This is a genomic window from Mycolicibacterium chitae, from assembly GCF_900637205.1.
GTDB lineage: Bacteria > Actinomycetota > Actinomycetes > Mycobacteriales > Mycobacteriaceae > Mycobacterium > Mycobacterium chitae.
The window spans coordinates 3,979,764-4,036,639 of record NZ_LR134355.1 but is presented as its reverse complement, the minus strand read 5'-3'; the positions used below and the strand labels follow the sequence as shown (position 1 = coordinate 4,036,639).

General features: G+C 68.4%; 57 protein-coding genes (2 of these 57 cut by a window edge). 43 read left to right on the top strand and 14 right to left on the bottom strand.

Going from position 1 to position 56,876, the window contains the following annotated elements; all coding sequences use genetic code 11:
• Positions 1-186: the 5' portion of a DinB family protein gene (locus EL338_RS19315; protein WP_126335223.1), read on the bottom strand. It extends 345 nt beyond the left edge of the window; 186 of the gene's 531 nt are visible here — the first part of the coding sequence; the start codon lies at positions 184-186; the stop codon falls past the left edge of the window.
• 61 nt (positions 187-247) lie between these two features.
• On the opposite strand from EL338_RS19315, the gene EL338_RS19310 reads away from it, so the two are divergent.
• Positions 248-1,207 (top strand): helix-turn-helix transcriptional regulator, encoded by a 960-nt coding sequence (locus EL338_RS19310; protein WP_126335222.1) that lies wholly within the window; start codon positions 248-250, stop codon positions 1,205-1,207.
• Here EL338_RS19310 and EL338_RS19305 read toward each other — a convergent pair.
• A complete protein-coding gene (locus EL338_RS19305; RefSeq protein ID WP_126335221.1) occupies positions 1,188-1,379 on the bottom strand; it encodes a hypothetical protein in 192 nt (63 codons plus the stop codon). The genes EL338_RS19310 and EL338_RS19305 overlap by 20 nt on opposite strands.
• A 244-nt stretch (positions 1,380-1,623) precedes the next feature.
• Between EL338_RS19305 and EL338_RS19300 the strand changes: the two genes are divergently transcribed.
• The 3 genes from EL338_RS19300 (at position 1,624) to rplL (ending at position 3,855) form a co-directional block, all read left to right on the top strand.
• Complete coding sequence (locus EL338_RS19300; RefSeq protein WP_126335220.1) at positions 1,624-2,532, top strand: ROK family protein; 909 nt, start codon at positions 1,624-1,626, stop codon at positions 2,530-2,532.
• A gap of 278 nt (positions 2,533-2,810) precedes the next feature.
• On the top strand, positions 2,811-3,413 hold the full coding sequence (gene rplJ / locus EL338_RS19295; protein WP_126335219.1) for a 50S ribosomal protein L10: 603 nt from the start codon (positions 2,811-2,813) through the stop codon (positions 3,411-3,413).
• Positions 3,414-3,462: 49 nt separating this feature from the next.
• On the top strand, positions 3,463-3,855 hold the full coding sequence (rplL, locus tag EL338_RS19290; protein ID WP_126335218.1) for a 50S ribosomal protein L7/L12: 393 nt from the start codon (positions 3,463-3,465) through the stop codon (positions 3,853-3,855).
• Between the two features lie 75 nt (positions 3,856-3,930).
• On the opposite strand, the gene EL338_RS19285 is transcribed toward rplL, so the two are convergent.
• Complete coding sequence (locus EL338_RS19285) at positions 3,931-4,632, bottom strand: TetR/AcrR family transcriptional regulator (RefSeq protein WP_126335217.1); 702 nt, start codon at positions 4,630-4,632, stop codon at positions 3,931-3,933.
• A gap of 83 nt (positions 4,633-4,715) precedes the next feature.
• On the opposite strand from EL338_RS19285, the gene EL338_RS19280 reads away from it, so the two are divergent.
• From EL338_RS19280 to EL338_RS19245, 8 genes are all read left to right on the top strand, one after another.
• Positions 4,716-6,212 carry a carotenoid oxygenase family protein gene (locus tag EL338_RS19280; RefSeq protein WP_126335216.1) on the top strand — a complete coding sequence of 499 codons (1,497 nt, stop codon included), beginning with the start codon at positions 4,716-4,718 and terminating at the stop codon, positions 6,210-6,212.
• A 106-nt stretch (positions 6,213-6,318) separates the two neighbouring features.
• The gene (locus EL338_RS19275; protein WP_126335215.1) at positions 6,319-7,368 is read left to right on the top strand and encodes an ABC transporter ATP-binding protein; all 1,050 of its coding nucleotides are present in this window, start codon (positions 6,319-6,321) and stop codon (positions 7,366-7,368) included.
• 440 nt (positions 7,369-7,808) lie between these two features.
• A complete protein-coding gene (gene rpoB / locus EL338_RS19270) occupies positions 7,809-11,318 on the top strand; it encodes a DNA-directed RNA polymerase subunit beta (RefSeq protein WP_126335214.1) in 3,510 nt (1,169 codons plus the stop codon).
• Between the two features lie 65 nt (positions 11,319-11,383).
• Positions 11,384-15,343, top strand: coding sequence for a DNA-directed RNA polymerase subunit beta' (locus EL338_RS19265; RefSeq protein ID WP_126335213.1), 3,960 nt, complete (start codon positions 11,384-11,386; stop codon positions 15,341-15,343).
• A gap of 130 nt (positions 15,344-15,473) precedes the next feature.
• The gene (locus EL338_RS19260) at positions 15,474-16,544 is read left to right on the top strand and encodes a phosphatase PAP2 family protein (protein WP_126335212.1); all 1,071 of its coding nucleotides are present in this window, start codon (positions 15,474-15,476) and stop codon (positions 16,542-16,544) included.
• A gap of 49 nt (positions 16,545-16,593) precedes the next feature.
• Positions 16,594-18,222, top strand: a complete 1,629-nt coding sequence (locus EL338_RS19255; protein ID WP_126335211.1) for an acyl-CoA dehydrogenase family protein — start codon at positions 16,594-16,596, stop codon at positions 18,220-18,222.
• A gap of 25 nt (positions 18,223-18,247) precedes the next feature.
• The gene (locus EL338_RS19250; protein ID WP_126336970.1) at positions 18,248-18,967 is read left to right on the top strand and encodes a PaaX family transcriptional regulator C-terminal domain-containing protein; all 720 of its coding nucleotides are present in this window, start codon (positions 18,248-18,250) and stop codon (positions 18,965-18,967) included.
• Positions 18,964-19,728, top strand: a complete 765-nt coding sequence (locus tag EL338_RS19245) for a crotonase/enoyl-CoA hydratase family protein (RefSeq protein WP_126335210.1) — start codon at positions 18,964-18,966, stop codon at positions 19,726-19,728. Before EL338_RS19250 ends, EL338_RS19245 begins: the two co-directional genes overlap by 4 nt.
• Positions 19,729-19,740: 12 nt before the next feature.
• Here the strand turns inward: EL338_RS19245 and EL338_RS19240 are convergent, their stop codons facing one another.
• On the bottom strand, positions 19,741-20,142 hold the full coding sequence (locus EL338_RS19240) for a DUF3060 domain-containing protein (RefSeq protein ID WP_126335209.1): 402 nt from the start codon (positions 20,140-20,142) through the stop codon (positions 19,741-19,743).
• A 4-nt stretch (positions 20,143-20,146) separates the two neighbouring features.
• On the bottom strand, positions 20,147-20,524 hold the full coding sequence (locus EL338_RS19235) for a DUF3060 domain-containing protein (RefSeq protein ID WP_435404876.1): 378 nt from the start codon (positions 20,522-20,524) through the stop codon (positions 20,147-20,149).
• A gap of 192 nt (positions 20,525-20,716) precedes the next feature.
• Here EL338_RS19235 and EL338_RS19230 point away from each other — a divergent pair, with 192 nt between their 5' ends.
• The 9 genes from EL338_RS19230 to EL338_RS19190 all read left to right on the top strand — a co-directional run bounded on the left by EL338_RS19230 (position 20,717) and on the right by EL338_RS19190 (position 30,402).
• Positions 20,717-21,343: a TetR/AcrR family transcriptional regulator gene (locus EL338_RS19230; RefSeq protein ID WP_126335208.1), complete on the top strand. Its 627-nt coding sequence runs from the start codon at positions 20,717-20,719 to the stop codon at positions 21,341-21,343.
• Between the two features lie 279 nt (positions 21,344-21,622).
• Complete coding sequence (gene rpsL / locus EL338_RS19225; RefSeq protein ID WP_126335207.1) at positions 21,623-21,997, top strand: 30S ribosomal protein S12; 375 nt, start codon at positions 21,623-21,625, stop codon at positions 21,995-21,997.
• On the top strand, positions 21,997-22,467 hold the full coding sequence (gene rpsG, locus EL338_RS19220) for a 30S ribosomal protein S7 (protein ID WP_126335206.1): 471 nt from the start codon (positions 21,997-21,999) through the stop codon (positions 22,465-22,467). The genes rpsL and rpsG overlap by 1 nt, the downstream gene beginning before the upstream one ends.
• Positions 22,468-22,597: 130 nt before the next feature.
• Positions 22,598-24,649 carry an elongation factor G gene (gene fusA / locus EL338_RS19215; protein WP_235666552.1) on the top strand — a complete coding sequence of 684 codons (2,052 nt, stop codon included), beginning with the start codon at positions 22,598-22,600 and terminating at the stop codon, positions 24,647-24,649.
• Positions 24,650-24,735: 86 nt separating this feature from the next.
• Entirely contained in the window at positions 24,736-25,926 is a 1,191-nt protein-coding gene (gene tuf / locus EL338_RS19210; RefSeq protein ID WP_126335204.1) for an elongation factor Tu, read from the top strand.
• Between the two features lie 158 nt (positions 25,927-26,084).
• Positions 26,085-26,492, top strand: coding sequence for a type II toxin-antitoxin system VapC family toxin (locus EL338_RS19205; RefSeq protein ID WP_126335203.1), 408 nt, complete (start codon positions 26,085-26,087; stop codon positions 26,490-26,492).
• 197 nt (positions 26,493-26,689) lie between these two features.
• Positions 26,690-28,138: a basic amino acid/polyamine antiporter gene (locus EL338_RS19200; RefSeq protein WP_126335202.1), complete on the top strand. Its 1,449-nt coding sequence runs from the start codon at positions 26,690-26,692 to the stop codon at positions 28,136-28,138.
• A gap of 20 nt (positions 28,139-28,158) precedes the next feature.
• Positions 28,159-29,406 carry an arginine deiminase gene (arcA, locus tag EL338_RS19195; RefSeq protein ID WP_126335201.1) on the top strand — a complete coding sequence of 416 codons (1,248 nt, stop codon included), beginning with the start codon at positions 28,159-28,161 and terminating at the stop codon, positions 29,404-29,406.
• A gap of 144 nt (positions 29,407-29,550) precedes the next feature.
• Positions 29,551-30,402, top strand: coding sequence for a mycofactocin-coupled SDR family oxidoreductase (locus tag EL338_RS19190; RefSeq protein WP_126335200.1), 852 nt, complete (start codon positions 29,551-29,553; stop codon positions 30,400-30,402).
• Position 30,403: 1 nt separating this feature from the next.
• On the opposite strand, the gene ddaH is transcribed toward EL338_RS19190, so the two are convergent.
• Positions 30,404-31,261 carry a dimethylargininase gene (ddaH, locus tag EL338_RS19185; RefSeq protein WP_179967108.1) on the bottom strand — a complete coding sequence of 286 codons (858 nt, stop codon included), beginning with the start codon at positions 31,259-31,261 and terminating at the stop codon, positions 30,404-30,406.
• A gap of 110 nt (positions 31,262-31,371) precedes the next feature.
• Here ddaH and EL338_RS19180 point away from each other — a divergent pair, with 110 nt between their 5' ends.
• Positions 31,372-32,598 (top strand): NAD(P)/FAD-dependent oxidoreductase, encoded by a 1,227-nt coding sequence (locus EL338_RS19180; RefSeq protein WP_126335199.1) that lies wholly within the window; start codon positions 31,372-31,374, stop codon positions 32,596-32,598.
• 94 nt (positions 32,599-32,692) lie between these two features.
• Here the strand turns inward: EL338_RS19180 and EL338_RS19175 are convergent, their stop codons facing one another.
• The 4 genes from EL338_RS19175 to mftR all read right to left on the bottom strand — a co-directional run bounded on the left by EL338_RS19175 (position 32,693) and on the right by mftR (position 36,242).
• Entirely contained in the window at positions 32,693-33,835 is a 1,143-nt protein-coding gene (locus EL338_RS19175; protein WP_235666217.1) for a VOC family protein, read from the bottom strand.
• Positions 33,836-33,975: 140 nt separating this feature from the next.
• Positions 33,976-34,494, bottom strand: a complete 519-nt coding sequence (locus tag EL338_RS19170; protein WP_235666216.1) for an RNA polymerase sigma factor — start codon at positions 34,492-34,494, stop codon at positions 33,976-33,978.
• Positions 34,495-34,619: 125 nt separating this feature from the next.
• On the bottom strand, positions 34,620-35,504 hold the full coding sequence (locus EL338_RS19165; protein WP_126335196.1) for a type IV toxin-antitoxin system AbiEi family antitoxin: 885 nt from the start codon (positions 35,502-35,504) through the stop codon (positions 34,620-34,622).
• Positions 35,505-35,645: 141 nt separating this feature from the next.
• Positions 35,646-36,242, bottom strand: coding sequence for a mycofactocin system transcriptional regulator MftR (gene mftR / locus EL338_RS19160; RefSeq protein ID WP_235666215.1), 597 nt, complete (start codon positions 36,240-36,242; stop codon positions 35,646-35,648).
• Between the two features lie 109 nt (positions 36,243-36,351).
• Here mftR and mftA point away from each other — a divergent pair, with 109 nt between their 5' ends.
• The 7 genes from mftA (at position 36,352) to mftG (ending at position 42,885) form a co-directional block, all read left to right on the top strand.
• Complete coding sequence (gene mftA, locus EL338_RS19155; RefSeq protein WP_126335194.1) at positions 36,352-36,447, top strand: mycofactocin precursor MftA; 96 nt, start codon at positions 36,352-36,354, stop codon at positions 36,445-36,447.
• Positions 36,448-36,449: 2 nt separating this feature from the next.
• On the top strand, positions 36,450-36,782 hold the full coding sequence (mftB, locus tag EL338_RS19150) for a mycofactocin biosynthesis chaperone MftB (RefSeq protein ID WP_197721901.1): 333 nt from the start codon (positions 36,450-36,452) through the stop codon (positions 36,780-36,782).
• Complete coding sequence (mftC, locus tag EL338_RS19145) at positions 36,779-37,978, top strand: mycofactocin radical SAM maturase (protein ID WP_126335193.1); 1,200 nt, start codon at positions 36,779-36,781, stop codon at positions 37,976-37,978. Before mftB ends, mftC begins: the two co-directional genes overlap by 4 nt.
• A gap of 4 nt (positions 37,979-37,982) precedes the next feature.
• A complete protein-coding gene (gene mftD / locus EL338_RS19140) occupies positions 37,983-39,170 on the top strand; it encodes a pre-mycofactocin synthase MftD (RefSeq protein WP_126335192.1) in 1,188 nt (395 codons plus the stop codon).
• 111 nt (positions 39,171-39,281) lie between these two features.
• Entirely contained in the window at positions 39,282-40,031 is a 750-nt protein-coding gene (gene mftE / locus EL338_RS19135; RefSeq protein WP_126335191.1) for a mycofactocin biosynthesis peptidyl-dipeptidase MftE, read from the top strand.
• A complete protein-coding gene (gene mftF / locus EL338_RS19130; protein ID WP_126335190.1) occupies positions 40,028-41,443 on the top strand; it encodes a mycofactocin biosynthesis glycosyltransferase MftF in 1,416 nt (471 codons plus the stop codon). Before mftE ends, mftF begins: the two co-directional genes overlap by 4 nt.
• Positions 41,440-42,885: a mycofactocin dehydrogenase MftG gene (gene mftG, locus EL338_RS19125; protein ID WP_126335189.1), complete on the top strand. Its 1,446-nt coding sequence runs from the start codon at positions 41,440-41,442 to the stop codon at positions 42,883-42,885. The genes mftF and mftG overlap by 4 nt, the downstream gene beginning before the upstream one ends.
• Here the strand turns inward: mftG and EL338_RS19120 are convergent.
• Positions 42,803-44,446, bottom strand: coding sequence for an MFS transporter (locus EL338_RS19120; protein ID WP_163791850.1), 1,644 nt, complete (start codon positions 44,444-44,446; stop codon positions 42,803-42,805). The two genes, mftG and EL338_RS19120, sit on opposite strands and share 83 nt — an antisense overlap.
• A gap of 55 nt (positions 44,447-44,501) precedes the next feature.
• Between EL338_RS19120 and EL338_RS19115 the strand changes: the two genes are divergently transcribed.
• The gene (locus EL338_RS19115; RefSeq protein WP_235666214.1) at positions 44,502-45,197 is read left to right on the top strand and encodes a TetR/AcrR family transcriptional regulator; all 696 of its coding nucleotides are present in this window, start codon (positions 44,502-44,504) and stop codon (positions 45,195-45,197) included.
• Here the strand turns inward: EL338_RS19115 and EL338_RS19110 are convergent.
• Positions 45,175-46,410: a cytochrome P450 gene (locus EL338_RS19110; protein ID WP_276006010.1), complete on the bottom strand. Its 1,236-nt coding sequence runs from the start codon at positions 46,408-46,410 to the stop codon at positions 45,175-45,177. The genes EL338_RS19115 and EL338_RS19110 overlap by 23 nt on opposite strands.
• 97 nt (positions 46,411-46,507) lie before the next feature.
• Positions 46,508-47,773, bottom strand: coding sequence for a cytochrome P450 (locus EL338_RS19105; protein ID WP_126335187.1), 1,266 nt, complete (start codon positions 47,771-47,773; stop codon positions 46,508-46,510).
• Between the two features lie 226 nt (positions 47,774-47,999).
• Here EL338_RS19105 and tnpA point away from each other — a divergent pair, with 226 nt between their 5' ends.
• From tnpA to EL338_RS19090, 4 genes are all read left to right on the top strand, one after another.
• Positions 48,000-48,398: an IS200/IS605 family transposase gene (gene tnpA / locus EL338_RS19100; RefSeq protein WP_126336964.1), complete on the top strand. Its 399-nt coding sequence runs from the start codon at positions 48,000-48,002 to the stop codon at positions 48,396-48,398.
• 3 nt (positions 48,399-48,401) lie between these two features.
• A complete protein-coding gene (locus EL338_RS26625; RefSeq protein ID WP_235666213.1) occupies positions 48,402-48,800 on the top strand; it encodes a helix-turn-helix domain-containing protein in 399 nt (132 codons plus the stop codon).
• Positions 48,701-49,651 carry an RNA-guided endonuclease InsQ/TnpB family protein gene (locus tag EL338_RS19095; protein WP_235666212.1) on the top strand — a complete coding sequence of 317 codons (951 nt, stop codon included), beginning with the start codon at positions 48,701-48,703 and terminating at the stop codon, positions 49,649-49,651. The genes EL338_RS26625 and EL338_RS19095 overlap by 100 nt, the downstream gene beginning before the upstream one ends.
• 170 nt (positions 49,652-49,821) lie before the next feature.
• The gene (locus EL338_RS19090; RefSeq protein WP_235666211.1) at positions 49,822-51,417 is read left to right on the top strand and encodes a carboxylesterase/lipase family protein; all 1,596 of its coding nucleotides are present in this window, start codon (positions 49,822-49,824) and stop codon (positions 51,415-51,417) included.
• A gap of 12 nt (positions 51,418-51,429) precedes the next feature.
• On the opposite strand, the gene EL338_RS19085 is transcribed toward EL338_RS19090, so the two are convergent.
• The gene (locus EL338_RS19085; RefSeq protein ID WP_126335185.1) at positions 51,430-51,915 is read right to left on the bottom strand and encodes a hotdog fold domain-containing protein; all 486 of its coding nucleotides are present in this window, start codon (positions 51,913-51,915) and stop codon (positions 51,430-51,432) included.
• Between the two features lie 389 nt (positions 51,916-52,304).
• Here EL338_RS19085 and rpsJ point away from each other — a divergent pair, with 389 nt between their 5' ends.
• The 9 genes in view from rpsJ to rplP are tightly spaced (at most 41 nt apart) and all read left to right on the top strand, a layout consistent with a single transcriptional unit that may run on beyond the window.
• The gene (rpsJ, locus tag EL338_RS19075) at positions 52,305-52,610 is read left to right on the top strand and encodes a 30S ribosomal protein S10 (RefSeq protein ID WP_003883485.1); all 306 of its coding nucleotides are present in this window, start codon (positions 52,305-52,307) and stop codon (positions 52,608-52,610) included.
• A gap of 14 nt (positions 52,611-52,624) precedes the next feature.
• Positions 52,625-53,278 carry a 50S ribosomal protein L3 gene (gene rplC / locus EL338_RS19070; protein WP_126335184.1) on the top strand — a complete coding sequence of 218 codons (654 nt, stop codon included), beginning with the start codon at positions 52,625-52,627 and terminating at the stop codon, positions 53,276-53,278.
• 2 nt (positions 53,279-53,280) lie between these two features.
• The gene (rplD, locus tag EL338_RS19065; protein ID WP_126335183.1) at positions 53,281-53,940 is read left to right on the top strand and encodes a 50S ribosomal protein L4; all 660 of its coding nucleotides are present in this window, start codon (positions 53,281-53,283) and stop codon (positions 53,938-53,940) included.
• Complete coding sequence (gene rplW, locus EL338_RS19060; RefSeq protein ID WP_126335182.1) at positions 53,940-54,242, top strand: 50S ribosomal protein L23; 303 nt, start codon at positions 53,940-53,942, stop codon at positions 54,240-54,242. The genes rplD and rplW overlap by 1 nt, the downstream gene beginning before the upstream one ends.
• A gap of 41 nt (positions 54,243-54,283) precedes the next feature.
• A complete protein-coding gene (gene rplB / locus EL338_RS19055) occupies positions 54,284-55,120 on the top strand; it encodes a 50S ribosomal protein L2 (protein ID WP_126335181.1) in 837 nt (278 codons plus the stop codon).
• 12 nt (positions 55,121-55,132) lie between these two features.
• The gene (gene rpsS, locus EL338_RS19050; RefSeq protein WP_011739061.1) at positions 55,133-55,414 is read left to right on the top strand and encodes a 30S ribosomal protein S19; all 282 of its coding nucleotides are present in this window, start codon (positions 55,133-55,135) and stop codon (positions 55,412-55,414) included.
• The gene (rplV, locus tag EL338_RS19045; protein ID WP_126335180.1) at positions 55,411-55,926 is read left to right on the top strand and encodes a 50S ribosomal protein L22; all 516 of its coding nucleotides are present in this window, start codon (positions 55,411-55,413) and stop codon (positions 55,924-55,926) included. Before rpsS ends, rplV begins: the two co-directional genes overlap by 4 nt.
• The gene (gene rpsC / locus EL338_RS19040; RefSeq protein ID WP_126335179.1) at positions 55,926-56,759 is read left to right on the top strand and encodes a 30S ribosomal protein S3; all 834 of its coding nucleotides are present in this window, start codon (positions 55,926-55,928) and stop codon (positions 56,757-56,759) included. The genes rplV and rpsC overlap by 1 nt, the downstream gene beginning before the upstream one ends.
• Positions 56,760-56,762: 3 nt before the next feature.
• Positions 56,763-56,876 carry the 5' portion of a 50S ribosomal protein L16 gene (gene rplP, locus EL338_RS19035; RefSeq protein ID WP_126335178.1) on the top strand. The gene runs 303 nt beyond the window's last position, so 114 of the gene's 417 nt are visible here — the first part of the coding sequence; its start codon is at positions 56,763-56,765; the stop codon falls past the right edge of the window.

The following is a 56,876-nucleotide window of genomic DNA, read 5'->3' as shown; positions in this document are numbered from 1 at the left end:
CGGCGTGGGTTCGGGTGGGGGATAGGTGAAGTCGATGGAGCCGTCGGGGTGGACGGTCCAGCAGTCCGGGACCGGGGCCCAGAAGTACTCGTCGTCGCTCAGGCCGGCCAGGCGGGGGCGGAGTTGGTGGGTCCAGTGCCACTCGAGCTGGTCTATCAGCGAGTTCACCAGGGCGGGCGTTGTCATGGACACACCTTCTCAGCAATTGAGGACTGTTCTTGTCCTAAAAGTGCGCGAGACTGTTCTGGTGTCCGAAACGACGAGCCGCGTACTGCAACTGCTCGGGCTGCTGCAGTCCCGCCGGGTGTGGACCGGCCGCGAACTGGCCGAGCGGTTGGGCGTGACCGGGCGCAGCGTGCGCCGGGACATCGAACGCCTGCGTGAACTGGGATATCCGGTGCACGCGAGCCCCGGTCTGGGCGGTGGTTATCAGTTGGGCGCCGGGGCCGCGCTGCCGCCGCTGCTGCTCGACGGGGACGAGGCCGTGGCCGTGGCGGTGTGCCTGGGGTTGGCCGCCGGCGGAAGCGTGGCCGGGATCGGTGACTCCGCGCTGCGGGCGCTGTCCAAACTCGATCAGGTGATGCCGTCGCGGCTGCGCTCGCAGGTGTCGGCCGTGCATGAGGCCACCGTGACGCTGCACGCCCAGGCGGAGTCGACGGTGGACCCCGACGCGTTGATGACGCTGGCCCGGGCCTGCCGCGACCGCGAGCACATCGGGCTGCGGTACACGGCGTTGAACGGCGCGGTGACTCGACGTCGTCTGGAGCCGTATCAGCTGGTGACCACGGGCCGGCGCTGGTATCTGCTGGCCTATGACCGGGACCGCGCCGATTGGCGCAGTCTGCGGCTGGATCGGATGGCCGACATCGGCGCGCAGGGCACCACCTTCGTGGCCCGCGAGACACCGGATGCCGCCACGTACGTCAGCCGGGCGATCAGCAGTTCGCCGTATCGGTATGTCGCCCGGGTCCGCTATCGGTGCCCGCAAGACGTTGTCGCAGCGCACTTCTCGCCGAGCGCGGCGACCGTCGAAGCCGACGGGCCCGAGTCCTGCCTGGTCTCCACTGGCGGCGATGACCCGGACCGGATGGTGCTCTGGCTGGCGTCGGTGGGCTGCGAGTTCGAGGTCCTCGAGCCCCCGGAGGTGGCGGCGGCCGCCACGCGGATGGCGCGGCTGCTGTCCGCGGCTACTGCTGGTGGCCGTTGATCCGGCGGCGCAGTTTCGTGGTCCGTGCAGTGTTGCGCCGGCGGGTCGTGGAGTCGTGCCAGTGCAGGCGCAGCAGCAGTAGGCGGCGGTGGGCTTGCCAGCCGATCGACAGCGGGTCGCGCCAGGGCGTCCGTCGGTCGGCCTCGGTGGGGAGATGAAGGTGCTCGCTCACAATGATTTCCACTGTGGCACGACCTGGTTCCGGCGGCACCCCGGGCAGGTCAGCGGGTGTGTGAACGGTTGCCGAACAGTGCCCGAACCGTTGCGGGCGGGGTCGCCCGGGTGGGCGCGAGCGTGCGCAGAATACGGAAATTTCGCGGCGTGTCGGCCGGGGACGCGCACTGTCGCGCAAGATTGGGCTGTCGCGCAAGATTGGGCTGGGGCGCAAGATTGGGCTGGGGGAGGATGGGGCACTGATGAGCGAGCTCACCCTGGCCCTCGACATCGGCGGCACCAAGATCGCCGCGGGTCTGGTCGACCCCGACGGCACCCTGGTGCGCGCCCAGCAGTTGCCCACGCCGCGCGGCGCCGGGCCCGAGGCCGTCTGGCGCGTGGTCGAGCAACTGATCGTGGGGATGACCGCCGAGACGCCGGTGCGGGGCGCCGGCATCGCCTCGGCCGGGCCGATCGACCTCCCCGCGGGCACCGTCAGCCCCATCAATGTGCCCGCCTGGCAAGGCTTTCCGATCCGCGAGCGGGTGGCCGGGGCCCTCGGCGGCCTGCCGGTGCGGCTCGCCGGTGACGGGCTGTGCATGGCGCTCGGGGAACACTGGCGCGGGGCGGGCCGGGACGCGCGGTTCCTGCTGGGCCTGGTGGTCTCCACCGGCGTGGGCGGCGGCCTGGTCCTCGACGGCGCGCCGTACGCCGGGCGCACCGGCAACGCCGGGCACGTCGGCCACGTGGTGGTGGACCCGGCCGGGGTGCGGTGCACCTGCGGCGGTCACGGCTGCGTCGAGACCGTCGCGGGCGGCCCGAAGATGGTGGCCTGGGCGCGCGAAAACGGTTGGACCGCAGCGCCGGACGCCGACGCTGCGGAGCTTTCCGCGGCCGCCGTGGCGGGCGACGCCATCGCGGTGCGGGCCTTCGAGCGCGGGGCCACGGCCGTGGCGGCGACGATCGCCTCGGTGGCGGCGGTGTGCGATCTGGACCGGGTGGTCGTCGGCGGCGGGGTGGCCCGCGCCGGGGCCGTATTGTTCGACCCACTGCGCGCCGCGCTGCGGCGGTTCGCCGGGCTGAGCTTCCTGGCCGACCTGACGGTGCGGCCGGCCCGCCTGGGTTCCGAGGCCGGTCTGGTGGGCGCGGCGGCGCTGCTGCGCGACACCTGAAACCGGGCCGGTCGAGCCTCGTTTTGGCTGATCGGCACCGCAGGCGCTATTCTGGTCGACGATCCACCGAAGACCGTCGGTCACCGAGCAATCGGTTGAAGGTCCGGGAACATCCCGGCGGCCCACGCAGGAGGACGAGGTAGCTGGCAAGTTTTGCCACATCGACGCCCCGGCCGCATCCTGCGCTGGGGCGTCCGTCGTTTCCGGGTCTGCTCGCCCCGGCGCCCTGCGGTGGCGCACGCAAAGCACGCTGGACAACACATCATCAGGAGGCATGCATGGCCAAGGCTGAAAAGGCTACCGCCGTTGCAGAGATCACCGAGCAGTTCAAAGCCTCGACTGCCACCGTCATCACCGAGTTCCGCGGTCTGACCGTGGCCAACCTGGTGGAGCTGCGCCGGTCGCTCGGCGACTCGGCCACCTACTCGGTGGCCAAGAACACGCTGGTCAAGCGTGCGGCCTCGGAGGCAGGAGTCGAGGGGCTCGACGAGCTGTTCGTCGGCCCGACGGCGATCGCGTTCATCAACGGTGAGCCGGTCGACGCGGCCAAGGCGCTGAAGAAGTTCGCCAAGGACCACAAGTCCCTGGTCATCAAGGGCGGCTACATGGACGGCAAGGCGCTGTCCGTCGCCGAGGTCGAGCAGATCGCCGATCTCGAGTCGCGCGAGGTGCTGCTGGCCAAGCTGGCCGGCGCCATGAAGGCCAACCTCACCAAGGCCGCCGGGCTGTTCAACGCGCCGGCCTCGCAGGTTGCCCGCCTGGCCGCCGCCCTGCAGGACAAGCGCGCTGCCGAGGCTCCGGCCGAGGCCGCTGCGGAGGCTCCGGCCGAGCCGGCTGCGGAGGAACCCGCAGCCGAGGCCGCCGCCGAGACAACCGAATAAACCTGACCAACCACATCCGTAGGTAACAAATCCAGGAAGGACTGCCACCATGGCAAAGCTCAGCACCGACGAACTGCTCGATGCGTTCAAGGAACTGACCCTGCTCGAGCTCTCCGAGTTCGTGAAGAAGTTCGAGGAGACCTTTGAGGTCACCGCGGCCGCTCCGGTCGCCGTCGCCGCGGCCCCGGCCGCCGGTGGTGGCGCTGCCGCCGAGGCCGCCGAGGAGCAGTCGGAGTTCGACGTGATCCTCGAGGGTGCCGGCGACAAGAAGATCGGCGTCATCAAGGTCGTCCGCGAGATCGTTTCGGGCCTGGGCCTGAAGGAGGCCAAGGATCTGGTCGACAGCGCGCCCAAGCCGCTGCTCGAGAAGGTCGCCAAGGAGGCCGCCGAGGAAGCCAAGACCAAGCTCGAGGCTGCCGGCGCGACGGTCACCGTCAAGTAGTAGCTACGCAACAGAAATCCCCCGGAGATCGCCCGCGATCTCCGGGGGATTTCTCGTTGGATCGAAGGCGCCGGGTCAAAGATCCTGCGTCGCAGCGGTTTGCGAGGCCGCCAGCGCCTCGGCGGTATCGCCGAGGGAGAGCAGGGTGTTGCCGGCCAGCGCGCCCAGCACGGGCCCGAAGGCCACCTCGCCGTAGTAGCCCGCCAGTTCCAGCATCACGAAGCCGTGCATCATCGTCCAGAACTGCGCGGCGATGGTCAGCACGCTCGCGTCGTCGTCGGGGGAGCCCGCGCTGATCCGTCCGGCGACCATGGCCCGGTGCACGTGGCGCACCACGTGGGCCAAGCTCGGATGGTGCGCGGTGATCTCGGCGACCCGCAGCGTCAGCACGTTGTGCGCGGGCGCGTGGATGCCGTGCGCGCTGGTGCTGCCGAACATCAGCCGGTACAGGTGCGGCCGGCCGATGGCGAACCGGCGGTAGGCCGCCCCGCAGCGCAACAGGTCGGCCACCGGGTCCTCGGTCAGCGGCACCGTCAACGCCGCGTCGAATTGCCGCAGGCCCTCGTCGGCGACCGCCGCGATCAGTGCCCGCATCCCGCCGAAGTGCGTGTAGACCGCCATCGTGGAGGTGCCCGCGGCGCCGGCGACCTTGCGGGTCTGCAGGGCGTCGGGGCCGTGGTCGTCGAGTAGTCCGACCGCCGCGTGCAGCAGTTCCGCGCGCACGTCGCGCTGCGCCGAGGGGTCCGTCGAGGGGCGAAGCGAAGTCATCCTTGCCATCGTCTCACGGGCCGCGTACGGTCTGCATAACACCGTCATAACAACGTTATGCGAGGATATCGGACCGATCGGGAGGGATCGAGATGACCGCCGTGCAACCCCAGCAAGACACCAACCCGTACCTGGAGGGCTTCCTGGCGCCGGTCGCCGAGGAGGTGACCGCCTTCGATCTGAAGGTGACCGGCCGCATCCCCGAGCACCTCAACGGGCGCTATCTGCGCAACGGGCCCAACCCCGCCGCCGAGGTCGACCCCGCGACCTATCACTGGTTTGCCGGCGACGCGATGGTGCACGGTCTGGCCCTGCGCGACGGCGCCGCCCGCTGGTACCGCAACCGATGGGTCCGCACGCCGGCGGTGTCGCGCACGCTGGGCGAAGCGCGCGTGGCCGATCTGGACCCGCGCACCGGCATGCTGGCGGTCGGGCCCAACACCAACGTGCTGACCCACGCGGGGCAGACGCTGGCGTTGGTCGAGGGCGGCGGCGCCAACTATCGCCTGACCGACGAACTCGACACCGTGGGTACCTGCGACTTCGACGGCACGCTGTACGGCGGCTACACCGCCCATCCCCATCGGGATCCGAAAACCGGTGAGCTGCATGCGGTTTCGTATTCGTTCGCGCGGGGGCGCAACGTGCAGTACTCGGTGATCGACGTCCACGGGCGCGCGCGTCGCACCGTCGACATCCCGGTTACCGGTTCGCCGATGATGCACGACTTCTCGCTCACCGAGAAGTACGTCGTCATCTACGACCTGCCGGTCACGTTCGACCCGACCGAGATCATCCCGGTCACCGTGCCGCGCTGGCTGCGCGCCCCGGCGCGTCTGGTTCTCCAGTCCCTGGCCGGCCGGGTCCGGGTGCCCGGTCCGATCGCCGCGCGGATCAACAGCGACCCGCGGCCCATCTCGTCGCTCCCGTTCGCCTGGAACGAGGACTACCCGGCGCGCATCGGCGTGCTGCCGCGCGAGGCCGACGCCGAGGCCATCCGGTGGTTCGACATCGACCCGTGCTACGTGTTCCACCCGCTCAACGCCTACAGCGAGGACCGCGCCGGCCACGAGGTGCTGGTGCTCGACGTCGTGCGCCACGGCCGGATGTTCGACCGCGACCGGCGCGGCCCGGGGGAGGGGCATCCCACCCTGGACCGCTGGGAGATCGACCTGAGCACCGGCGCGGTCCGCACCGAACGCCGCGACGACCGCCAGCAGGAGTTCCCGCGGATCAACGAGACGCTCACCGGCGCCAAGCACCGCTACGGCTACACCGTCGGCCTCGAGAACGCGTTCGACGGCGCCGAGACCGACCGCTCGGCGGTCTACAAGCAGGACTTCTCCACCGGCGGTAGCCAGCAGGCCGCCCTCGACCCGGAACTGCTGGTCGGGGAGATGTCGTTCGTGCCGAATCCGGGCGCGACGGCCGAGGACGACGGTGTGCTGATGGGCTACGGACACCACCTCGGACGCGACGAAGGCCAGCTACTTATGCTCGACGCGGCCACCCTCGAGACCGTCGCCACCGTGCATCTACCGCAACGCGTGCCGATGGGGTTCCATGGCAACTGGTGCGCCGATGAATAACAAAGGCTGACACAAGCGGAGTGTCGATCTTTCGCGTGCGCTACAGTGACTCAAGCCACAGGCGGGCCGCTGGTGGCATCGTCGAGAATTTGCGGAAGGATTTCGCGTGGGCATTGGCATCCAGGTCGAAGGACTGACTAAGTCCTTCGGGTCCCAGCGAATTTGGGAAGACGTCACGATGGACATCCCCGCCGGGGAGGTCAGCGTGCTGCTGGGCCCGTCGGGTACCGGTAAGTCGGTGTTCTTGAAGTCCCTGATCGGGTTGCTGCGGCCCGAGCGGGGCAAGATCATCGTCGACGGCACGAACATCATCGAGTGCTCCGCCAAGGAGCTCTACGAGATCCGCACCCTGTTCGGGGTGATGTTCCAGGACGGCGCGCTGTTCGGGTCGATGAACCTGTACGACAACACCGCCTTCCCGCTGCGCGAGCACACCAAAAAGAAGGAGAGCGAGATCCGTGACATCGTCATGGAGAAGCTCGACCTGGTGGGTCTGGCCGGCGACGAGAACAAGTTCCCCGGTGAGATCTCCGGTGGTATGCGCAAGCGTGCCGGTCTGGCCCGCTCGCTGGTGCTCGACCCGCAGATCATCCTCTGTGACGAGCCGGACTCCGGTCTGGACCCAGTGCGTACGGCGTACCTGTCGCAGCTGCTGATCGACATCAACGCGCAGATCGACTGCACCATCCTGATCGTGACGCACAACATCAACATCGCGCGCACGGTGCCGGACAACATGGGCATGCTGTTCCGCAAGCACCTGGTCATGTTCGGCCCCCGCGAGGTGCTGCTGACCAGTGACGAGCCGGTGGTCAAGCAGTTCCTCAACGGCCGCCGGATCGGCCCCATCGGCATGTCCGAGGAGAAGGACGAGTCGCAGATGGCCGAGGAGCAGGCCATGTTCGACGCCGGCCACCACGACGGTGGCGTCGAGGAGATCGAGGGCGTGCCGCCGCAGATCCAGGCCACCCCCGGTATGCCGGAGCGCAAGGCCGTCGCCCGCCGTCAGGCCCGGGTGCGCGAGATCCTGCACACCCTGCCGCCGGCCGCCCAGGAGGCCATCCGCGACGAGCTCGACGGCACCCACAAGTACAAGGTGCACGAGTTCGCCGACGAGACCCCGACCGCGTCGATCCCGGTACAGAACGAAAGCTGATCAGCTCGACACCGTGACCGCCCGGCAGTGCCGGGCGGTCACTTTTATGCCCAGCCGAGCGGCCGCAGCAAAATGTTTTCCGCCGATCCACAGCTTCGGCGCGTTAACTCTTGACGGACGGGCCCGTACAAGCCAGTCTGTTGGGCAGCATGTTCGAAACAGGTAGTCAGGTCGCCAGCCAGCGCTCTACCTCCTCGGGATTCCGGGGCGGATATGTCGTTACCGACCGGTAGTTGAGGAATGCGCCGTCCTGCGCTATTGTTGGACGTTGCGCTGGCTGCCTCCTGCCCATCATCAGCACTCGACACCGTAGGTCCTGCTGAGCATTGCTCGGTGATCTTCGTTGCATGCCGTGGTTCAGGCCGAGAGTCATCCAGCCGAACCGACGCAGATAGCGCGGCAACGAGGATCGGTCGTCGACCGCCTTCCGAGCCGCTTAGGTGCTGGAAGGATGCATCTTGGCAGTCTCTAGCCAGAGCAAGTCAGTAGACACCACTAACCACTCCGTCCCAGGAGCACCCAACCGTATTTCGTTTGCCAAGCTCCGTGAACCGCTCGAGGTTCCGGGGCTTCTTGACGTGCAGACCGAGTCCTTCGATTGGTTGATCGGGGCCGACAGTTGGCGGCAGAAGGCCGTCGACCGCGGCGACGTCGATCCCAAGGGCGGTCTTGAGGAGGTCCTTGAGGAACTGTCGCCCATCGAGGACTTCTCGGGCTCGATGTCGCTGAGTTTCTCGGATCCGCGCTTCGACGATGTCAAGGCGCCGGTCGACGAGTGCAAAGACAAGGACATGACGTACGCGGCACCGCTGTTCGTCACGGCCGAGTTCATCAACAACAACACCGGTGAGATCAAGAGCCAGACGGTCTTCATGGGTGACTTCCCGATGATGACCGAGAAGGGCACCTTCATCATCAACGGCACCGAGCGTGTCGTGGTGTCCCAGCTGGTCCGCTCGCCGGGCGTGTACTTCGACGAGAGCATCGACAAGTCCACCGAGAAGACGCTGCACAGCGTCAAGGTGATTCCCGGCCGCGGCGCGTGGCTGGAGTTCGACGTCGACAAGCGTGACACCGTCGGTGTGCGCATCGACCGCAAGCGTCGCCAGCCGGTCACCGTCCTGCTGAAGGCCCTGGGCTGGACCAACGAGCAGATCGCCGAGCGCTACGGCTTCTCCGAGATCATGATGTCGACGCTGGAGAAGGACCCCACCAGTGGCACCGACGAGGCGCTGCTGGACATCTACCGCAAGCTGCGCCCGGGCGAGCCGCCCACCAAGGAGTCGGCGCAGACCCTGCTGGAGAACCTGTTCTTCAAGGAGAAGCGCTACGACCTGGCCCGGGTGGGCCGCTACAAGGTCAACAAGAAGCTGGGGCTCAACGTCGGACAGCCGATCACCAGCTCGACGCTGACCGAAGAGGACATCGCCGCCACCATCGAGTACCTGGTGCGTCTGCACGAGGGCCAGGACACCATGACCGCCCCCGGCGGCAGCGAGGTGCCGGTCGAGGTCGACGACATCGACCACTTCGGCAACCGTCGGCTGCGCACCGTGGGTGAGCTGATCCAGAACCAGATCCGGGTCGGCCTGTCCCGCATGGAGCGCGTCGTGCGCGAGCGGATGACCACCCAGGACGTCGAGGCCATCACGCCGCAGACCCTGATCAACATCCGTCCCGTCGTGGCGGCGATCAAGGAGTTCTTCGGCACCAGCCAGCTGTCGCAGTTCATGGACCAGAACAACCCGCTGTCCGGGCTGACCCACAAGCGTCGTCTCTCGGCGCTCGGGCCCGGCGGTCTGTCCCGTGAGCGCGCCGGTCTCGAGGTTCGTGACGTGCACCCGTCGCACTACGGCCGGATGTGTCCGATCGAGACCCCCGAGGGCCCGAACATCGGTCTGATCGGTTCGCTGTCGGTGTACGCGCGGGTCAACCCGTTCGGTTTCATCGAGACGCCGTACCGCAAGGTCATCGACGGTGTGGTCACCGACAAGGTGGACTACCTGACCGCCGACGAAGAGGACCGCTACATCGTCGCGCAGGCCAACTCGCCGACCGACGCCGAGGGCCGGTTCGAGGAATCCCGCGTCCTGGTGCGTCGTAAGGGCGGCGAGGTCGAGTACGTGTCCTCGGCCGAGGTCGACTACATGGACGTCTCGCCGCGCCAGATGGTGTCGGTGGCCACGGCCATGATCCCGTTCCTCGAGCACGACGATGCCAACCGCGCCCTGATGGGTGCCAACATGCAGCGCCAGGCGGTTCCGCTGGTGCGCAGCGAGGCACCGCTGGTGGGCACCGGCATGGAGTTGCGCGCCGCGATCGACGCCGGCGACGTGGTGGTGGCCGAGAAGGCCGGCGTGATCGAGGAGGTCAGCGCCGACTACATCACGGTGATGGCCGACGACGGCACCCGCCAGACCTACCGGATGCGCAAGTTCGCCCGCTCCAACCACGGCACGTGCGCCAACCAGCGCCCGATCGTGGATGCCGGGCAGCGCGTGGAGGCCGGCCAGGTCGTCGCCGACGGTCCCTGCACCGCCGACGGCGAGATGGCGCTGGGCAAGAACCTGCTCGTGGCGATCATGCCGTGGGAGGGCCACAACTACGAGGACGCCATCATCCTCTCGCAGCGCCTGGTGGAGGAGGACGTCCTGACGTCCATCCACATCGAGGAGCACGAGATCGACGCCCGCGACACCAAGCTGGGCGCCGAGGAGATCACCCGGGACATCCCGAACGTCTCCGATGAGGTGCTGGCCGACCTCGACGAGCGCGGCATCGTCCGCATCGGCGCCGAGGTCCGCGACGGCGACATCCTGGTCGGCAAGGTCACCCCGAAGGGTGAGACCGAGCTGACCCCGGAGGAGCGCCTGCTGCGTGCCATCTTCGGTGAGAAGGCCCGCGAGGTCCGCGACACCTCCCTGAAGGTGCCGCACGGCGAGTCCGGCAAGGTCATCGGCATCCGGGTGTTCTCCCGCGAGGACGACGACGAGCTGCCGGCCGGCGTCAACGAGCTGGTCCGCGTGTACGTGGCCCAGAAGCGCAAGATCTCCGACGGCGACAAGCTCGCCGGACGCCACGGCAACAAGGGCGTCATCGGCAAGATCCTGGCGCAGGAGGACATGCCGTTCCTGCCCGACGGCACCCCGGTGGACATCATCCTGAACACCCACGGTGTGCCGCGTCGTATGAACATCGGCCAGATCCTGGAGACCCACCTCGGGTGGATCGCCAAGACGGGCTGGAACATCGACGTCGCCGCGGGCGTACCGGAGTGGGCCGAGGGGTTGCCCGAGGATCTGCGCAGCGCCCCGGCCGACACCAAGACCGCCACCCCGGTGTTCGACGGTGCCCAGGAGGGCGAGCTGCAGGGTCTGCTCGGCTCGACGCTGGCCAACCGCGACGGCGAGGTCATGGTCAACAGCGACGGCAAGGCTACGCTGTTCGACGGTCGCAGTGGTGAACCGTTCCCGTACCCGGTGACGGTCGGCTACATGTACATCCTGAAGCTGCACCACTTGGTGGACGACAAGATCCACGCGCGCTCCACCGGCCCGTACTCGATGATCACCCAGCAGCCGCTGGGCGGTAAGGCGCAGTTCGGTGGCCAGCGGTTCGGCGAGATGGAGTGCTGGGCCATGCAGGCCTACGGCGCCGCCTACACGCTGCAGGAGCTGCTGACCATCAAGTCCGACGACACGGTCGGCCGCGTGAAGGTGTACGAGGCCATCGTCAAGGGCGAGAACATCCCCGAGCCGGGCATCCCCGAGTCGTTCAAGGTGCTGCTCAAGGAACTGCAGTCGCTGTGCCTCAACGTCGAGGTGCTCTCCAGCGACGGTGCCGCGATCGAGATGCGGGACGGCGACGACGAGGACCTGGAACGCGCCGCCGCGAACCTGGGCATCAACCTGTCGCGCAACGAATCCGCGTCCGTCGAGGACCTTGCCTAGGTGGTAGGCCTTCGCGAACTCGCCACTGTTAGTTTTTCTATCCCGCAAGGGGAAAGGGAGTTTACGTGCTAGACGTCAACTTCTTCGATGAACTCCGTATCGGCCTGGCCACCGCGGAAGACATCCGTAACTGGTCGTTCGGCGAGGTCAAGAAGCCGGAGACCATCAACTACCGCACGCTGAAGCCGGAGAAGGACGGCCTGTTCTGCGAGAAGATCTTCGGACCGACTCGCGACTGGGAGTGCTACTGCGGCAAGTACAAGCGCGTCCGCTTCAAGGGCATCATCTGTGAGCGCTGCGGCGTCGAGGTCACTCGCGCCAAGGTGCGTCGCGAGCGGATGGGCCACATCGAGCTGGCCGCGCCCGTCACGCACATCTGGTACTTCAAGGGTGTGCCGAGCCGGCTGGGCTACCTGCTGGACCTGGCCCCGAAGGATCTCGAGAAGATCATCTACTTCGCGGCCTACGTGATCACCTCGGTCGACGAGGAGATGCGCCACAACGAGCTGTCCACGCTCGAGGCCGAGATGGTCGTCGAGAAGAAGGCCGTCGAGGATCAGCGCGACGCCGACCTGGAGGCCCGGGCCCAGAAGCTCGAGGCCGACATGAAGGAGCTCGAGGACGAGGGCGCCAAGTCCGACGTCAAGCGCAAGGTGCGCGACGGCGGCGAGCGCGAGATGCGTCAGCTGCGCGACCGCGCACAGCGTGAGCTGGACCGGCTCGACGAGATCTGGACCACCTTCACCAAGCTGGCGCCCAAGCAGCTCATCGTGGACGAGAACCTCTACCGCGAGCTCGTCGACCGCTACGGCGAGTACTTCACCGGCGCCATGGGCGCGGAGTCGATCCAGAAGCTCATCGAGACCTTCGACATCGACGCCGAGGCCGAGTCGCTGCGCGACGTCATCAAGAACGGCAAGGGCCAGAAGAAGCTGCGGGCGCTCAAGCGACTCAAGGTCGTCGCCGCGTTCCAGCAGTCCGGCAACTCGCCGATGGGCATGGTGCTCGACGCCGTCCCGGTGATCCCGCCGGAACTGCGTCCCATGGTGCAGCTCGACGGTGGCCGCTTCGCGACCTCCGACCTCAACGACCTGTACCGCCGCGTGATCAACCGCAACAACCGGCTCAAGAGGCTGATCGACCTCGGCGCGCCCGAGATCATCGTCAACAACGAGAAGCGGATGCTGCAGGAGTCGGTGGACGCGCTGTTCGACAACGGCCGTCGCGGCCGGCCCGTCACCGGGCCCGGCAACCGTCCGCTCAAGTCGCTGTCCGATCTGCTCAAGGGCAAGCAGGGCCGGTTCCGGCAGAACCTGCTCGGCAAGCGCGTCGACTACTCGGGCCGTTCGGTCATCGTGGTCGGCCCGCAGCTCAAGCTGCATCAGTGCGGTCTGCCCAAGCTGATGGCCCTCGAGCTGTTCAAGCCGTTCGTGATGAAGCGCCTGGTGGACCTGAACCACGCGCAGAACATCAAGAGCGCCAAGCGGATGGTCGAGCGGCAGCGGCCGCAGGTGTGGGACGTCCTCGAAGAGGTCATCGGCGAGCACCCCGTGCTGCTCAACCGCGCCCCCACGCTGCACCGCCTCGGTATCCAGGCCTTCGAGCCGCAGCTGGTGGAGGGCAAGGCCATCCAGCTGCACCCGCTGGTCTGTGAGGCGTTCAACGCCGACTTCGACGGCGACCAGATGGCCGTGCACCTGCCGCTGAGCGCGGAGGCGCAGGCCGAGGCCCGCATCCTGATGCTGTCCTCGAACAACATCCTGTCGCCCGCGTCGGGCCGCCCGCTGGCCATGCCGCGTCTGGACATGGTGACCGGGCTGTACTACCTGACCACCGAGATCCCCGGCGAGGCCGGCGAATACGTCCCGGCGACCAAGGATCAGCCCGAGGACGGCGTGTACAGCTCGCCGGCCGAGGCGATCATGGCGATGGACCGCGGTGCGCTGTCGGTGCGGGCCAAGATCAAGGTGCGGCTCTCCGAGGCGCGCCCGCCGGCTGACATCGAGGCCGAGCTGTTCGGCGACCAGGGGTGGAAGCCCGGTGATTTCTGGACCGCGGAGACCACGCTGGGTCGGGTGATGTTCAACGAGCTGCTGCCGAAGGGCTATCCCTTCGTCAACAAGCAGATGCACAAGAAGGTGCAGGCGGCGATCATCAACGACCTCGCCGAGCGCTACCCGATGATCGTCGTCGCGCAGACCGTCGACAAGCTCAAGGACGCCGGCTTCTACTGGGCCACCCGCTCCGGTGTCACGGTGTCCATGGCCGACGTGCTGGTGCCGCCGCAGAAGAAGGAGATCCTGGACCGCTACGAGAAGGAAGCCGACGGGATCGAGAAGAAGTACCAGCGCGGTGCGCTCAACCACGGTGAGCGCAACGAGGCCCTGGTCAAGATCTGGCAGGAGGCCACCGAGGAAGTCGGTAAGGCGCTGCGCGATCACTACCCGGCCGACAACCCGATCATCACGATCGTCGACTCCGGTGCGACGGGTAACTTCACCCAGACCCGGACGCTGGCGGGCATGAAGGGTCTGGTGACCAACCCCAAGGGTGAGTTCATCCCGCGGCCGATCAAGTCCTCGTTCCGCGAGGGCCTGACGGTGCTGGAGTACTTCATCAACACCCACGGTGCCCGTAAGGGTCTGGCCGACACCGCGCTGCGTACCGCCGACTCGGGTTACCTGACCCGTCGTCTGGTGGACGTGTCGCAGGACGTCATCGTCCGCGAGGCCGACTGTGGCACCGAGCGTGGCATCACCGTCACGATCGCCGAGAAGGATCCCAGCGGCGCCCTGATCCGCGACCCGCACGTGGAGACCAGCGCGTACGCGCGCACCCTGGCCTCCGACGCGGTCGACGAGAAGGGCAACGTGATCGTCGAGCGCGGTCACGACCTGGGCGACCCGGCGATCGACGCGCTGCTGGCCGCGGGCATCACCACGGTCAAGGTGCGGTCGGTGCTGACCTGCACCACCGGCACCGGGGTGTGTGCGCACTGCTACGGCCGTTCGATGGCCACCGGCAAGCTGGTCGACATCGGCGAGGCCGTCGGCATCGTCGCGGCCCAGTCCATCGGTGAGCCCGGCACGCAGCTGACCATGCGTACCTTCCACCAGGGTGGTGTCACCGGTGGCGCCGACATCGTCGGTGGTCTGCCGCGGGTGCAGGAGCTGTTCGAGGCGCGCGTTCCGCGTAACCGCGCCCCGATCGCCGACGTCACCGGGCGGGTCCGCCTCGAGGAGAGCGACAAGTTCTACAAGATCACGATCGTGCCGGACGACGGTGGCGAGGAAGTGGTCTACGACAAGCTCTCCCGTCGTCAGCGCCTGCGGGTGTTCAAGCACGAGGACGGTTCCGAGCGGCTGCTGGCCGACGGTGACCACGTCGAGGTCGGGCAGCAGCTCATGGAGGGCTCGGCCGACCCGCACGAGGTGCTGCGTGTCATGGGTCCGCGCGAGGTGCAGGTGCACCTCGTCGGCGAGGTCCAGGACGTGTACCGGGCGCAGGGTGTGTCGATCCACGACAAGCACATCGAGGTGATCGTTCGCCAGATGCTGCGCCGCGTGACGATCATCGACTCGGGCGCCACGGAGTTCCTGCCCGGCTCGCTGACCGAACGCAGCGAGTTCGAGTCCGAGAACCGTCGGGTGGTGACCGAGGGCGGCGAGCCCGCGGCCGGCCGCCCGGTGCTGATGGGCATCACCAAGGCGTCGTTGGCCACCGATTCGTGGCTGTCGGCGGCGTCCTTCCAGGAGACCACCCGGGTGCTGACCGATGCGGCGATCAACTGCCGCAGCGACAAGCTGATGGGCCTGAAGGAGAACGTGATCATCGGCAAGCTGATCCCGGCCGGTACGGGCATTGCCCGCTACCGCGACATCGCGGTGCAGCCGACCGAGGAAGCCCGCGCCGCGGCGTACACGATCCCGTCCTACGAGGATCAGTACTACAGCCCGGACTTCGGCCAGGCGACCGGTGCTGCGGTGCCGCTGGACGATTACGGATACTCGGACTACCGGTCCTAACTGAACAACGGAAAAGCCCCCGCCTCGGCGGGGGCTTTTTCGTTGCGGTCGGCTTAACGGAATTCGAACCCGGTCTGACGACCTGGCGACTTAGGCTGAGCGCACCTACCGCGCCGCCGAAAGGTCCGCCGTGTCCGCGATCGACGACCGACCCGTCGCAGAGCAGGACGGCGAGGTCGTCGCGGCGGTACGGGAGCGCCGCCTGACGCTGCTGCGCCGGGTGGCCCTGGGCACCTGGTTCGCGGTGGTCGCCTTCCGCATCGCGACCACGGGCGTGGCCTTCAACCGCGAACTGCTGCTGCTCTACATCTGCGCGGGACTGGCCGCGGCCAGCATCGGGCGGCGCCGGGTGCTCTACGTGATCCGGGACTGGCTGCCGTTTGCGCTGGTGCTGGTGGTCTACGACCTGTCCCGGGGTGCGGCCGACCTGATCGGCCGGCCCACCCTGTGGCACTGGCAGGCCGACGCCGATCGGTGGCTGTTCTTCGGGGTGATGCCCACCGTGTGGTTGCAGGAGCGCCTCAAGCAACCGCAGCCGCCGTGGTGGGAGGTGGTCATCAGCACCACCTACATGTCGTTCTTCATCCTGCCGTACGCGATTGCCGCGGTGCTGTGGCTGCGCAACCGCGAGGAGTGGAAACGCTTCGCGCAGTTGTTCGTCGGGCTGTCCTTCGCGGCGCTGATCATCTACGCGCTGTTGCCGGCGGCGCCCCCGTGGGCGGCGGCGCGGTGCACGGCCGCCGACGTCGCGTCGGGTCCGTCCAATCCGCGGTGCATGTTCTCCTCGGCCCGCGACGTGCCCGACGGCGGCATCCTGGGCTCGATGAGCACCAGCCAGCCCGGCGCCCACGAGTGGGTGGAGCGCATCTCCACCCGCGGCTGGGCCAAGCTGAACCTGGACACCGCGCGCGCCCTGATCGATCAGGGGCAGGCCAACGTGAACCTGGTGGCCGCCATCCCGTCGCTGCACGCGGGGTTGAGCCTGGCGATCGCGATGTTCCTGTGGCACCGGGTGGGCCGACGGTGGCGCCCGCTGCTGGTGGCCTACGTGCTCACCATGGCCTTCACGTTGGTCTATGCCGCCGAGCACTACGTGGTCGATCTGCTGCTGGGCTGGCTGTTGGCCGTGGTCGCGATGACGGTGCTGAACCGGTTGCGACCGCGCGCCCCGGCCGGGATCCCCCTGACGGTCGCGGCCTAGTTCCATTACAGTTCTTGTGCGGCCGTACTCAAAATGTAACACTGGAGACATGTCGGATACGCACGTCGTCACCAATCAGGTGCCCCCGCTCGAACACCACAACCCCGCGTCGTCGCCGGTGCTGGTCGAGGCGCTGCTGCGCGAGGGCGGCGAATGGGGGCTGGACGAGATCACCGAACTCGGCGCCCTGTCGGGCAGCCCGGAGGCCCAGCGCTGGGGCGACCTCGCCGACCGGAACCGCCCGCAACTGCACACCCACGACCGGTCCGGGCACCGGATCGACGAGGTCGAGTACGACCCGGCCTACCACGAGCTGATGCGCACCGCCGTCACACACGGCCTGCACGCGGCCCCGTGGGCCGACGACCGGCCGGGCTCCCACGTCGTGCGCGCGGCCAAGACCTCGGTGTGGACGCCCGAACCCGGCCACATCTGCCCGATCTCGATGACCTACGCCGTGGTGCCCGCGCTGCGGCACAACCCGGACCTCGCGGCCGTCTACGAGCCCCTGTTGACCAGCCGGGTCTACGACCCCGAACTGAAGCTGCCCACCACCAAGGCGGGCATCACCGCGGGCATGTCGATGACTGAGAAGCAAGGCGGCTCCGACGTGCGCGCCGGCACCACCGAGGCGCTGCCGAACGCCGACGGCAGCTACCGGCTCACCGGGCACAAGTGGTTCACCTCCGCGCCGATGTGCGACATCTTCCTGGTGCTCGCGCAGGCGCCGGGCGGGCTATCCTGCTTCTTCCTGCCGCGGGTGCTGCCCGACGGCAGCCGGAACCGAATGTTCCTTCAGCGGCTCAAGGACAAGCTCGGCAACCACGCCAACGCCTCCAGCGAGGTCGAATACGACGGCGCCACCGCCTGGCTGGTCGGCGAGGAGGGCCGCGGCGTGCCGACCATCATCGAGATGGTCAACCTGACCCGGCTGGACTGCACGCTGGGCAGCGCCACCAGCATGCGCTCCGGGCTGACCCGCGCCATGCATCACGCCGCGCACCGCAAGGCGTTCGGCGAGTACCTGATCGACCAGCCGCTGATGCGCAACGTACTGGCGGACATGGCCGTGGAGGCCGAGGCCGCCACCATGCTGGCGATGCGAATGGCCGGGGCCACCGACCGCGCGGTGCGCGGCGACGAGCGCGAGACGCTGCTGCGCCGCATCGGACTGGCCGCGGCCAAGTACTGGGTGTGCAAACGCGCCACCGGGCACGCCGCCGAGGCGATGGAATGCCTGGGCGGCAACGGCTACGTCGAGGACTCCGGCATGCCGCGGCTGTTCCGGGAGGCGCCGCTGATGGGCATCTGGGAAGGCTCCGGCAACGTCAGCGCGCTGGATACGTTGCGCGCCATGGCAACCCGCCCCGAATCGGTCGAGGTGCTGTTCGACGAACTCGGTCAGGCCGCCGGTGCCGACCCGCGTCTCGACGCGCATGTCGCGGGCCTGAAGCGCCACCTCGGGGATCCCGCGACGCTGGAGTACCGGGCGCGGAAGGTCACCGAGGACATCGCGCTGGGGTTGCAGGGTGCGCTGCTGGTGCGCCACGGTCATCCCGCCGTCGCCGAGGCGTTCGCCGCCACCCGGCTCGGCGGGCAGTGGGGCGGGGCCTACGGCACCATGCCGGCCGGCCTGGATCTGGCGCCCATCCTCGAGCGCGCCCTGGTCAAGGGATGACCGGCGCGTGACGCAACTACGGCGGATGACGGCCCGCTCGGTGGTGCTGTCGGTACTGCTCGGCGCGCACCCGGCGTGGGCCTCGGCGGCCGAATTGATCCGACTGACCGCCGATTTCGGTATCCGCGAACAGACCCTGCGGGTGGCGTTGACCCGCATGGTCAGCGCCGGCGATCTGGTGCGCTCGGCCGACGGCTACCGGCTCTCGGACCGCCTGCTGGCCCGGCAGCGTCGACAGGACGCCGCGCTGTCCCCGCGCACCCGGGACTGGACGGGGGAGTGGACCACGCTGGTGATCACCAGCGTGGGAGTCGATCCGCGCTCACGCGCGGAGCTGCGAAAGGCGCTGCAGGACCTGCGCTTCGGTGAGTTGCGCGAGGGCCTGTGGCTGCGGCCGAACAACCTCGACGCCGAACTGTCGCCGAGGGTCGCCGACCGCGTCCGGATACTGCGCAGCCGCGACGACGCACCTCGGCAACTGGCCGGCCAACTCTGGGACCTGCCCGCCTGGGCCGCCGACGGCGCCCGGTTGCTCGACGAGATGGCCGCCGCCCCCGACGTCCCGAGGCGTTTCGTGATCGCCGCGGCGATGGTGCGCCATCTGCTCGTCGATCCGGTGCTGCCCGACGAACTGCTGCCCGCCGAGTGGCCCGGGGCCGCGCTGCGGACGGCCTACCGCGAGTTCGCCGACGAACTGGCGGCACGCCGCGACCCGATCCACACGCTGCAGGAGGCCACCCCATGAGCGCGGGCGTCCGCGTCGAACGCGACGGACCGGTGACCACCGTCATCATGAACCGGCCGCAGGCCCGCAACGCGGTCAACGGCCCGGCCGCCGCGGAGCTGTTCGCGGCCTTCGAGGAGTTCGACGCCGACGACGCGGCGTCGGTGGCGGTGCTCTGGGGTGACGGCGGAACCTTCTGCGCCGGAGCCGATCTCAAGGCCTTCGGCACCCCGGAGTCCAATCGGACCGAACCGGACGGGCCCGGGCCGATGGGGCCCACCCGGATGAACCTGTCGAAGCCGGTGATCGCCGCCGTCAGCGGCTACGCGGTGGCCGGCGGCCTCGAGTTGGCGCTGTGGTGCGATCTGCGCATCGCCGAAGCCGACGCGGTGTTCGGGGTCTTCTGCCGGCGTTGGGGAGTTCCGCTGATCGACGGCGGCACGGTGCGGCTGCCGCGGCTGATCGGGCACAGCCGGGCGATGGACCTGATCCTGACCGGCCGCGCCGTCGACGCGCAGGAGGCCCTCGCCATCGGCCTGGCCAACCGTGTCGTGCCGAAAGGCCAAGCGCGGCAGGCCGCCGAGGAGCTGGCCGCCGAACTCGCCACACTGCCCCAGGGCTGCCTGCGCGCCGACCGCGCCTCGGCGATACAGCAGTGGGGGATGACCGAGACCGACGCCATGGCCGACGAATTCACCAGTCTGTCGCGGGTGGCGGCCGAATCACTGCGCGGTGCACGACGTTTCGCCGACGGCGCGGGCCGGCACGGCCGGCGGGCGTGAGCCCCGGGCGGATCAGTCGCGCCGGATGTGGTTGCCGGTGCCGCTGTTGACCACGTCGGGGTCGCCGTCGAGATAGACCACCGAGTTGTTCAGCCCGCCGACCTCGAGGGTGTCGGTGACCTTGTCCAGGCGGACCCGGTTGTCGGCGCCGGTGATGCTGACCTGTGCGCAATTGCCGCTGACGGTGAGGGTGTTGTTGGACCCCGAGATGTCCAGCGCGCGACCATCTCCGCAGTCGATGTCGGCCTCGGTGCCGAACGAGCTGTAGTGCAACGCGCTGCCGATGCCGGCCCGGGCGGTCGACGACGTCGTCGGCACGGGGGTGCCGTCGGTGGTGCCGCCGGACCCGCAGCCGACCAGGCCCAGCCCGGCCACGGCGACCCCGAGTGCCGCGACGGAACGGACGGTGCTCACGCGCTCAGGCGGCGACGCGGGCCAGCCGGTTGGTCATGCCCAGTTCGCGTCCGCGATCGATCAGGGCGGGATTGCCGTTCTTGAAGTAGGCGATCTGATCCCAGCCGTAGACGGTGATGTCGTTGATCACGTGGTCGGCGATGACGGTGTTGCCCGAACCCTGCATGGTCACCGCCCAGCAATCGCCGAGGGCCGTGACGGAGTTACCGGAACCGTTGACGAACAGGGTGCCGCCGGCGCAGTCGACGGTCTGTTTCACGCCGACGCCGGTGACGTAACTGTCATTGTTGGCCTGCGCCGTCGCGGGCAGCACGATCCCGGTCAGCAGCACCGCCGCGGCTGCGCCGATCGCCCACCTGGCCTTCGTCACGTCGTCCGCCACGTCGTTGCCTCCACCTCTGCCGGCTCCGGGGTGTCCCGCAGCTTACGCCGCAGAGTACGGCCCGGGGCGGCGGACCGGGCGGGGTTCGGCGCCCGTCAACTAGAGTTCAACGCTGGCTGACTCGGTCCGGTGCGGACCGGCGCCACCAAACCCGGCGCTCTTCAGGGCGCAATAAATCAGTGAGGATCGATCATGGCCGCAGGACCCGACCCGTCGGAGACGGGGACGCGGCCGCGCAACGGCGGTCGCGCGCCGGCCCGGTCGACCAAGCTCAGCCGCGACGTCATCGTCAACGCCGCCCTGAACTTCCTGGACCGCGAGGGCTGGGACGCGCTGACCATCAACGCGCTGGCCAATCACCTCGGCACCAAGGGCCCGTCGCTGTACAACCACGTGCACAGCCTCGACGACCTGCGGCGCACCGTGCGGATGCGGGTGATCGGCGACATCATCGAGATGCTCAACACCGTCGGTCAGGGCCGCACCCGCGATGACGCGGTGCTGGTGATGGCCGGCGCCTACCGCAGCTACGCGCATCACCATCCCGGCCGGTACTCGGCGTTCACCCGGATGCCGTTCGGCGACGACGACCCGGAGTACTCGGCGGCCACCAAGGACGCCGCGGCCCCGGTGATCGACGTGCTGGCCTCCTACGGCCTGGAGGGGGAGCAGGCCTTCTACGCGGCGCTGGAGTTCTGGTCGGCCATGCACGGTTTCGTTCTGCTGGAGATGACCGGCGTCATGGATGACGTGGACACCGACGCGGTGTTCTCCGACATGGTGCTGCGGTTGACCACGGGGCTGGAGCACCGCCGTTAGCTCGCACGTTGACCTGCAATAAGGTGGCTGTCGAGCAAGTTTTGTCGGGGTGGGCAGGACTGGTATTGTGGTAGCTCGTGCCTGGTCCACAGGAGCGTACGCGGCTGTAAAAAAGCAGGTGCGCGCGGCGCACGCCTGGCCAATTCACATGTGCGAGAAATGCATCGACATGCATCGTGCGCATGCGACACGCCCGGGAGCGGGGTAAGCGACCGGGGCATAACCGCAGTACACAGACCTAAGAGCAACAAAGTAGTAAGAAGCAGAGAAAGCCGGTACATGCCAACCATCAACCAGCTGGTCCGCAAAGGGCGCCACGACAAGGCTGCCAAGGTGAAGACCGCGGCCCTCAAGGGCAGCCCGCAGCGTCGCGGCGTGTGCACCCGCGTGTACACCACGACCCCGAAGAAGCCGAACTCGGCGCTTCGTAAGGTCGCTCGCGTGAAGTTGACCAGCCAGGTCGAGGTCACCGCCTACATCCCGGGCGAGGGTCACAACCTGCAGGAGCACTCCATGGTGCTGGTGCGTGGCGGTCGTGTGAAGGACCTCCCCGGCGTGCGCTACAAGATCATCCGTGGCTCGCTGGACACCCAGGGTGTCAAGAACCGCAAGCAGGCCCGCAGCCGTTACGGCGCCAAGAAGGAGAAGAGCTAATGCCACGCAAGGGCCCCGCGCCGAAGCGCCCGCTGGTCAACGACCCGGTCTACGGATCGCAGCTGGTCACCCAGCTGGTGAACAAGGTGCTCAAGGACGGCAAGAAGTCGCTGGCTGAGCGCATCGTCTACGGCGCCATGGAGCAGGCCCGCGACAAGACCGGCACCGACCCGGTGATCACGCTCAAGCGTGCCCTGGACAACGTGAAGCCGGCCCTCGAGGTCCGCAGCCGCCGCGTCGGTGGCGCCACCTACCAGGTGCCCGTCGAGGTCCGCCCGGAGCGGTCGGTCACCCTGGCGCTGCGCTGGCTGGTGAGCTTCTCGGCGGCCCGTCGCGAGAAGACCATGGTCGAGCGCCTGGCCAACGAGATCCTGGACGCCAGCAATGGCCTGGGTGCCGCCGTGAAGCGGCGCGAGGACACCCACAAGATGGCGGAGGCCAACCGTGCCTTCGCGCACTACCGCTGGTGACCTGGTGCTCGGTGGGCATCGGAGCCCGCAACACCACAACCGCACCTGACAACGCAAGCGAAAGAGTGGGAATCTAGCCGTGGCACAAGACGTGCTGACCGACCTGAACAAGGTCCGCAACATCGGCATCATGGCGCACATCGATGCCGGCAAAACCACCACCACCGAGCGGATCCTGTTCTACACCGGGGTCAACTACAAGCTCGGTGAGACCCACGACGGCGCCGCCACCACCGACTGGATGGAGCAGGAGCAGGAACGCGGGATCACCATCACCTCCGCGGCCGTGACCTGCTTCTGGAACGGCAGCCAGATCAACATCATCGACACTCCCGGCCACGTCGACTTCACCGTCGAGGTGGAGCGCAGCCTGCGCGTGCTCGACGGTGCCGTTGCCGTCTTCGACGGCAAGGAAGGCGTCGAGCCGCAGTCCGAGCAGGTGTGGCGTCAGGCCGACAAGTACGACGTCCCCCGCATCTGTTTCGTCAACAAGATGGACAAGATCGGCGCGGACTTCTACTTCTCGGTCAAGACCATGGAGGAGCGCCTCGGTGCCCGCGCCATCCCGATCCAGCTGCCGATCGGTGCCGAGAACGACTTCGAGGGCATCGTCGACCTGGTCGAGATGAAGGCCAAGGTGTGGCAGGGCGAGACCAAGATGGGCGAGACCTACGAGGTCATCGACATCCCCGCCGACCTGCAGGACAAGGCCGACGAGTACCGGACCAATCTGCTCGAGGCCGTCGCGGAGTCCGATGAGGCGCTGCTGGAGAAGTACCTCGGTGGCGAGGAACTGACCGTCGACGAGATCAAGGCCGGGATCCGCAAGCTCACGGTCAACTCCGAGATCTACCCGGTGCTGTGCGGCACCGCGTTCAAGAACAAGGGCGTCCAGCCCATGCTCGACGCGGTCGTCGACTACCTGCCCTCTCCGCTGGACGTCGAGTCGGTCAAGGGCCACGTCCCCGGCAAGGAGGACGAGGAGCTCTCCCGTAAGCCGTCCATCGACGAGCCGTTCTCGGCGCTGGCGTTCAAGGTCGCCTCGCATCCGTTCTTCGGCAAGTTGACCTACGTGCGCGTCTACTCGGGCAAGGTCGATTCCGGCGCCCAGGTGATCAACTCCACCAAGGGCAAGAAGGAGCGGCTGGGCAAGCTGTTCCAGATGCACGCCAACAAGGAGAACCCGGTCGAGAGCGCGGCCGCGGGCCACATCTACGCGGTGATCGGCCTCAAGGACACCACCACCGGCGACACCCTGTGCGACGCGAACCAGCAGATCGTGCTGGAGTCGATGACCTTCCCCGATCCGGTGATCGAGGTGGCCATCGAGCCCAAGACCAAGAGCGACCAGGAAAAGCTGTCGCTGTCGATCCAGAAGCTCGCCGAAGAGGACCCGACCTTCAAGGTGCACCTGGACCCGGAGACCGGCCAGACCGTCATCGGCGGTATGGGCGAGCTGCACCTGGACATCCTGGTCGACCGTATGCGTCGCGAGTTCAAGGTCGAGGCCAACGTCGGCAAGCCGCAGGTGGCCTACCGCGAGACCATCAAGCGGGCCGTGCAGAACGTCGAGTTCACCCACAAGAAGCAGACGGGTGGCTCGGGCCAGTTCGCGAAGGTGATCATCAACCTCGAGCCGTTCAGCGGCGAGGACGGTGCCACCTACGAGTTCGAGAACAAGGTCACCGGTGGCCGCATCCCGCGCGAGTACATCCCGTCGGTGGATGCCGGTGCCCAGGACGCCATGCAGTACGGCGTGTTGGCCGGCTACCCGCTGGTGAACGTGAAGGTCACCCTCCTCGACGGCGCGTACCACGACGTCGACTCCTCGGAGATGGCCTTCAAGATCGCCGGTTCGCAGGTGATGAAGAAGGCTGCGCAAGCCGCGCAGCCCGTCATCCTGGAACCGATCATGGCCGTCGAGGTCACCACCCCCGAGGACTACATGGGTGACGTGATCGGCGACCTGAACTCCCGCCGTGGTCAGATCCAGGCCATGGAGGAGCGCAGCGGTGCGCGTGTCGTCAAGGCGCAGGTGCCGCTGTCGGAGATGTTCGGCTACGTCGGCGACCTTCGGTCGAAGACCCAGGGCCGGGCAAACTACTCCATGGTGTTCGACTCGTACGCCGAGGTTCCGGCGAACGTGTCGAAGGAGATCATCGCGAAGGCGACGGGCGAGTAAATCCCGTTGCCGTCCGCGGCGACCAAAACTGAATACATCAACAATGCTTTAAGTAAAAGCACCAACAAGTCCAGGAGGACACAGAAGTGGCGAAGGCGAAGTTCGAGCGGACCAAGCCGCACGTGAACATCGGCACCATCGGTCACGTCGACCACGGCAAGACCACCACGACTGCAGCGATCACCAAGGTCCTGCACGACAAGTACCCGGACCTCAACGAGAGCTTTGCCTTCGATCAGATCGACAAGGCTCCCGAGGAGAAGGCTCGTGGTATCACGATCAACATCTCCCACGTGGAGTACCAGACCGACAAGCGGCACTACGCCCACGTCGACGCTCCCGGTCACGCCGACTACATCAAGAACATGATCACCGGTGCGGCCCAGATGGATGGTGCGATCCTGGTCGTGGCCGCCACCGACGGTCCGATGCCGCAGACGCGCGAGCACGTGCTGCTCGCCCGCCAGGTCGGCGTGCCCTACATCCTGGTCGCGCTGAACAAGGCCGACATGGTCGACGACGAGGAGCTGCTCGAGCTTGTCGAGATGGAGGTCCGCGAACTGCTGGCCGCCCAGGACTTCGACGAGGAAGCCCCGGTCATCCCGATCTCGGCGCTCAAGGCGCTCGAGGGTGACGAGAAGTGGGTCAAGTCCGTCGAGGACCTGATGCAGGCCGTCGACGACTCGATCCCGGACCCGGTCCGCGAGACCGAGAAGCCGTTCCTGATGCCCGTCGAGGACGTGTTCACCATCACCGGCCGCGGCACCGTGGTCACCGGTCGTGTGGAGCGCGGCATCGTCAACGTGAACGAGGAAGTCGAGATCGTCGGCATCCGCCCGGAGACCACCAAGACCACGGTCACCGGCGTCGAGATGTTCCGCAAGCTGCTCGACCAGGGCCAGGCCGGCGACAACGTCGGTCTGCTGCTGCGCGGCATCAAGCGCGAGGACGTCGAGCGTGGCCAGGTTGTGGTCAAGCCCGGCACCACCACCCCGCACACCGAGTTCGAGGGCAGCGTCTACATCCTGGCCAAGGACGAAGGCGGCCGCCACACGCCGTTCTTCAACAACTACCGTCCGCAGTTCTACTTCCGGACCACGGACGTGACCGGCGTGGTGACCCTGCCCGAGGGCACCGAGATGGTGATGCCCGGTGACAACACCGACATCCACGTCAAGCTGATCCAGCCCGTCGCCATGGACGAGGGCCTGCGCTTCGCGATCCGCGAGGGCGGCCGTACCGTCGGCGCCGGCCGGGTTACCAAGATCATCGCCTGATCTGACTCAGCTGCACCGAAGTGGCGCTCACCTGAAAGGGTGGGCGCCACTTCGCTTTCCGTGCCAACACACGCTGCGGGGCCACGCGCACGGGTGAACAGTGCCGGAGTTCGTCTCGATGCGACTACCATCCTCGAGGCCGAGGACGCCGACCGTCGGTGAGGCGGATCGTATGTGACGCGTCGGCGGTGGTCGCTGCGCTACTGGACTCGGGCGAGGATGGCCGATGGGCGGCGGCCAAACTGATCGACGCGGAACTCTTCGCTCCGGCGTTGCTGCCATTCGTATGCGCCAATATCATCCGGCGTCTGGAGGCGCGGGCCACCATCACCTCGGATCAAGCGGCTCTGGCGCACGCAGACTTGCTCGATCTGCCGGTCAGCCTGTGGCCGTATGAGCTGCTGGCAGAGACCGCCTGGCCGCTGCGGCGGAATCTGACCGCTTACGATGCGGCGTATGTGGCGCTGGCCGAACTCTTGACACTCCCTCTGGTGACCCTCGACAGGCGGATCGCGAGAGCACCAAATCTGCCGTGCAGCTGCGAAGTTCGGGATTTGCGGGACTGACACCGTCGACTGCGGACGGATATCGCCGCGGCGGCGGGCTGGCAATGCTGGGGATAACGCCCCTCGGGTGCCCGTGATTTTGATAGCGTCGCCAATCGGGTCAGGGGGAGCCGGCCAAGCCCGACGCCGCACCTCTGCGCCGGACTGGGCGGACATCGCCGTACCCGCGCGTGCAAGTTCCGACTCCGAAGGAACGTATGGGTACCGCAGAGGTTTCGACGCAGGACCGCAAGGACAACAAGGTCAGCCTCCCGACGCTGACCGCCATGGTCGTCGGGTCGATGGTCGGTTCGGGTGTCTTCCTGTTGCCACGCCGGTTCGGCACCGAGACCGGTGTGCTCGGCGCGGTGATCGCCTGGACAGTGGCCGGTGCCGGGATGTTGATGCTGGCCTTCGTCTTTCAACGGCTGGCCACCCGAAAACCGCAGCTCGACGCCGGCATCTTCGCCTACGCCAAGGCCGGTTTCGGCGACTACGTCGGCTTCAACTCGGCGATCGGGTACTGGGCTTCGGCGTGCGCGGGCAACACGTCGTACTGGGTGCTCATCACCGCGACGCTGAGCGCGCTGGTGCCCGGTTTCGGGGCCGGCGACACCGTGGCCGCCGTCGTGGTCTCCGCGATCGGAGTGTGGCTGTTCGCGCTGCTGGTCATGCAGGGCGTCAAGGACGCCGCGGTGATCAACTACATCGTGACGATCGCCAAGATCATCCCGATCCTGATGTTCATCGTCATCACCCTCATCGCGTTCCAGGCCGACATCTTCGTCGACAACTTCTGGGGTGCCGACGGTTACTCGTTCGCCTCGATCTGGGATCAGGCCACCGGCACGATGCTCATCACCGTGTTCGTCTTCCTCGGCATCGAGGGTGCGAGCGTGTATTCGCGCATGGCGCGCAAGCGGGAGGACGTGGGCCGGGCGACCGTCATCGGATTCCTCGGCGTACTCAGCATTTTCGCGATGGTCACCCTGGTGTCCTACGGCGTGATGCCGCAGGACGATCTCGCCGGCGTCAGTCAGCCCTCGATGGCGGCAGTGCTGGAATCCGTTGTCGGGCCGTGGGGTTCGATCTTCATCCGGGTGGGTGTGATCGTCTCGGTGTTGGGCGCCTACCTGGCGTGGACGCTGATGGCCGCCGAGGTGCTCTACATCCCCGCCAAGTCCGACGACATGCCGCGCTTCCTGGCCCGCACCAACCGGCACGGCGCGCCGGTGACCGCGTTGGCCATGGCCGCGGGGTTGATCACGCTCCTGCTGATCGCACTGTTGTTCGCCGCCGACGCGCTCGATTTCATGCTGGACCTGACGGCGGCGCTGGCCCTGATCCCGTACCTGCTGGCGGCGGCCTACGCGCTGAAGCTGACCGCGACACGGGAAACCTACGACGAAGCCAAATCCGTTGTGCCCCACATGGTTGTCGCCGCCCTGGCGACGCTCTACACGCTGTTCCTGCTGTACGCCGCCGGCATGGACAAGCTGCTGTTGTCGTGCATCCTCTACGCGCCCGCCGCGGCGCTGTACTTCAAGGCGCGCCGCGAACGCGGCCTGCGGGTGTTCCGTCCCGCCGAGGCGGTGCTGTTCGGGGTGATCGTCGTCGGCGCCGTCGTGGCGGTGGTGTCATTGGCGACCGGAGCGATCGAAATCTGAGGTACGGGAAGGGAAGACAGGTGAGCAATCCGTCCGCCGGTTACGGTGTGCATTCCGAGGTCGGCAAGCTGCGCAAGGTGTTGGTGTGTTCGCCAGGATTGGCGCATGAGCGGCTGACGCCGACCAACTGTGACGATCTGCTGTTCGACGACGTGCTGTGGGTGCAGAACGCGCGCCGCGACCACTTCGACTTCATGGACAAGATGCGCGACCGCGGCGTCGAGGTGGTGGAGTTGCACGCCCTGCTGGCCGAGACGATGGGGATCGCCGAGGCCAAGGCGTGGCTGCTGGACCGCAAGATCGTGGCCAACGAGGTGGGGCTGGGCCTGGTCGAGGACACCCGGGCATTCCTGGAGTCGCTGCCGCCGACCCGGCTGGCCGAACTGCTGATCGGGGGCATGTCCACCCTGGATCTGCCCCGCGAGATGCGGTCGAGTTATCTGCGGTTGGCGCGCGAGGACGCCGGCGTCAACGACTACCTGATGCCGCCGCTGCCCAACACGCTCTACACCCGCGACACCACCTGCTGGATCTACGGCGGGCTGACGCTGAATCCGCTGTACTGGCCCGCCCGGCACGACGAGACGCTGCTGATGAAAGCGATCTACGAGTTCCATCCCGACTTCGTCGGCTCGACGGTGTGGTGGGGTGATCCGGAAAAGGACTGGGGGACCGCCACATTCGAGGGCGGCGACGTGTTGATCCCGGGCAACGGGGTGGTGCTGATCGGGATGAGCGAACGCACCTCCCGGCAGGCGATCACCCAGGTGGCCGCCACGCTGTTCGAGCGGGAGGCCGCCGAACGGGTGATCGTGGCCGGGATGCCCAAGCTGCGCTCGGCGATGCACCTGGACACGGTCTTCACCTTCGCCGATCGCGACGTGGTGACCATCTACCCCGAGATCGTGGACAACATCGTGCCGTTCAGCCTGGTGCCCAGCGACACCGCCCCGGGCGTCGAGGTGATCGAGGAGACCAAGCCGTTCACCGAGGTCGTCGCGGCCGCGGTGGGGGTCGGGGAACTGCGGGTGGTCGAGACCGGCGGCACCCGGTACGACTCGGAGCGCCAGCAGTGGGACAGCGGCAACAACCTGGTGGCCGTCGAACCGGGGGTGGTGTTCGCCTACGACCGCAACACCCACACCAACTCGCTGCTGCGCAAGGCCGGGGTGGAGGTCATCACGATCGTCGGTGCCGAACTGGGCCGCGGCCGCGGCGGCGGGCACTGCATGACGTGTCCGATCACCCGCGACCCACTGGATGGGTAAACTTCTGGAACACGTTCTAGTTGTGCTGTTAGCCTGCCAACACACACCTCGCCGCTAGATTTCGCGAGTGTGCGTGTCCGCGGGTGACACACCGGGCAGAATCCCGGGTTTGGGCACGCTCGCGCCAGGAAAGGGAACCACGCGATGACCACAGCAGCACCTCTGGACGGGCGGGTGGCGTTCGTGACCGGGGCCGCCCGCGGCCAGGGCCGGGCCCACGCGGTGCGGTTGGCCGCCGAGGGCGCCCACATCGTCGCGATCGACGTCTGTAAGTCGTTGTCGGACACGGTCACCTATCCGATGCCCACCGCCGACGACCTGGCCGAGACGGCCCGCCAGGTCGAGGCCACCGGGCGCAAGGTGCTGACCCGCGAGGTCGACATCCGCGACCTCGCCGCCCAGCAGCAGGTCATCGCCGACGCCGTCGAGCAGTTCGGCCGGCTCGACATCGTGGTGGCCAACGCCGGCATCCTCAGCTGGGGCCGGATCTGGGAGCTCTCGGAGGAGGCCTGGGACACCGTCGTCGACGTCAACCTCAACGGCACCTGGCGCACCATCAAGGCCGCGATACCGGCCATGATCGAGGCCGGCAACGGCGGGTCGATCATCATCGTCAGCTCCTCGGCCGGGCTGAAGGCCACGCCCGGCAACGCGCACTACGCGGCCTCCAAGCACGGCCTGGTGGCGCTCACCAACGCGCTGGCCCTCGAGGCCGGCGAGTTCGGCATCCGGGTGAACTCGATCCACCCATACTCCATCCAGACCCCGATGATCGAGCCGGAAGCCATGGCGGCCATCTTCGCCAAGTTCCCGACGTTCCTGCACAGCTTCGCCCCGATGCCACTGAAACCCGTTGCCCGCGAAGGCAAGCCGGGACTGCAGGAGTTCATGGCCCCCGAGGAGGTGGCCGATGTGGTGGCCTGGCTGGCCGGGGATGCGTCGATGACCATCTCGGGCTCGCAGATCGCCGTCGACCGCGGCGTGATGAAGTACTGAGTCAGCCGTACAGCTCGAGGGTGCAGCACTTCACCGAGCCGCCGCCCTTGAGCAGCTCGGACAGGTCCACCCCGACGGGGACGAAGCCGGCCGCGCGCAGTTGTTCGCCGAAGCCGGTCGCGGCGCGCGGATACACCACATGGCGCCCGTCGGAGACCGCGTTGAGGCCGAAGGCGTGGGCATCGGCGCTGCCCACCTCGATCGCGGCGGGGAACAGCGCCCGCAGCCGCTCCCGCGAGGCCGCGGTGAACGCCGGCGGATGGTAGGCGACGGTGGTGTCGTCGAGTACGGCCAACGCGGTGTCGAGATGATAGAAGCGCGGATCGACCAGGGTGAGCGTCTCGACCCGGCGCCCGAAGGCCGCGGCGATCTCGTCGTGCGCCTCGGCGTCGGTGCGAAACCCGGTGCCGGCCAGGATCATCGACCCCACCGGCAGCAGGTCGCCCTGCCCCTCGTTGCGGTGCCGCGTGGTGACGGGGGAGTAGCCGAGGTCGGTCATCCACCGCGCGTAGGCGCTCGCCTCGGCCGCGCGCTGCGGATACTTGAACCGGGCGACCACCGCGCGGTCCCCGATGATGAGCCCGCCGTTGGCCGCGTAGACCATGTCGGGCAGGCCGGGCTCCGGCGCGACGACCTCGACACTGTGCCCGAGATCCAGATAGGTCCGGTGCAGGCCCTCCCACTGGGCCACGGCCCGTTCGGTGTCGACGGGGGTGCTGACGTCCATCCACGGATTGATGGCGTACTCGACGGCGAAGTACGTCGGCGGGGTCATGGCATAGCGGCGGGTGCGGGCGCGCCGCGGCGGGACGACCGAGAAGCGCCGGTCGGGTTCCCCGGAGACGTCGGCGACCGTCATGAGTCGATGATATTTCGCCGATCCGGCGCACCCCGTGAATGCGTGTTGCGTGTCCGCGAGCGGTTCGCGGCCGCCGTCGTGGTACCGCTGGTAGCGCAGGGTGGCGGTCCATGCCCGCGGGTCATCGTGTAAGAACTGTCTTCGTGGGTGAGGACAGAACTCAAGCAAAAGTCGTGATCGTCGGCGGCGGCCTGGCCGCGTCTCGCGTGGCCGAGCAGCTGCGCCGCGCCGAGCACACCGGGGAGATCGTCATCGTCAGCGACGAGGTGCATCTGCCCTACGACCGGCCCCCGCTGTCCAAGGACGTCCTGCACAAGGACAGCCACGACTTCGCCGACGTGACGCTGAAGCCCCGCGAGTTCTACGACGAGAACAACATCACGCTGCGGCTGGGTTCGGCCGCCACCGCGGTGAACACCGAGGCCTCGACGATCACCCTGGCCGACGGCACCGAACTCGGCTACGACGACCTGATCATCGCCACCGGCCTGGTGCCGCGCCGGGTCCCGTCGTTCCCGGATCTGGCGGGCATCCACGTGCTGCGCTCCTACGACGAGAGCCAGGCCCTGCGTCGCGAGGCCGGTTCGGCGCGCCGGGCCGTGATCGTGGGCGCGGGCTTCATCGGCTGCGAGGTGGCCGCGAGCCTGCGCACGCTCAACGTCGAGGTGGTGCTGGTCGAGCCGCAGCCCGAGCCGCTGGCCTCGGTGCTGGGCGCGCAGATCGGCGCGCTGGTCACCCGGTTGCACCGCGCCGAGGGCGTGGACGTGCGCACGGGTGTCGGTGTCGCGGAGGTCCTCGGGGACGGCAAGGTGCAGAAGGTCGTGCTCTCCGACGGCACCGAGGTTGAGGCGGACCTGGTGGTCGTCGGCATCGGTTCGCGCCCGGCCACCGACTGGCTCGAGGGCAGCGGCCTCGCGGTGGACAACGGCATCGTCTGCGACAACGTCGGCGCCACCAGCGCCCCGCACGTCTGGGCGCTGGGCGACGTGGCCTCGTGGCGCGACGCCACCGGGCATCAGGCCCGCGTCGAACATTGGAGCAACGTGGCCGAGCAGGCCCGCGTCCTGGTGCCGGTGCTGCTGGGTCAGGAACCGCCGGAAGCCGTGGTGGTGCCGTACTTCTGGAGCGACCAGTACGACGTCAAGATCCAGTGCCTCGGGGAGCCGGAGGCCGACGACATCGTGCACGTCGTCGAGGACGACGGCCGCAAGTTCCTCGCCTACTACGAGCGCGACGGTGTCGTGGCCGGCGTGGTCGGCGGCGGGATGCCGGGCAAGGTCATGAAGGCCCGGTCGAAGATCGCCGCGGGTGCGCCGATCTCCGACATCCTGGGTTAGGGCCCTTCCAGCGCGGCCCTCCTTATTAGCGCGAACGTGCGCGCCCCGGGCGACACGCCGGTCAGATCCCGGATCTGCGCACGCTCGCGCCGTCTTAGAACTGCCCCAGGTAGAACCGGCCGCCCTGATCGTCGGTGCACTCGGCCATCAGGCCGTAGTCCTGCCGCGTGGGTTCTTGCAGCACCGTCCCGCCGGCCTCGCGCACCCGCGCGATCGCGGCGTCGACGTCGGCCACGGTCCACATCGGGACTGTGACCGGCCGGTCGGCCCCGCCGGCCAGCCCACTCATCGGTTGGCACCCCTGCACGCCCCAGCCGTCGTCGACCCGGCCCGGCTCGAACGTCCAGTGCAGCACCCGCCCGTAGAAGTCGCGGCTGACGCGGCTGTCCGGCACGTAGTGCGTGATGTACGAAAGTTCGCCCGGCCCAGAGCCGTTGAGCGCCGCACGGCGGATGTCGGCGTTCGGTTCGAACACCGCGAAGGCGCCGCCCTGCGGATCGGTGACGTCGAGCACTGCGCCAAAGTCGTGCTGTCGGGTCGCACCGACGGTGCCGCCGGCGTCCAGGATCGCCTGCCGCGCCGCCGCCAGGTCGGTGACGGCGTAGCTGCACAGCAGTGTCTGCCGGTCGGCGGTCGCGATGCCGATCGGTGCGGCGCTGTTGGTCACCTGACGGGTTTCGGGGTCGACGATCCAGCCCAGCACGTGTCCGTAGAACGCCGCGGCGCGGTCGGCATCGGGAGTCCACACCGACACGTAACCCACGTCGCCGTGGCGGATCGGTGACGGTGCCCCGCGCATCGGTCCGGTGAGCATCCAGCGATGCCCGAACGGGTCGACGATGACGGCGCTGCGGGAACCGTGGGCCTCCTCGATCTCGTTGGCCACCGTGGCGCCGTGGGTGCGGGCGCGTTCGAGGGCCGCGTCGGTGTCGGCGACGGGCAGCATCAGGCTCACCGACGTCGCATCGGCCGCGGGGCCCCGCAAGCCAAGCTCGGGAAAGTCGTCGGCCAGGTAGAGCACGCCGCCGCCGATACCCAGCTCGGCGTGGCCGATCCTGTTGTCGTCCATCACAATCGGCTCTCCGATGACCACGGCGCCGAATGCGTCGGCGTACCAGCGCAGCGCGCGTCGGGCGTCGGGGACGCTGAGGTACGGCAGCGCAGCGGGGCGCGGGATGACGAACGTCGCGTCCGTCCGGGTGCCGAGTTCGGCGATTGCGGTGTCTGTGCCACTCATTTCAACTCCTTCACTTCCGGGGGGTAGTGACAGCGCCGATTCCAGCCGTCGACGCAACCGCGCCGCGAACTCGGGATCGGGCCGGACCGGGGTGTCGTCACCGCGGAGTACCTCCAGCGGGTCTGAGCTGTTGGGTGAGCTCACGATGCACCCCCTTCCGGATATTGCCGTCTGAAAGCCCTTCGCGCCCTGACCAGTAGCGCCTCGGTGGCATGGACCGTGCGACCGAGGACCTCGGCACATTCGGGTACCGAGCGGTCGTCCATGTACCGCAGCGCCAAGACGACCCGGTGCGGTTCGGAGAGCCGGGCCAGAACGCTTTCGGCGACGATGCGGTCCAGCTCGGCGTCCCACCCGCCGGGGTCGGGCTCCGGCTCGGGCGTATCGGCCACCGGGACGGTGAACCTATCGCTGCGCCGGCGGTAGTGGTCGGCGACCTTGTGCCGGGCCACGCCCATCAGCCAAGGCAGCGTGATCGACGGCGGATCGGTCTTGCGGGCGGCGTCCATCGCCGCCAGGAAGATATCCGACGTCAGGTCTTCGGCCGTTCCGCGGTCACCGCAGCGGCGCACGACGTAGCCGTACATCGCGGGCAGCGCCTCGTCGTACAGCGCCAGCAGTGTCTGCGGAGCGCCCAGTGGATCCGATACGGGGCTCACATCCCTATCGTCGCCTCGGCGGCCCGAACTCCGACGCCTGATTCGCAACTATTTTCAAACGCCTCCGCGAAGGTGCGCGCCCCCGGCCGACACGCCGCGCGAATCCCGTGCTCTGCGCACTCTCGTCATGCCGCGCGCCTCATCAGCTCCAGCTCGATCCGGCGCACCAGGGCGTCCGGGCGCCGTCGCACGTCGTCGCCCACGATAGACAGCATCGTCCAGTCCATCTCGAGCAGCGCGGCGCGCTTCTGCCGGTCGCGGCGGAACGCCTCGGGATCGCTGTGCCAGTCGAACCCGTCGTACTCGACGGCCAGTCGTTGCGCCGGCCAGGCGAAGTCCACCCGCCAGGTCCGCCAGCTGCGGTCGAGGATCTCGTACTGCAGCTCCGGGGCGGGCAGTCCGCCGTCGTGCATCACCAGACGGGACTCGCTCTCCATCGGGGATTCGGCCAGCGGCGAGGCCAGCGGGAGCAGGTCGCGCACCGCCACGATGCCCCGGCGACCCGCCTGACGATCCGCGGCGTCCTGCAGGGCCCGCAGATCACAGGTGCCGGTGCGTAGCGCCGCGTCCAGGGTGGCCAGGGCCCGCGGGCGGCGCAGCGTGCGCGCCACCTCGATGGCGGTCCACGCCGGCTCGGTGGCGGGTCTGCCGTCGACTGTCGACAAGGGCGCGCCGTCGCGACGGTGGATGATCAATCCGTCAGCGGCCCGCAATTGGTGGCCTTCGGGGGTGAGGACATGCAGGTCGACGGTGTCCTCGGTGTCGAATCCGTAAGCGGCAGCTGCGGTTCCGAGGCAGATCGGAACTGGTGCGCCGGCGCGCAGGTCGAGGCCGGCCAGCCGGATGTGTGGATCCGGCTCGGCGAGGCTGTAGACGCCCGTCCACACGGAGGCCAGCGTGCCGTCGCGGACGCCGGCTTCGAAGGCGGCGCGACCGAGGATGGTCAGGAGTTGGCCGGTGGTGGCGACACCGCCCTGGGCGACGAGCAGGTCGTCGAGTTCTGCAGGCATGACCGGATGCTGCGCAATGTGGCCCAATCGCGGTATTCAGTGCTGTGGATAACCCCGCGAGGGTGCGCAGACTACGAGATTTGCGCGGCGTGTCGGCCGCGAACACGCACGCTCGGGCTGAAGGGGGCGCGCTGACGGGGGCTAGGGCGGGAAGGCGACGTCGAAGGCCGCGCCGAGGGCGCCGGTGAGCGTGTCGGACTCGTCGGCCAGCCAGTGCTCGTAGGCCGAGAGCGCGACGCCCAGCAGGGTCCAGGCCAGCGTCTGCGGGCGCAGGTCGGTGGGTTTGGCGTCGGTGCGGCGCGCGACGAAGCGGGCGATCACCTCGCGCCAGCCGGCGTACATCGTCATCGAATACGCCTGCAGTTCCGCGGTTTCCAGGATGACCCGCATCCGCTCGCGATGGCGGGCGGTCTCGGTGGACCCGAAGGTGTTGAACTCGAGCAGCGCGGTGCGCAGCGCGGCGCGCAGCGGCACATCGTCGTCGATGCCGTCGAGCAGGTCGGCCAGGTGATCGAGGTGGGTGTCGAAGTCGCCCCACAGGATCGCGTTCTTGGACGCGTAGTAGCGGAACACCGTGCGCCGGGCGATGCCGGCGGCCTGGGCGACGTCGTCGACGCTGACGCCGTCGAAGCCGTGCGCGCTGAACAGGTCGATCGCCACCTCGGCGATGTGGTCGCGGGTGGTGGAGCGCCGCCGCCCGACCCGGGCCGAGGCGGTGTGATCGGTGGGCTGATTCACCTGGTCGCCACCTCGCTTTCGAACCCGTTCTTCCGTTTCGGCACCCGATGCCATATTCTGTCCCGCACAGACCCGACGTGTCGAGTCTCACACGACGAAAGGTAATCACATGGACAACGATCAGCAGGTCACCACCGACGCCGAGCTCGTCTCGGAGAGCCTCGTCGAAGAGGTCTCCATCGACGGCATGTGCGGCGTCTACTGACGATGACGACATCGCCGGCCGCGACCATGGATGACCTCGACCGGCCCGGCCGGTTCGATCCGGGCCGCGGCTGGCGCCTGCACCCGCAGGTGGCGGTGCGCCCCGAGCCGTTCGGGGCGCTGCTCTACCACTTCGGCACCCGCAAGCTGTCTTTCCTGAAGAACCGCACGGTCCTGGAGCTGGTCCAGTCCCTCGGTGAGTACGACGACGTGCTGAGCGCGTGTCGGGCCGCCGGGATCGACGAGTCCGCCCAGCAGCCCTACCTGCACGCGCTTTCCGTGCTGGTCTCATCGAAAATGCTTGTGCCCCAAGACCACACGAGGGAGGACACATGACGTCCGTAGCACCGGTCCCACGGCTGGTTGATCAGTTCGAGCGCGGTTTGGACGCGCCGATCTGCCTGACCTGGGAATTGACCTACGCGTGCAACCTGTCGTGCGTGCACTGCCTGTCCTCCTCGGGCAAGCGCGACCCGCGCGAACTGTCCACGCAGCAGTGCAAGGACATCATCGACGAGCTCGAACGCATGCAGGTGTTCTACGTGAACATCGGCGGCGGTGAGCCCACGGTGCGCTCGGACTTCTGGGAGCTCGTGGACTACGCCACCGAGCACCACGTCGGGGTGAAGTTCTCCACCAACGGGGTGCGGATCACCCCCGAGGTGGCCGCCAAGCTCGCCGCCAGCGACTACGTCGACGTCCAGATCTCGCTCGACGGCGCGACCGCCGAGGTCAACGACGCGGTGCGCGGCCCCGGCTCCTTCGCCATGGCCGTACGTGCGCTGGAAAATCTTGCCGCCGCGGGCTTCTCGGACGCCAAGATCTCGGTGGTGGTGACCCGGCACAACGTCGACCAGCTCGACGACTTCAAGGCCCTGGCCGACCGCTACGGCGCCACGCTGCGCATCACCCGGCTGCGTCCCTCGGGCCGCGGCGCCGACGTCTGGGACGAACTGCACCCGACCGCCGCCCAACAGGTCCAGCTCTACGACTGGCTGGTGGCCCACGGGGAGCGCGTGCTCACCGGTGACTCGTTCTTCCACCTGTCGGGCCTCGGCGAGCCCGGCGCGCTGGCCGGCCTGAACCTGTGCGGTGCGGGGCGCGTGGTGTGCCTGATCGACCCGGTCGGCGACGTCTACGCCTGCCCGTTCGCGATCCACGACCGCTTCCTGGCCGGAAACGTGGTGGCCGACGGCGGATTCGACACCGTGTGGAAGTACTCGGAGCTGTTCCGCGAACTGCGCGAACCGCAGTCGGCGGGCGCCTGCTCGGGCTGCGCGCACTACGACGCCTGCCGCGGCGGCTGCATGGCCGCCAAGTTCTTCACCGGGCTGCCGATGGACGGCCCGGACCCCGAATGCGTGCAGGGCTATGGCGAGCCGGCGCTGGCGCTGGATCGCGAGGTGCCCTCGGCCCGCGTCGACCACTCCCGCACCGGGAAGCGCAAGACGCCCGCCGGGCCCGTTCCACTGACCCTGCTCACCACTCCACCGGCGCCGCCCAAGGCGTTCTGCAACGAAAGTCCAGTCTGAATTCATGGCACGTGATACCTGGTTCGAAACCGTCGCCATCGCCCAGCAGCGGGCGAAGAAGCGGCTCCCGAAGTCGGCCTACTCCTCGCTGATCTCCGCCAGCGAGAAGGGCGTGACGGTCTCGGACAACGTCGAGGCCTTCTCCGAACTCGGCTTCGCCCCGCACGTCGTGGGCGCCACCGAGAAGCGGGAAATGGCGACAACCGTGATGGGCCAGGACGTTTCGATGCCGGTCATCATCTCGCCGACCGGTGTGCAGGCCGTGGACCCCGACGGCGAGGTCGCGGTGGCCCGGGCCGCCGCGGCGCGCGGCACCGCGATGGGCTTGTCGTCGTTCGCCAGCAAGCCGATCGAAGAAGTCACCGCCGTCAACGACAAGATCTTCTTCCAGGTCTACTGGCTGGGCAGCCGCGATGAGATCGCCGAGCGGGTGCAGCGCGCCAAGGACGCCGGGGCCGTCGGCCTGATCGCCACCACCGACTGGAGCTTCAGCCACGGCCGGGACTGGGGCAGCCCGCAGATCCCCGAGCAGATGAACCTGCGCACCATGCTGAAGATGTCCCCGGAGGTCATCACCAAACCGCGCTGGTTCTTCAGCTTCGCCAAGCACCTGCGCCCGCCGGACCTGCGGGTACCCAATCAGGGCCGGCGCGGCGAACGAGGGCCGACGTTCTTCGAGGCCTACGGCCAGTGGATGGGTACCCCGCCGCCCACCTGGGAGGACATCGCCTGGCTGCGCGAACAGTGGCCGGGCGCCCCGTTCCTGCTCAAGGGCACCGTGCGGGTCGACGACGCCAAACGCGCTGTGGACGCTGGTGTTTCGGCGATCACAGTGTCCAACCACGGCGGCAACAACCTGGACGGCACCCCGGCGGCGATCCGCTGCCTGCCGGCCATCGCCGACGCGGTGGGCGATCAGATCGAGGTTTTGCTGGACGGCGGCATCCGACGCGGCAGCGACGTGGTCAAGGCCGTCGCCCTGGGTGCCAAGGCCGTGATGATCGGCCGGGCCTACCTGTGGGGCCTGGCGGCCAACGGCCAGGCCGGCGTCGAGAACGTGCTCGACATCCTTAGCGGCGGTATCGACTCCGCGTTGCGCGGGCTGGGGCATTCGTCGATCCATGACCTGTCCCCGGCCGACGTCCTGGTGCCCGACGGCTTCACCCGGACCCTCGGCGTCGACGGGGACTGACCGGCCTGGGACGGACGTGGCGGACGTGGCTGGCGTGAATGTGCGAGCCAGTTTTCCTCAACGGCAAGAAAAAGAAGTTCATCGTCCTGCCGAACATCCGGGGCACACCAGGTGAATTCGGCCTACCATCGGCGGGTGGCCTTCGGTAGCGAGCTCGGCAGTGCGACGTCGAGCGACCTTCTGGACACCCCCGCCGTGCTGGTGATCCCGGTGGGCTCCACCGAGCAGCACGGCCCGCACCTGCCGTTGGACACCGACACCCGCATTGCCGAGGCGGTGTCCGCGCAGGTCGTCGCGCGGGCTCAGGGCGGGCCCGACCATACCCTGCGGTACCTGTTGGCCCCGCCGATCGCCTATGGCGCCAGCGGCGAGCACGAGGCCTTTGCCGGCACGATCTCGATCGGCACCGAGGCCCTGCGCCACGTGCTGGTGGAGTACGGCCGGTCCGCGGGTCGGTGGGCGCGGCGGCTGGTGTTCGTCAACGGGCACGGCGGCAACGTCGCGGCCCTGACCGCGGCGGTGCGGCTACTGCGCTCCGAAGGCCGCGAGGCGGCCTGGTGTTCGTGTACGGTGCGGGGTGGCGATGCGCACGCCGGGCACACTGAAACGTCTGTATTGCTACATATTTCGCCGGCTGAGGTGAGGTTTGACCGATCCCGCCCCGGCAACTGCGCACCGCTGGTAGACCTGATGCCGAGCATGCGCCGTGGGGGAGTGGCGGCAGTAAGTGAGGTGGGAGTGTTGGGGGACCCGACCACTGCGACCGCAAACGCGGGCAAACAGTTGTTCGAGGAGATGGTGAGCGGCTGCGCCGGCCGGATCGGCCGCTGGGAACCGCGCGTCGACGGGATGTTGACATGACGCAGACGCGACTGCCCGACGGCTTCGCCGTCCAGGTGGACCGGCGCGTGCGTGTGCTGGGCGCGGGCTCGGCGTTGCTGGGCGGCTCGCCGACCCGACTGCTTCGCCTCGCGCCGGCGGCGCAGACCCTGCTCGACGGCGGCCGGCTCGAGGTCCGGGACGCCGTCAGCGCCCAGTTGGCCCGCGCCCTGCTCGACGCCACGGTGGCCCATCCGCGGCCCGCGGGCGGTCCGTCCCACCTGGATGTAACCGTGGTTATCCCGGTGCGGGACAACCTGTCCGGGGTACGACGGCTGGTCGGCACCCTGCGCGGTCTGCGGGTGGTGGTGGTCGACGACGGGTCGAGGATGCCGCTGCTGTCCTCGGATTTCGTCGGGGCGCACTGCGATGTGGAGGTATTGCGCCATTCGGCCAGCCGGGGCCCGGCCGCCGCGCGCAACACCGGCCTGCGGGCCGCGACCACCGACTTCGTGGCGTTCCTGGATTCCGACGTGGTGCCGCGCCGCGGTTGGCTCGAGGCCCTGCTGGGCCACTTCTGCGATCCGACCGTCGCGCTGGTGGCCCCGCGCATCATCGGCCTGAACTCGCAGGACACCCTGGTGGCCCGGTACGAGGCGGTCCGGTCCTCGCTGGACTTGGGGCAGCGCGAAGCGCCGGTGGTCCCCTACGGCACGGTGTCCTATGTGCCCAGCGCGGCGATCATCTGCCGGCGCTCGGCGCTGACCGAACTGGGCGGCTTCGACGAGGCCATGCACTGCGGCGAGGACGTCGACCTGTGCTGGCGACTGGTCGAGTCCGGCGCCCGGTTGCGCTACGAGCCGATCGCGCTGGTGGCCCACGAGCATCGCACCAGTGTCCGGGACTGGTTGGGGCGCAAGGCCTTCTACGGAAGTTCGGCCGCGCCGCTGTCCAGTCGGCATCCGGACAAGACCGCGCCGCTGGTGATCTCGGGCTGGACGCTGGTCGCCTGGGTGCTGCTGGGTCTGGGGTCACGGCTGGGTTATCTGGGGTCGATGCTGGCCGCGCTGGCCACCGGCGGTCGGATCTCGCGGTCCATGCGGGCCCCGGAGACCCAGCCCGGCGACGTGGCGTTCGTGGCCGCTCGCGGCCTGGGCCTGGCGGCGGTGCAGTTGGCCGCCGCGCTGTGCCGGCATTACTGGCCGGTGGCGCTGGTGCTCGCGATGGCGTCGCAGCGCTGGCGGCGCGTGGTGGTGGTCGCCGCGATCGTCGACGGGGTGGTGGACTGGGTGGCGCGCCGGCGCAACGCCAACAGCGACGACACCAAGCCGCTGGGCCTGCTCACCTACGTGGTGATGAAACGCCTCGACGACCTGGCCTACGGGGTGGGCCTGTGGCACGGCGCCCTACGCGAGCACAACGCCCGTCCGCTCAAGCCGCAGATCAGGGCGTGAGCCCCCGTCCGACCCACAGCGATGTGCTGGTCATCGGGGCGGGTAGTGCCGGTTCCGTGGTGGCCGAACGTCTTTCGGCCGACCCGGCGTGTTCGGTGACGGTGCTGGAGCTGGGCCCCGGCCCGTCGGACCCCGGTGTGGCGGCGCTGACCGACAACGGCACGGTACTGCCGGTGGGGGCGGGCAGTCCGCTGGTGGCGCGGTTTCCCGCCCAGCTGACCGACAGCCCGGCGCGGACGGTGCAGTTGGTTCGCGGCGCGACGGTGGGCGGTTCCGGGGCGGTGAACGGCGGCTATTTCTGCCGGGCCGTGCCGGCGGACTTCGCGGCGTGGGATCTGCCCGGGTGGGGGTGGGACGACGTGCTGCCGCACTACCGCGCCATCGAGACCGATCTGGACTTCACGGGTCCGCAACACGGCGACCGCGGCCCGATCCGGCTGCGGCGCACCGCCGAGACTGTCGGCAGCACAGCGCTTTTCCTCCAGGCGACCGCGCGCTACGGCTATCCCTGGCTGCCCGATCTCAACGACGGTGCGGCCCCGGGCTTGCCGACGGGGATCGGTCCGGTGCCGCTCAACATCGTCGACGGGGTGCGGGTCGGGCCCGGTGCGGGGTTCCTGGTGCCCGCGCTCGGGCGGCCCAACCTCACGGTGTTCGCGGGGCTTCGGGTGCTGCGGCTACGGTTCGCAGGCACCCGGGCGGTCGGGGTGGACGCCGTCGGTCCGGACGGCCCGCAGGTGTTCACGGCGGACCGGATCGTGTTGTGCGCCGGGGCGATCGGGTCGGCGCACCTGCTCATGCTCTCGGGTATCGGCGACGACGCGGTGCTGCGCGCACTGGGGATCGCGACCGTGCAACAGCATGCCGTCGGCGCGCGGTGTTCGGATCACCCCGAATGGGTGCTGCCCACCAGCTGGGCCGTCGAACCCCGCCGGCCGGTGCTCGAGGTCGTGCTCAGCCTGGGTGGTGATCTCGAGATCCGGCCCTACACGGGCGGTTTCGTGGCGATGCTGGGTGATGGGACCGAGGGGCGGCCCGATTGGCCGCACCTTGGTGTCGCCTTGATGCAGCCCCGCTCGCGGGGCGCCCTGACCCTCGCCTCGGCCGATCCGGCGGTGCCGCCGCGCATCGCGCACCACTACGATTCGGAGCCCGCCGATGTCGCGCGGTTGCGCCACGGCGCCGAGCTGGCCTACGAGATCACCGGGGCCACAACGGGTATGGGGGAGCCCTCCTGGTCGACGTCGCAACATCTGTGCGGCAGCGTGCCGATGGGGGCCGAGGATGATCCCTACGCGGTGCTCGATGAGCAGTGCCGCGTGCGCGGCGTCGAGCGGCTGTGGGTGATCGACGGTTCGGTCATGCCGAGGATTCCGAGTCGGGGTCCGCATGCGACGACGGTGATGCTGGCGCATCGGGCGGCGCCGTTCGTGCTGTCCTGAGCTTCCGGATCACCGCGAGCTGGCGCCCGTCGCGGCCGGGGGCCCACAGGCCGATCAGCACGGCCGCGACGATGATCACGACGGCCAGCGACAGCAGCGAGGCCTGTAGGCCCTGCACGAACGCGCCGCGGCTGATCTCGAGCAACTGGGCGCCCTGTTCGCCGAGGCGCTCGGCGACGGACATGGACTCCCCGAGGGACCGTGACGCGGCCTCGCGGATCGGCTCGGGATACGACTCGAGGTGCGGCGCAATGGCATTGGTGTACTGCGTGGCCAGCAGCGAGCCGGCCAACGCGATGCCGAGGGCGGCGCCGACCTCGCGGGTGGTGTCGTTGACCGCCGAGGCCACGCCCTGTTTGTCGTCGGGCACCGAGGTCATGATGGCCGCGGTGGTCGGCGCCACCGACATCCCGATGCCGGAACTGAGCACCACCAGCGGCCAGGCGAGATCCCAATAGGGCGAGTTGATTTCGAGTCCGCGCAGGGCCAGGTAGCCCGTGGCGGTCAGCAGCAGGCCGATGAAGACGACCAGCCGCAGGCCCACCCGCGGGGCATACCAGAACGAGGTCGCCGTCAGCAGCAGCATCGGGCCGCCCAGCGGTGAGATGGCCAGCGCGGTCTCGAGCGCGCTGTAGCCCATCACCAGCTGGATGTGCTGCATGATGACGAAGAAGAAGCCGAACAGCGCCAGGAACAGCACGGTGACGGTGGCGGCGCCGGTGGCGAAGTTGACGTCGCCGAACAGGCGGACGTCGAGCAGCGGATACTTCTGGCGCAGTTCGATGACGCCGAACGCGGCGGCCAGAAGGACGCCGGCGGCCAGGCAGCCGTAGACCAGCGGGTGGTCCCAGCCGTGCACGGGGGCTTCCAGGATGCCGAACACGAACGCCGCGACCGCCGCCCCGATGACGACGGCGCCGAGCCAGTCCAGCGGCTTGGGGTCGTCGTCGCGGGAACTGGGCATCGTCAGGGTCAGCGGGACCAGCAGCGCCGAGCAGATGGCGAAGGCCCAGAAGATCGACGGCCACGTCCAGAAGTGCAGCAAGATGCCGGAGCCGAGCATGCCGATCAGGCCGCCGACGCCGGAGACGCCGGCCCAGATCCCCACGGCCTTGGTCCGCTGGTCGGCCGGGAAGGCGGTGGTGATCAGCGAGAGGGTGGCCGGCATGATCAGCGCCGCGCCCGCCCCGGCGCCGGCGCGGGCCAGGATTAGCAGATCGGCACCGGTCCAGATCAGCGGCGCGGCCGAGGCCAGCGCGAAGACGACCAGCCCGGCGATGAACGCGCCGCGGCGGCCGTAGCGGTCCCCGATGGCGCCGGCGGGCAGCAGCAGACAGGCCAGCACCAGCGTGTAGCTGTCCACGATCCAGGTGAGTTGGGTCTGGGTGGCCGAGGTCTCGACGGCGATGTCGCCGAGCGCGGTGTTCAGCGCCACCATCGAGGACATCACCAGCGCGACGCCGAAGCAGGCCAGCGTCAGGGTCCACAGCCTTGCGCGAGTCGAGAGCCCCGCCGTCGCCGGGTCGGTAGTCTGATCTGGCTGGGTGGATGTGTCGACCACTGTCGGACGCCCCCTTCAGCGGCAGGTGAACTTTCGAGACTAACAGTCTTGTAGCGTGGTGGACAATTTGCTGGACAAGGACGAACGCACGAACGGCTCCGGACGCACCGATCCGCGGCCGGCGCGCTCCCGCGCGCGGTTGTTGGACGCGGCCACGGCGCTGTTGCGCGCCGGTGGGCCCAGCGCGGTGACCGTGGACGCGGTGCTGCGCGGGGCCAACGTCGCCCGGGCCACCCTGTATCGGCACTTTCCCAGCGGCAACGACCTGCTGGCCGCGGCCTTCCAGAGCCTGATCCCGCCGGCCCCGATGCCGCCCGAGGACGGTGCGTTGCGGGACCGGCTGATGGCACTGATGGAGGCCTGGGCCGACCACATCGCGGAGGCGCCCGCGCTGCTGACCGCGATGAACTGGCTGGCGCTGGGCCGGGATCTGGACCATATGCCGGCCGTCCAGGACGACCGTCGCGGCACCGCGGAAAACTCGGCCGACAGCGACGAGGTGCGCACGCTGCGCGAGCGGATCGCGCAGCAGTACGCCGCGCCCTTCGACGCCATCTTCGACAGCCCGCAGGCCACGGCCGAACTCGTCGAGTTCGACCGGGCCACGGCGATGACGTTGCTACTCGGTCCGCTGGTGACCGCCAAGCTCTCGACCCTGGCCGACGTCGACTACCGCGAGTGTGTGCGCGCGGCGGTCGACGGCTTCCTACACGTCTACGGCCGGTCGGTCAGCGCAGCGAATACCGAATAGGTAGGTGCTTGAGTCCGCCGACGAACACCGTCGAGGTCAGTTCCGGCGCGCCGGCCAACTCGATCGAGTCCAGCCGCGGGAGCAGCTCGGTGAAGAAGCTGTTGATCTCCATGCGCGCCAGCGCGGCGCCCAGGCAGAAGTGCACGCCGTAGCCGAACGCCAGATGCTTGTTGGGGTCGCGGCCGACGTCGAAGGTGAACGGATCGTCGAAGACCTCCTCGTCCCGGTTCGCCGAAACGTAAGCGAGGTAGACGGACTCGCCCTCCTTGATCGGGACGCCGCGCACCTCGGTGTCGGCGGCCGCGGTCCGCATGAACTCCTTGACCGGGGTGGTCCAGCGGATCATCTCCTCGACGGCCAGCGGCATCAGGCTCATGTCGCCCTTCAGCCGGTCCAGCTGGTCGGGGTTGTCGATCAGCGCGCGTAACCCGCCGGCGATGGCGTGGCTGGTGGTGTCGTGCCCGGCGGTGGCCACGATCACGTAGTAGGACAGGCAGTCGACGTCGGAGAGCAGTTCCCCGTCGACGCGGCCGTTGGCGATCGCCGATGCCAGATCGTCGGTCGGGTTCGCCCGCCGGTCCTGGGTCAGCTTGTTGAAGTAGGCGAAGAAGTCCATCAGCGTCTGCAACTTCTCTTCCGGCGTGGAGCCGCGCTGGTACTCCTCCTCGTCGCCGCCGAACAGTTCCTGGGTCAGCTGCAGCATCCGGGGGAAGTCGGACTCGGGCAGGCCCAGCAGCGACATGATGACGTAGAGCGGGAAGTTGACGGACACCTCGGTGACGAAGTCGCACTCCGGTCCCACCTCGGCCATCTTGTCGACGTAGTGCTTGGCCAGCTCGTCGACGCGGCCCTGCAGCGCGCGCATTGCCTTGGGGCGGAACCAGTCCGCGCCGATGGCGCGCACCTTGCGGTGGTGCGGGTCGTCCATGTGGATCAGCGTGCGCAGGCCCATCCCCGCCTCCAGCTGCGCCTTGGCCAGGTCGTCGGCCTCGGCGGTCGCCAACAGCGGCCGGGGCTCGCTCAACCACAGGTCGTTGGCCCGCTCGATGTCCATGATGTCGGCGTGCTTGGTGACCGCGAAGAACGGCCGGTACGGCGGCTGATCCACCCACGCCACCGGGTTGTTCGCGCGCAGCCACGTCAGCGCCGCGTGCAACCGGTCGTCGTCGGCGTACGCCGACGGATCCGCGAAAACCTTTGCCGCCTCGTCCATTGTCCGAGTGGTCACCCGAAGCCTCCCTCGTCCGTAAGTGTCCTTACCGCGAGTGTGGCCGACGGGTGCGCCGCGTGCCCGGGTTTTCGCGAACCCGTCAGCGCAGCGAGTACCGGATGGGCAGGTGCTTGAGGCCGCCGACGAAGATCGTCGCCGAGTACTCCGGCTCGCCCGCCAACTCGATGGAGTCCAGGCGCGGGAGCAGCTCGGTGAACAGGCTGTTCATCTCCATCCGGGCCAGCGCGGCGCCCAGGCAGAAGTGCACGCCGTAGCCGAACGACAGGTGCTTGTTGGGGTCGCGCCCGACGTCGAAGGTGAACGGATCGTCGAAGATCTCCTCGTCCCGGTTGGCCGAGACGTAGGACAGGTACACCGACTCGCCCTTGGCGATCGGCACCCCGCGCACCTCGGTGTCGGCGGTCGCGGTCCGCATGAACTCCTTGACCGGCGTCGACCACCGGATCATTTCCTCGACGGCCTGCGGCATCAGGCTCATGTCGCCCTTCAGCCGGGCCAACTGGTCCGGGTTCTGGATCAGCGCGCCCAGCCCGCCCGAGATGGCGTCCTTGGTGGTGTCGTGGCCGGCGCTGGCGACGATCACGTAGTAGGACAGCGTGTCCATGTCGGACATCAGCTCGCCGTTGATCGTGCCGTTGGCGATGGCCGAGGCCAGGTCCCCGGTCGGGTTTTCTCGCCGCGACTTGGTCAGCGCGCTGAAGTAGGTGAAGAAGTCCAACAGGACTGCCATCAGGTCCTCGGTGGTGCCCTCGCCGCGCTGATGTTCGGCATCCTCGCCGCCGAACATCTCCTGGGTCAGCTTGAGCATGCGCGGGAAGTCCTCCTCGGGGAGGCCGAGCAGCGACAGGATCACGTACAGGGGGTAGTTGATCGCGATGTCGGTGACGAAGTCGCATTCGGGACCGATCTCGACCATCCGGTCGACGTAGCGCTTGGCCAACTCGTCGACGCGCACCTTCAGGTCGCGCATCGCCTTGGGCCGGAACCAGTCGGCGCCGATCTTGCGGACGTCGCGGTGGTGCGGGTCGTCCATGTGGATGAGCGTGCGCAGGCCGATCCCGGCCTCCTGGTCCCGCTTGATCGCGTCCTCGGCCTCGGCCGGCAGCAGCAGCGGCCGCGGACCGCTGATCCACAGCTCGTTGTCGCGCTCGATGTCCATGATGTCGGCGTGCTTGGTGATGCCCCAGAACGGCCGGTACGGGGGGCTGTCCACCCAGGTGACCGGCTCGTTGGCGCGCAGCCACGTCAACGCCTCGTGCAGGCGGTGGTTGTCGGCGTAGGCGGTGGGGTCGGCCAGGACCCGCCCCTGCTCACTGGCTTGGCGGGCGGTCGTCGGGCTGGTCAATTCGCGCTCCTCGCGGTCCGTTCACAAAAAACTTGACGGGTGTCAGGTACCAGTCTGGCCGATGGTTCGCGATCGGGGAAGTCGATCGAAGGTAGGTGGCGCGGCGGACTCCGGGTTTCAACCCTGGGGGTGAGCGCGTCAAGTTTGTTCTTTGAGTGGCCACTGGCATGTGCGTTCTGGCGTGTCGACCCATTAGGTAGGTGCAGCCTGTCTGATGTTGTCGGTTGTGGGTGTTACGTTGCGAACGAATGCGAATATCGCGTTCCAGTGCGCATATCACGTGGTGTGGTGCCCGAAGTACCGCCGGAAGGTGATCGGTGGCCGGATGGAAGTCCGCTTGAAGGAGATCATCGCCGAGGTGATCACCGAGAAGGGGGCGTGGTTGATCGAGATGGAGACCATGGCTGATCACGTGCATCTGTTGGTGGAGGTGGACCCGCAGTTTGGGGTGCACAAATTGGTGAAGGCTATCAAGGGCCGCTCGTCGCGGGTGCTACGCGAGGAATTCCCGTGGCTGAAATCGCGGTTGCCGTCGTTGTGGACGAATTCGTACTTCGTGGCCACGGTGGGCGGGGCGCCGTTATCGGTGATCAAACGCTATGTCGAGGCGCAGAAGGACCGCTGAGCCATGTTGACGGGGCGGCGGTTTCGGGTCGAGTTCAGCGGCGAGCAGGCTGAGTTCGCCGAGCGGATTGGGGCGGTGTGCCGGGCGGTGTGGAACACCGGGTTGGAGCAGCGCCGTGAGTATCGCCGTCGTGGGGCGTGGATGAATTACGGGCCGCAGGCCAAGGAGTTGGCCGAGGCGAAGGCTGAGCATCGGTGGTTGAAAGATGTTCCGGGGCATTGTTTGCAGCAGACGTTGATGGATCTGGATCGGGCGTGCCGTGAGCATGGCACCTTCAGGGTGCGGTGGCGATCAGGGCGTCGGTGGGCGCCGTCGTTCCGGTTCCCCGAGGGCAACAAGATGACGGTGGAAAGCTCAACCGTCGCCACGGCCGGATCAAGTTGCCCAAGCTGGGCTGGGTGAAGTTCCGCGCGGGCCGCAGCCTCGACGGTGAGACCCTCCGTTCGGCCACCCTGTCCCGAGAGGGCCGGCATTGGTTCCTGTCGGTGCTGGTCGACGACGGCCGCCAGACCCCCGAGACCCACGCGTCACCGGGCAGCGCGGTGGGGGTGGACCGCGGTGTCGCGGTGGCGGTCGCGACCAGCGGCGGCGAGCTGATCGACAGTCAGTTTGTGGCCCCTGGGGAGCGTCGCCGGGGGATAGCGTTGCAGCGCAAGTTGTCGCGGTGCGCGAAACGCTCGACCAATCGGGACAAGACTCGCGCGGCGTTGGCGGCGGTGCGGGCCCGGGAGCGGCGGCGGCGTCTGGACTTCGCCGCTCAGGTCGCGCACCGGCTCGCGGTCGCCAACGCGGTGGTGGTGCTCGAAGACCTCAAGATCACACAGATGACGAAATCGGCGAAAGGAACGATCGAATCGCCCGGGCGCAACGTGGCAGCCAAGTCCGGGCTCAACCGCGCCATCTTGTCCAAAGGGTGGCATCAGTTCGCGTTGGCACTGGCTTCGGCGGCCCGCTACACCGGGACCACCGTGGTGAAGGTGCCGGCGGCCTACACATCGCAACGCTGCTCAGCGTGTGGGCATGTGGACCCGAAATCCCGTGAGAGCCAAGCGGTGTTCCGGTGCACCCACTGCCCGCATCATGAGCATGCGGATGTCAACGCCGCCAAGAATATTCTGGCCGCAGGGCTTGCGGTCACCGCCTGTGAAGACCAATCGAGGCCCGCGGGCCGAGCGCGGTCACCGAAGCAGGAACCAGCAGGAAACCGCGAGGAATTACTGCTCCAACCCACCACTGCTGCACCCGCAGCATGAACCGGTTGGAATCCCCCGGCTTCAGCCGCGGGGAGGACGTCAATTGCAAACTGGGGACTTTGGTCCGCGGAAGGGGCCTTCGAAGGGACCTTGGAAGGGGCCCGGAATCGGCCGTGGAAAGGACCTCGTCGTTCCGGGCCCGGAACCGGCGGCGCGTACGCTGAATTTTCGTGCCGCTGCGATTCCTGGGCGCGCTGGCGTTGTCCGCGTTGCTGCTACTGACGGGCTGCGCCGCCGGCGCCCAGCCCGGACCGGAGGCGGCGCCAGGTCTGGAGGCCGGCGTCGTCGACACCACGGCCGGCACGGTGCGCGGTCAGGTGGCACCGGGCTACCAACTCTTCGAGGGCATTCCCTACGCCGCGGCACCGGTGGGCCCGCTGCGCTGGCAGCCGCCGCGCCCGCCGCAGCCGTGGGCCGGCATGCGCGACGCCAGCAGCCCCGGCCCGCGCTGCATCCAGGACGTCGCCCTGGACCCCGGCTCCGGCCAGGACTATTCCGAGGACTGCCTGTCGCTCAACGTCTGGACCCCCGAGGGGGCCGAGCAACGCCCGGTCATGGTGTGGATCCACGGCGGCGGCTTCGCCAACGGCAGCGGCGACCAGTACGACGCCAAGTGGTTGGTGACCGGCGGTGACATCGTCGTGGTCACGCTGAACTACCGGCTGGGTGCCCTGGGCTTCCTCGCGCATCCGGCCGTCGGCGACGGCAACTACGGGCTGGCCGACCAGCAGGCCGCGCTGCGCTGGGTGCGCGACAACATCGCCCGGTTCGGCGGCGATCCGGACCGGGTGACGATCGCGGGGGAGTCCGCCGGTGCGGTGTCGGTCTGCGACCATCTCGTCGCGCCTGATTCCGCGGGACTGTTCGACGCCGCGATCATCCAGAGCGGCCCGTGTCAGCAGCAACCCGAACTGCCCGCGGCGCGCGCGGCCAGCATCGACTACGCCCGCTCGGTGGGTTGCGCGGATCCCGCGACGGCCGCGCGGTGCCTGCGGGGGTTGCCGCCCGAGGAGCTCGAGGGTTCACCGCGCTACGCCTGGATCGGTGACGCCGGCCTCAGCGGCCCGGTGATCGGCACCGAGGATCTGCCGGTCGACCCCGTCGACGCCCTGGGCACCCCGCGCGCGGCCCGGGTGCCCGTGCTGATCGGGACCACGCGTGACGAGTTCACCTTGTTCACCGCGCTGGAGTACCTGCGCACCGGGCAGTCGCCGACGGTCGGGGAGTACCCGGGGCAGCTGGCCGAGATCTTCGGGGTGGACGCCGGGGCGGTCGCGGCGCGGTATTCCCCCGACCGATTCGGCGGCAACGTCGCCCTGGCCTACTCGGCGGCGGTGACCGACGGGATGTTCGCCTGCGTCGCCGACCGGATGGCCGCCCAGCTGTCCCGAGGCGTCGACCCCGCACCGGTCTACGCCTACGAGTTCAGCGACCGCAGCGCGCCCGCGCCCGACCCGTTGCGCACCGTGCCGTTCCCGGTGGGCGCCAGCCACTCGCTCGAGTTGCGCTATCTGTTCGACGTCGGCGGGGCGCCGCCGCTGGATCCCGCCCAGCGCGCACTGTCGGCGGAGATGGTCGAGTTCTGGACGGAGTTCGTCAGCACCGGCGCGCCGGCCGACGCCGACTCCGAGGCCGATGCGCCACGCTGGCCCGCGGTGCGCGACGGCGCCGATCCACGAATGTCGTTGCAGACCGGGGGAAGTCGCGTGACGAACACCTTTGACGCCGAGCACCACTGCGAGTTCTGGTCGGGCTTGCAGCGGTAGCCCCGGCTGGCCTCAGGCCGGCGTCACCCAGGTGGTGATGTCGGCGTGCACCACCTCGCTACCCGCGCGGTCGGTGATGCGCACTGCGACGACGACGTCGGTCCCCTCGGTGATCGCGTCGAAATCCGGCGGGTCCAGGCGCGCGGTGGCCCGCAACGCGGTGGTGGCCTTGGCCAGATACGCCACCGACATGCCTTTCGGGATCCAGCGGTGGGTGCGCGGCACCGTCGCCTCCATCGCCATGCCCATCGCGACCTCGGCGGCATTGCACGCGGCGATGGCGTGCACGGTGCGCAGATGGTTGTGCACGAAGAACCACTTCGGCACCGTCACCTCGGCCAGGCCGGGTTCCATCCGCTCGACGTGCGGCAGGACCGAGGCGAAGTAGGGGACCCGCAGCATGGCCGCCGCGGAGAACAGGCGAGTGCCGCCGGGTCGGTCCCGCAGGCGTTGCCACATCCGGAAAGTGCCGGTGGATTGCGCGCTGACCTGCGACATGCCGCTACCTTACCGCCCGGTAAGGTAGCGTCGGAAGGGCGTCGCCACTGGGGCCCGCCGAGTCCGGACCGCGGCCCGTTTCCCGGTTCCGCCAGGGATTTGGCTGACATGCGATCTTCAGGCATACTATTCGGGTTGCCCTGAGCCAGGACTGGCCCAGGGCAGACCAGCGCCCGCCACGGGCGCGTCCGGTCCCATCTTCGATCGCGGCGAGAAATCTCAGCCCGGACGAGGCTGCGTAGGGCGACACGCCCGACCGCGGGGGCCGGTGAACCAGAGACAGGTAAACAGCGGCGGCACAAGAGCGCGACCAGCGTTCGAGCACCACAGTTTGAGCTCGACCGGGTTCCCGACGACGGGCCCGGTCATGACAGTGAGGTAGGAGAAGCGTGGCGGGACAGAAGATCCGCATCAGGCTCAAGGCCTACGACCACGAGGCGATCGACGCCTCGGCGCGCAAGATCGTGGAAACGGTCACCCGTACCGGCGCCAGTGTGGTCGGGCCGGTGCCGCTGCCCACCGAGAAGAACGTGTACTGCGTCATCCGCTCCCCGCATAAGTACAAGGACTCGCGGGAGCACTTCGAGATGCGGACGCACAAGCGGTTGATCGACATTCTCGACCCGACGCCCAAGACCGTTGACGCTCTGATGCGCATCGATCTGCCGGCCAGTGTCGACGTGAACATCCAGTAGGAGACCAGAACAAGATGGCTAGAAAAGGCATTCTGGGCACCAAGCTGGGCATGACGCAGGTGTTCGACGAGAACAACAAGGTCGTTCCCGTCACGGTCGTCAAGGCTGGTCCCAATGTTGTGACGCGCATCCGCACCCCGGAGCGCGACGGTTACAGCGCCGTGCAGCTCGCCTACGGCGAGATCAGCCCGCGCAAGGTGAACAAGCCCGTCACCGGTCAGTACGCCGCCGCCGGGATCAACCCGCGCCGGCACCTCGCCGAGCTCCGCCTCGACGACGAGACCGCCACCGCCGAGTACGAGGTGGGCCAGGAGCTGACCGCCGAGATCTTCGCCGACGGCACCTACGTCGACGTGACCGGCACCAGCAAGGGCAAGGGCTTCGCCGGCACCATGAAGCGCCACGGATTCAGCGGTCAGGGCGCCAGCCACGGCACCCAGGCCGTGCACCGTCGGCCCGGTTCGATCGGTGGCTGCGCCACCCCGGGCCGTGTCTTCAAGGGCACTCGCATGTCGGGCCGGATGGGCAACGACAACATCACCACGCAGAACCTGAAGGTGCACAAGGTCGACGCCGAAAACGGCGTGCTGCTGATCAAGGGCGCCATCCCGGGACGCAACGGCGGTCTGGTCATGGTTCGCACCGCGATCAAACGAGGTGAGAAGTAGACATGGCGTTCACAATTGACGTGCTTGCCCCCGGCGGCAAGAAGGACGGCAGCGTCGAGTTGCCGGCCGAGCTGTTCGACGTCGAGCCGAACATCTCGCTGATGCACCAGGTGGTCATCGCGCAGCTCGCGGCCGCTCGCCAGGGCACGCACTCGACGAAGACCCGCGGCGAGGTCCGCGGCGGCGGCAAGAAGCCGTACCGCCAGAAGGGCACCGGCCGCGCCCGCCAGGGCTCGATCCGCGCCCCGCAGTACACCGGCGGTGGCACGGTGCACGGCCCCAAGCCGCGCGACTACAGCCAGCGCACCCCGAAGAAGATGATCGCCGCCGCCCTGCGCGGGGCACTCTCGGACCGGGCGCGCAACCAGCGCATCCACGCGGTCACCGAGCTGGTGAGCGGTCAGACCCCGTCGACCAAGGGCGCGCGGACGTTCCTGGAGTCGCTGACCGATCGCAAGAAGGTGCTCGTGGTGATCGGCCGGACCGACGAGGTCGGCGCCAAGAGCGTGAACAATCTGCCTGGCGTGCACGTGATCTCGCCGGATCAGTTGAACACCTACGACGTGCTCAACGCCGACGATCTGGTGTTCTCGGTGGAGGCTCTGAACAGCTTCATCGAGGCCAACTCTGCGCGGACCGAGAAAGAAGAGGTGTCGGCCTGATGGCAACCGTGACTGACCCCCGCGACATCATCCTGGCTCCGGTCATCTCCGAGAAGTCCTACGGACTGATCGAGGACAACGTGTACACCTTCGTGGTGCACCCGGACTCGAACAAGACGCAGATCAAGATCGCCATCGAAAAGATCTTCAAGGTCAAGGTCGACTCGGTGAACACCGCCAACCGGCAGGGCAAGCGCAAGCGCACCCGCACCGGCTACGGCCAGCGCAAGAGCACCAAGCGCGCGATCGTGACGCTGGCCGCCGGCAGCAAGCCGATTGACCTGTTCGGAGCCCCGGCCTGACCGCCGGCTAGGACGCAGAGACCCAGAAAGACTTAGTAGACATGGCAATTCGCAAGTACAAGCCGACGACCCCCGGTCGCCGCGGTGCCAGCGTCTCCGATTTCGCCGAGATCACTCGCGACCACCCGGAGAAGTCGCTGGTTCGTCCGCTGCACGGCAAGGGCGGGCGTAACGCGCACGGCCGGATCACCACCCGGCACAAGGGCGGTGGCCACAAGCGTGCCTACCGCGTGATCGACTTCCGTCGCCACGACAAGGACGGCATCAACGCCAAGGTCGCCCACATCGAGTACGACCCCAACCGCACCGCGAACATCGCGCTGCTGCATTTCCTCGACGGCACCAAGCGCTACATCATCGCGCCGGAGGGCCTCAAGCAGGGCGACGTCATCGAGTCGGGCGCCAACGCCGACATCAAGCCGGGCAACAACCTGCCGCTGCGCAACATCCCCGCCGGCACCGTGATCCACGCCGTGGAGCTGCGGCCCGGCGGCGGCGCGAAGCTCGCCCGCTCGGCCGGTGTCAGCATCCAGCTGCTCGGTAAGGAAGGCACCTACGCCTCGCTGCGTATGCCGTCCGGCGAGATCCGCCGCGTCGACGTGCGCTGCCGCGCCACCGTCGGCGAGGTGGGCAACGCCGAGCAGGCGAACATCAACTGGGGCAAGGCCGGCCGGATGCGGTGGAAGGGCAAGCGCCCCTCGGTCCGCGGTGTCGTGATGAACCCGGTCGATCACCCGCACGGCGGTGGTGAGGGTAAGACCTCCGGTGGCCGCCACCCGGTGAGCCCGTGGGGCAAGCCCGAGGGCCGCACCCGCAAGCCCAACAAGCCGAGCGACAAGCTCATCGTCCGACGCCGGCGCACCGGCAAGAAGCGCTAGGAGTACATAGCGATGCCACGCAGCCTGAAGAAGGGCCCGTTCGTCGACGACCATCTGTTGAAGAAGGTCGACGTGCAGAACGAGAAGAACACCAAGCAGGTCATCAAGACCTGGTCCCGTCGGTCGACCATCATCCCCGACTTCATCGGCCACACCTTCGCCGTCCACGACGGCCGCAAGCACGTGCCGGTGTTCGTCACCGAATCGATGGTTGGGCACAAGCTCGGCGAGTTCGCCCCGACGCGGACCTTCAAGGGTCACATCAAGGACGACCGGAAGAGTAAGCGGCGATGAGCACTGCAACAGTTACTGAGTACCCGTCCGCGACGGCCAAGGCGCGGTTCGTCCGCGTCTCGCCGACCAAGGCCCGTCGAGTGATCGACCTGGTCCGCGGCAAGTCCGTCGCCGAGGCGCTCGACATCCTGCGGTGGGCACCGCAGGCCGCCAGCGACCCGGTCGCCAAGGTGATCGCCAGCGCGGCCGCCAACGCGCAGAACAACGACGGCCTGGACCCGGCGACCCTGGTGGTCGCCACCATCCACGCCGACGAGGGGCCGACCGCCAAGCGCATCCGGCCGCGCGCCCAGGGCCGTGCCTTCCGGATCCGCAAGCGCACCAGCCACATCACGGTGATCGTCGAGAGCCGTCCGGACAACAAGAAGAACGCCGGGACCTCGGCCAGCGCCGCGCGGTCGCGTCGGGCGCAGGGCAGCAAGGCTGCCGGTGCGAAGAAGGCCACGAAGCCGGCTGCGAAGACCACCGCTACGACCGAGGCTTCTGACGAAGCGAAGGGAGGCTCGCAGTAGTGGGCCAGAAGATCAACCCCCACGGCTTCCGGCTCGGCATCACCACCGATTGGAAGTCCCGGTGGTACGCCGACAAGCAGTACGCCGACTACGTCAAGGAAGACGTGGCGATCCGCAAGCTGCTGGCCACCGGCCTGGAGCGCGCCGGCATCGCCGACGTCGAGATCGAGCGGACCCGGGACCGGGTGCGCGTCGACATCCACACCGCACGTCCGGGCATCGTCATCGGCCGGCGCGGCACCGAGGCCGACCGCATCCGCGGCGACCTGGAGAAGCTGACCGGCAAGCAGGTCCAGCTCAACATCCTCGAGGTCAAGAACCCCGAGTCGGTCGCGCAGTTGGTGGCCCAGGGTGTCGCCGAGCAGCTGAGCAACCGCGTGGCGTTCCGCCGCGCGATGCGCAAGGCGATCCAGTCGGCCATGCGTCAGCCCAACGTCAAGGGAATCCGGGTGCAGTGCTCGGGCCGCCTCGGTGGCGCCGAGATGAGCCGCTCGGAGTTCTACCGCGAGGGCCGCGTCCCGCTGCACACGCTGCGGGCCGACATCGACTACGGCCTGTACGAGGCCAGGACCACCTTCGGCCGGATCGGCGTGAAGGTATGGATTTACAAGGGTGACGTCGTCGGCGGCAAGCGTGAGCTGCCCGTGTCGGCGCCGGCCGGTGACCGTCCCCGTCGGGAACGCCCGTCGGGCAGCCGGCCGCGCCGCAGCGGTGCCTCGGGCACCACCGCGACGAGCACCGATGCCGGCCGCGCCGCGTCCGAGGCGCCGGTGGCCACCGAAGCACCGGCGGCCGGGGCTGCGCCGGCACAGCCAGAAGCAACGGAGAGCTGAGTCATGTTGATTCCGCGTAAGGTCAAGCACCGCAAGCAACATCACCCGAGGCAGCGGGGTCTCGCCAGTGGCGGCACCACCGTGAGCTTCGGCGAGTACGGGATCCAGGCGCTCGAG

Excerpts from the sequence above, each read along its gene's own strand:
- rpsL (WP_126335207.1), top strand. The coding sequence starts at position 21,623 with ATGCCAACCATCAACCAGCTGGTCCGCAAAGGGCGCCACGACAAGGCT.
- EL338_RS19200 (WP_126335202.1), top strand. The coding sequence starts at position 26,690 with ATGGGTACCGCAGAGGTTTCGACGCAGGACCGCAAGGACAACAAGGTC.
- EL338_RS19300 (WP_126335220.1), top strand. The coding sequence starts at position 1,624 with ATGAGCGAGCTCACCCTGGCCCTCGACATCGGCGGCACCAAGATCGCC.
- rpsS (WP_011739061.1), top strand. The coding sequence starts at position 55,133 with ATGCCACGCAGCCTGAAGAAGGGCCCGTTCGTCGACGACCATCTGTTG.
- EL338_RS19180 (WP_126335199.1), top strand. The coding sequence starts at position 31,372 with ATGCCCGCGGGTCATCGTGTAAGAACTGTCTTCGTGGGTGAGGACAGA.
- rplJ (WP_126335219.1), top strand. The coding sequence starts at position 2,811 with ATGGCCAAGGCTGAAAAGGCTACCGCCGTTGCAGAGATCACCGAGCAG.
- EL338_RS19245 (WP_126335210.1), top strand. The coding sequence starts at position 18,964 with ATGAGCGCGGGCGTCCGCGTCGAACGCGACGGACCGGTGACCACCGTC.
- rplD (WP_126335183.1), top strand. The coding sequence starts at position 53,281 with ATGGCGTTCACAATTGACGTGCTTGCCCCCGGCGGCAAGAAGGACGGC.
- rplC (WP_126335184.1), top strand. The coding sequence starts at position 52,625 with ATGGCTAGAAAAGGCATTCTGGGCACCAAGCTGGGCATGACGCAGGTG.
- ddaH (WP_179967108.1), bottom strand. The coding sequence starts at position 31,261 with ATGACGGTCGCCGACGTCTCCGGGGAACCCGACCGGCGCTTCTCGGTC.
- rplL (WP_126335218.1), top strand. The coding sequence starts at position 3,463 with ATGGCAAAGCTCAGCACCGACGAACTGCTCGATGCGTTCAAGGAACTG.
- EL338_RS19085 (WP_126335185.1), bottom strand. The coding sequence starts at position 51,915 with ATGTCGCAGGTCAGCGCGCAATCCACCGGCACTTTCCGGATGTGGCAA.
- EL338_RS19175 (WP_235666217.1), bottom strand. The coding sequence starts at position 33,835 with ATGAGTGGCACAGACACCGCAATCGCCGAACTCGGCACCCGGACGGAC.
- mftB (WP_197721901.1), top strand. The coding sequence starts at position 36,450 with ATGACGACATCGCCGGCCGCGACCATGGATGACCTCGACCGGCCCGGC.
- EL338_RS19230 (WP_126335208.1), top strand. The coding sequence starts at position 20,717 with ATGGCCGCAGGACCCGACCCGTCGGAGACGGGGACGCGGCCGCGCAAC.
- EL338_RS19190 (WP_126335200.1), top strand. The coding sequence starts at position 29,551 with ATGACCACAGCAGCACCTCTGGACGGGCGGGTGGCGTTCGTGACCGGG.
- EL338_RS19250 (WP_126336970.1), top strand. The coding sequence starts at position 18,248 with ATGACGGCCCGCTCGGTGGTGCTGTCGGTACTGCTCGGCGCGCACCCG.
- rplB (WP_126335181.1), top strand. The coding sequence starts at position 54,284 with ATGGCAATTCGCAAGTACAAGCCGACGACCCCCGGTCGCCGCGGTGCC.
- mftD (WP_126335192.1), top strand. The coding sequence starts at position 37,983 with ATGGCACGTGATACCTGGTTCGAAACCGTCGCCATCGCCCAGCAGCGG.
- EL338_RS19165 (WP_126335196.1), bottom strand. The coding sequence starts at position 35,504 with ATGCCTGCAGAACTCGACGACCTGCTCGTCGCCCAGGGCGGTGTCGCC.
- EL338_RS26625 (WP_235666213.1), top strand. The coding sequence starts at position 48,402 with ATGTTGACGGGGCGGCGGTTTCGGGTCGAGTTCAGCGGCGAGCAGGCT.
- fusA (WP_235666552.1), top strand. The coding sequence starts at position 22,598 with ATGGCGCACATCGATGCCGGCAAAACCACCACCACCGAGCGGATCCTG.
- EL338_RS19285 (WP_126335217.1), bottom strand. The coding sequence starts at position 4,632 with ATGGCAAGGATGACTTCGCTTCGCCCCTCGACGGACCCCTCGGCGCAG.
- mftA (WP_126335194.1), top strand. The coding sequence starts at position 36,352 with ATGGACAACGATCAGCAGGTCACCACCGACGCCGAGCTCGTCTCGGAG.
- mftC (WP_126335193.1), top strand. The coding sequence starts at position 36,779 with ATGACGTCCGTAGCACCGGTCCCACGGCTGGTTGATCAGTTCGAGCGC.
- rplV (WP_126335180.1), top strand. The coding sequence starts at position 55,411 with ATGAGCACTGCAACAGTTACTGAGTACCCGTCCGCGACGGCCAAGGCG.
- EL338_RS19255 (WP_126335211.1), top strand. The coding sequence starts at position 16,594 with ATGTCGGATACGCACGTCGTCACCAATCAGGTGCCCCCGCTCGAACAC.
- rpsG (WP_126335206.1), top strand. The coding sequence starts at position 21,997 with ATGCCACGCAAGGGCCCCGCGCCGAAGCGCCCGCTGGTCAACGACCCG.
- mftF (WP_126335190.1), top strand. The coding sequence starts at position 40,028 with ATGACGCAGACGCGACTGCCCGACGGCTTCGCCGTCCAGGTGGACCGG.
- EL338_RS19110 (WP_276006010.1), bottom strand. The coding sequence starts at position 46,410 with ATGGACGAGGCGGCAAAGGTTTTCGCGGATCCGTCGGCGTACGCCGAC.
- rplW (WP_126335182.1), top strand. The coding sequence starts at position 53,940 with ATGGCAACCGTGACTGACCCCCGCGACATCATCCTGGCTCCGGTCATC.
- EL338_RS19280 (WP_126335216.1), top strand. The coding sequence starts at position 4,716 with ATGACCGCCGTGCAACCCCAGCAAGACACCAACCCGTACCTGGAGGGC.